Origin of the sequence: Alkalibacterium sp. 20, assembly GCF_001885615.1 — a bacterium.
Classification (GTDB): Bacteria; Bacillota; Bacilli; order Lactobacillales; family Carnobacteriaceae_A; genus Alkalibacterium.
Window position 1 is genome coordinate 1 of the sequence record NZ_LSRN01000100.1, and the last position, 57,671, is coordinate 57,671.

The following is a 57,671-nucleotide window of genomic DNA, read 5'->3' on the forward strand; positions in this document are numbered from 1 at the left end:
TTCCCAGACTCAATAACCATCAAATTTGAGGTTATTGAAAACAAAAAGAGAATAAATAACAGCTTGGAAAAATTCCTGCAGTTATTTATTCTCTCATTAATATCGATTCAGATTACTTTGTATCATTTACAGCCAGTGACTGACTGCGTTTTTTTCGGAATTTTTTCTTTGTTTTATCTAACCATGATTTCATTTTAGCAAAAGCGACATAAAAAACAATACCGACCAAAATGCCTTTAATCAGGTTGAATGGCACAACAGCTAGCATTAAATAAGTGCGCATCGGTCCCACATCAAATCCCATAACAGCCATATATGCTGGGGCAATAACTAACCAGTTCAGCACCGACATCACTACTGTTAATGATAGCGTTGAACTAAAAATACCGACTATTCTATCTTTTAATGTCGCGCCATATTTTATTAGTATGAAATAAATAGGCAATGTATAAGAAACAGTGGCAATAAATGCGGCTGTATCTCCGATTGGGAAGCCCATTTCCCCACCTTTTTGTGCGTAAGATAGCAGTGAACGTATAAAAGCAATGGTAATGCCGGCAACAGGGCCATAAACATACATGCCGAACAGTACTGCTAGATCACTAAAATCAACTTTTAAAAAGGGTGAACCGGGAAGGATCGGGAATGACAACATTGAAATGACCCATGCTAATGATGCTAACATAGCAACGCCAACTAATTTCTTCGTCTTACTGTTTGACATAATAAATCCTCCTGAAAGGATTCATCCTACTGAGGGTGAACTTCTCTGAACACGACTATGCCAGTGTTACCAGAAGTAAGAGGATAAAAAAGCTCTGTTTGTCCCCCTACTTCAGGTGACAAATAGAGCATGAGACCGTTTTATCTTCAGTCAAAAAGCTCCATCTTCTTTATCCAGACTTTACTGTCGGTACTGGAATCGAACCAGTTCAGCAATTTTAATCGCTCGTGGACTTTACCACCGGTCGGGAATTACACCCTGCCCCTGAAGATGAATCATATATTATTTTATTTTCAATTTAATTATACCGTTTGGGTTGAGCAAGTCAAGTCTGTCTCAGGTTACGAGGTGAAGTACTTAGTTTTTCAATCTTCCTGGTTCATAGGTATATGAATAATAAAAGAAGAACCTTCATTGATTGATGACTCAACTTCTATAAATCCTCCATGTGCTTCAACAATATTCTTAACTAACGATAAACCGATTCCTGTTCCATTGGTATTAGATGCGTAATTATTTCGAGATTTATCCGCTTTGAAAAAACGATCAAAAATATAGGGTAAATCATCCTCTGGAATTCCTGTACCAGTATCTTTTACAATCATGACAACCTCTTCAAGCTTCTCTTCTTTAAGCAATTGAAGCGTGACTATTTTATCTTCTTTATCAGTCATGCTTGTGTGTCTGATTGCGTTGTTGATAATATTGACAAAGACTTGGTCCATCTTGTCTTTATCAATCATTTGATGAACAGTTTCTTTAGGGGTTTCCATTTGGAGTGATACTTCCGCATCGCTTGCCATATTGTCAAACCGGAATAAGAGGTTTCTTAAATAACTGTTGAGATTGACTTCAGATTTTTGTAATTCAATATAGCCGGCTTCCATCCGAGATAAATCAAGCAACTCGTTTACCATTCGATTCATTCTTTGAGATTCATCTCTAATAATTTGAGCCATTTCTTTCTTCTCTTCAACACTTTCAGCAACATCATCTAGTATCGCTTCACTGTAGCCTTGGACCATAACTAGCGGTGTACGTAATTCATGTGAGATATTATTAATGAAATCTACTCTCATTCTATCTAATCGATGTTCTTTCGTTAAATCTTTAGTCGACACGACCAAACCTCTAAGTTCACTACTGTCAGTTTCCATCAGAGGTAGTATGGTCACCACATAAAAGGTTTCTTCCATTTCAATGGTAAACTCCACCGATGTTTTATTATTGATTACTTCATTTAATTTTAAATCAACATCAACAAATTTATCATGGCTCGAGAAGTTAGCTTCTTCAACCTGGTATTGAGTTAAGAACAAGTCTCCCACAGGGTTAGATAATAACAACGTTTTATCAATATCGTAATATATAATGCCTGTTTCAACGTTTTCTAAAATATGGCTTAATAATTCTTTTTCTTGCTTAACAACGGTTCGATTCGTTTCAAGAGAATGCCCCATTTTATTCATAGCCATTGCAAGTTCAGCTAAGTCATCACGACCCGAAATAGGTAGCTGGTGGCTGAAATCATCTCGAGCAAAATCAAAAGCTATGTTCGTCATAGCATTAATAGGCTCCGAAACATTACGCTTTAAGTACATATAATAGTATAAGGCAGCTAAAATATTGGCAATAATCAAACCTGTTAATAAATAGCTCATGCGTCTTTCTATATTAACAAGAAAGGACAGATCTCCAAAAGAATAAAACAGAGCATCTTCTCCGTCGATTTCTGTAGGTTGTATATGAAAAACATGTGGAACGTTTGTTTCATATTCTTCCAGTAAATCAGAACGGATTTGTACACGCTCGCTAGAATCAAGGTTGTCCGTGACTCCTGGTTTATTTTCCATAATTTCTTTCTTTTCTTCTGCAAAAGGTAATAGCCATTCGTCGTCGTTAGGAGTATACGTATCATCCAGTAATAATGCAAAGTTTATATGTGAATGGAAATCATTGATTTCCTCGATATTTTCCAACAAAAAATGTGGATTCGCTAATGCAAGGCGCTCCACATTTATAATAATCTGTTCGTATTCATTCATATAATTATCTTTGATTTGTTGAGAATAAAAGACACCATAAAATATAGTCGTAATGACGAAAGATAACAGGGCAATTCCAAACGTAATGAGCCAAATTTTGATTGCCACTACATTTAATTTCATACAATTACTCCTCTTCGTCATCAGGATAAGAATTCAATTTATAACCTAGACCCCATACTGTTTCAATCATTTTAGAAGCGACATCTGATTCTTTTTTAAGTTTTTCTCTTAATCTTTTAACGTGTGTATCCACTGTTCTTAAATCTCCAAAAAATTCATATTTCCACACTTCTCTGAGTAATTGTTCTCGACCAAATATTTGATCTGGAGAAGACATTAGATAATGGAGCAGATCATATTCTTTTGGAGTTAAATTAACCGGCTGACCATCGGCAGTGACTCTTCTTGAGTCATTATCAATTTCTAAATGAGGTAAAGTCAACGTGTCTGATATGTCCCCATTAGTGCCATTTGGTGTATCACTTTTGGTGCGTTTCAATATAGCTGCCACACGCAAAACTATTTCGCGGGGACTAAATGGTTTGACGATATAATCGTCAACACCTGCTTCAAATCCCTGAATGCGATTTAATTCTTCTCCTTTAGCTGTAAGCATCATAATCGGTGTTTCTTTTTCTTTTCTGATTTCTTCAGCTACTTCGAGCCCGTCCATTTCTGGCATCATTACATCTAGAAGAATGAGATCATAATCATTTTCTAAAGCCATTTCTAATGCTTTTTTTCCATTTTCAGCCTCTTCGATACTGTAGTCCGCTTTTTCTAAATACATTTTTAGTAGTCTTCTGATTCTATCTTCATCATCAACTACTAGCAATTTCTTTTTGTTGTCTTGATTAGTCTCTTCAGTCACGTTTAGACACTCCTCTAATTCATACTTTAGTCATTGCTAGTATTAAACTTTTTCAGCAAAGCTCGTATATAAAACTATTATAACGAATGAAATCTGTTTCTGCCAACATATCCACTCTTAGGAGTTATTCCTTTACAAGTTCTTTTAGTTTGTTTACTTCAAACGTTTTAAGTTGACGCCATTCTCCCGATTGAAGACCTTCTGTTGTTAAAAAACCATATTTATCTCTGTTTAATTTTTCAACTGGAAAACCAACTGTTTTAAGCATTTTTTTCACCTGATGATTTTTGCCTTCATGGATAGTCAATTCAACCATGCTGATATTTTTTCTAGGATCGATATCGATAATTCTTGCTTTGGCAGGTCTTGTTTTATAATCATCTATATTCAAACCTTTTTCTAATTTCGAGATGGCCCCTTTATTAATCAAACCTGTCACTTTAGCAATATATGTTTTTTCGATACCATATTTTGGATGGGTCAACTGGTTAGTCAGTTCTCCATCATTTGTTAATAAAAGTACGCCAGTTGTATCATAATCTAAACGGCCAACCGGATAGATACGCTGTTCGATATGTGAGAAAAAGTCCACAACTGTTTTTCTTCCTTTAGGATCATCAGCACTTGAGATAACACCTCTGGGTTTATTTAACAGGAAATATAGCTTTTGTTCTTTACTAATAGGCACACTGTTTACTTCAATAGAATCATCATTACTCACGTTTAAACCCATCTCGGTAACTACTTTGCCGTTCACTTTTACTCTGCCTTCTTTGATCAATTTTTCTGATCCTCTTCTAGATGCTATTCCTGCATGTGCCATTACTTTTTGTAAACGTTCCATAATAATCCCCTTTAAAATTCTAATTCTTCGCTAAACAAACTTTGGTTTTCTGTTTTTTCTTCAATTTCTAACTCTGGTAGTTCAGTTAAATCATTTAATCCAAAGTAATCTAAAAAATAATCTGTCGTTCCGTAGATTACAGGTCGACCTGGCGCTTCAATTCGGCCAATTTCATGAATTAAATTTCTTAATTTCAGTTTTTGCAAACTTGAGGATAACTGCACTCCCCTGATATCCTCTATCTCCATCCGAGTAATGGGTTGTTTATAAGCAATAATAGCTAATGTTTCAATCGAAGCTTTACTTAACTTTTTTGTTAGAGGAGATTTTGCATAGTACTCTATTACTGCTGAAAATTCTTTTTTGGTAACTAAACGATAGGTTTCAGCCGTTTCTATTAATTTCAAGCCACTGCTTTCTTCATTTAAATATCGTTCTGATAGATCTTCAAGGCATACTTTAACATGGTCAGGAGTGGATTTAGTTAATTGAGCCAAGTCGTATAGCGTTATTCCTTCTTCACCAGCCACGAAAAGCAAGGCCTCGTATGTAGCAAATTCATTCATTTTGCTCACTCAATCCTTTCTTTCCCTGTCGTACACTAGATAAATAAATTTCGCCAAAACTTTCAGATTGCTGAATTGTCACTTTATTTTCTTTGATCATCTCTAATAAGGCTAAGAACGTGACAACATACTCTTTTTTTGTCGGTTTAGTGAACAAAAGTCTAAAAGGTACTGCTTGTATGCTCGAGAATATCTTTTTTTCCAACCATTCTATTTTTTCATTAACTGTAATTTCTTCTAGATCAATCGTGTTGGGATTAGGATCCAGCCATTCTTTTCTTTTTAACAGTTCACCGAACGCTCCGATTAAATCACTTAATTCTAACTCCTCTGTTTCCAGCGGTATGAACTGTTGCAAGTGTGTTAAATCCTCGTGTGGTTTAGAAAAATACTGTTCCCGACTTTCTCGGTTTTCAGTTAATTTAGTTGATACATACTTGAATTTCCGATATTCCAAGAGTTTTTGTTGTAATTTTTCAATGGAATCCTCTTCGACATTAAACTCTTCACCCTCATCTTCCCAAGATTCATTTCTTGGAAGCAGTAATTGACTTTTTATTGACATAAGAGTTGCCGCCATAACTAAATATTCTCCAGCCACGTCAAGTTGAAGCATCTGCATGGCATGTAGATAATTTAGATACTGTCCAGTTATTTCTTTGATCGGTATGTCGTAAATATCAATCTCCATCCTATTGATAAGATGGAGCAGCAGATCAAGTGGTCCTTCAAAGATATCTAAGTTAACTTTCCATTTATCACTCATTCAGTTTCCTACTTTTTATTGTCATATTAATTAACTAAGCCTTCTGCCACTTAGTTAAAATAGATGCTGTTTCCAGTGTTCCAACAATTCGTTTTGGTGAGCATCGTTTTGACAGAGCATTTAGCATTCTGTATGCCATGCCTTCTTCACGATAAGACGGGTTCACTGCGATATGTCTTAAAAGGACCATTTCTTCGTCTTCTTCAATGCCGATAACGCCAGCCAAATCGCCTGTTTCTTCACTTTTCCATAAGAAAAGCTGTCGATTGTTTTCTTGACTGTACCATTCCATTTCTTTTGTTAGCCGACTTGTTTCTTTTAAATCAGGAACGTAAGACAGTAATCCCATCGTTATTTTCTGATAATCAGCTTTATATATGACGAGCATGAAAGTCCTCCTGTTTTATTACCAATTTTCGATACTATTTTCTAATTTCAAAAAATCTTGAACTGTTTCTCTCTTGATCGCTAAAAAGTCTTTACCCTTTTCTACGAATACCACTGCAGGTCGGGGTAAGCGATTATAGTTGCTCGCCATAGAATAACCATATGCACCGGTACTAAATATAGCTAAAACATCTTTTTGATTAGGTCTAGGTAACGTAATATCCCATATCAACATATCTCCACTTTCACATGCTTTTCCGGCAATGGATACTTTTTCTTCACTACCCTCATTGACTCTATTTGCCAATACTCCAGTATACTCAGCTTGGTACAGTGCGGGTCTTATATTATCCGCCATCCCTCCATCTACTGAAACATATTTTCTGATTGCAGGAATGTTTTTCTGACTTCCTACCGTATACAAACTTGTGCCAGCTTCTCCTACGATACTTCTACCTGGTTCGATCCAAATTTCTGGGAGAGCTAGTTCGTTTAGCTTGGCGTGTTTTCTTACGGCATTCATTATGGCTTCAGCGTAGTCATCTAAAGGAAGTGGTGTATCTGCTTCCGTATAGCGTATACCAAAACCTCCACCAACATTGAGTACGTTTAAGGTAAAACCAAATGATTTTTCCCACTCTTTTGCTTTTACTAAAAGTTTTTCAATGACCGCTTGATACCCATCGACTTCAAAAATTTGAGAACCAATATGAGCATGTAAGCCAATACTATTAATGTTTTCAGCTGAATTTATCTTTTCAATTGCCTCTTCAACTTGTCCTGAGGCTAAGTCAAATCCGAACTTGGAATCCGCTTGTCCTGTTGTAATATACTCGTGCGTGTGTGCTTCCACACCTGGCGCTACACGAATGAGAACATCCATTACTTGATGATATTTATTCGTTAATTCTTCAACCATATCAATTTCATGAAAATTATCAATTACTATGCATCCAATATTTTCTGAAATAGCGGTATTTAATTCATCGTATGATTTATTATTGCCATGAAAGTGAATACGTTCCTTAGGAAATCCAGCTTGTATAGCCAAAAATAGTTCTCCGCCCGAAACAACATCCAACGATACATCTTCTTTTGCTAATAATTCATATAATGCGAGCGACGAAAAAGCCTTACTGGCATAGGCAACTTGCGTTTTGTTTTCGTAATTTTTAAACGCCTCTTTAAACGTATTGATTTTTTCTTTTATTAAAGAAATATCATACACATTAACAGGTGTCCCATATTTATTAACAAGGTCTATCGTATCCACACCGTCAATGACCAAATGATTGTGCGTATTGATTTCCATATTACTCATTAATCTTTTACTATAATTATTTTTATTCATCATTTCCCACTTTTCTTATAAGTTAATTGTTCACAACGAAAGAAATTCATTCATGACAATCATACCTATTTATCGAGTAAAAATCAAACGGATCATGATTTACAAACAGAAAAAGAGCGAAAGTGAAAAACTTTCGCTCTTTTTCTCAACATTCAACTATAAATTTGAAATGACTGATTTTACTAAAGATTTGAATGTTTCTCTTACCCGAGTGGTTACTGCTACCACTTCATCATGATTTAAACTCTCCTGCATACCAGCAGCATAGTTCGTTATACAAGAAATTCCAGCTACCCTAAGACCGGCATGATTTGCCACTATTACTTCAGGAACCGTTGACATTCCTACTGAATCGCCACCCAATGTGCGTATCATGCGAACTTCTGCAGGTGTTTCATATGTCGGTCCGGACATACCCATGTACACACCTTTTTGAACAGTAATATCGTGTTCTTTCGCAACATCTTCAATTATACGCTGGTAATCTTTATCATACGCATTACTCATATCTGTAAATCGTGGTCCTTGAGTATTATCGTTTGGTCCATGTAATGGATTCTTCCCTATCATATTGATATGATCAGTGATAATCATTAAGTCTCCTGGTGTAAAGTTCTTATTTACACCACCGGCAGCGTTTGTAACTATAAGTGACTCAACACCCAAAGCTTTCATAACTCTAACAGGAAAAGTCACTTCTCTCATTGAATAACCTTCATAGTAGTGGAAACGACCTTGCATCGCTAACACTTTTTTTCCACCTAAATCACCGTAGACCAATTGGCCCGCATGACCTTCAACGGTAGAAACTGGAAATCCAGGTATATCTTCATAAGGAACAGCTATGGCATTATCAGCTTCATTTGCTAGTTCACCTAATCCGGAACCTAAAATCAATCCGATTTCAGGCATTTCAACTCCCTTTTCTCTTAAATAAACTGTTGCTTTTTCAATTGCTAGAGTATAATTATCAGTCATTCAGTCATTCTCCTTTTATGATTTATTTTAACTTATTCAAGAAACTTTTGCCGAATCCGGTATCTTTGACACTAAAATTTTCTGCAATCGTAGCACTGATATCTGCAAATAAACCTTGAGATAATTCTTCACCTTTTTCAAACTTAGGTGAGTAAATTAAAACCGGTACGTACTCTCTTGTGTGATCAGTTCCTGGCGCTGTCGGGTCATTCCCATGGTCAGCTGTAAGAATCAATAAATCATTCTCTTTCAAAGCATCATAAATTTCTGGTAAGCGGCCATCAAAGTTTTCCAATGCATCTCTGTAACCTTCTACATTCCTGCGATGACCGTATAGTGCATCAAAATCAACTAAGTTGGTAAAGCTAATTCCATTGAAATCTCTGTTCATCACAGCAATTAACTTATCGACACCATCCATATTTGAGTTTGTACGTAAAGATTCTGTGATACCTTTCCCGTTAAAGATATCGTCAATCTTACCAACGGCAATCACGTCTTTTCCATCCTCTTTCAGGAAATCTAATACCGTGTCTCCAAAAGGACTCAATGCATAATCGTGACGGTTACTGGTGCGTGCGAAATCTCCCGGCTCACCCAAGTAAGGACGAGCAATGATGCGTCCAATCATATAAGGGTCTTCCTTTGTAATTTCTCTAACATACTCACAGATCTCATAAAGTTCTTCCAGAGGAATAACATCTTCGTGTGCTGCGATTTGTAATACAGGGTCTGCAGACGTATAAACAATTAAGTCTCCAGTTTCCATCTGATGTTCACCGAGTTCATCAAGGATCTCAGTGCCCGATGCCGGTTTATTACCCACAATTTTTCTTCCTGTGTGTTCTTCGATTTGCGTTATTAAATCGTCCGGGAAGCCATCTGGAAACACTCTGAATGGGGTCTTAATATGTAGTCCCATTAATTCCCAATGACCTGTCATTGTATCTTTCCCTACTGATTTTTCTTCCAACTTAGTATAGTATCCTTTAGTGGAATCAACTGGATCAATACCCTTTAATTGAGCAATATTGCCTAGACCGAGTGATTGCATATGAGGAACATTTAAGCCTGCTTCTTCAGCAATGTGCCCCAAAGTATGGGCCCCTTCATCATTGAATGCTTTAGCATCCGGTGCTTCACCAATGCCTACAGAATCTAAAACAACTAAATGTATACGGTCAAAATTCATAATTTTTTTCCTCCTTATATTATCTCTTTATATCAGAATAAATGAGTGCGCTTAATAATGCAAGAATGGCGCTGTATTTAGCACTTTTATGAAGAATAATTTAGACTTTACTCATTTAATTTATTAAGCTCTAGGATGATAAGTAGAATAAACATCTTTGAGTCGATGTTTGGTAATATGCGTATATATTTGTGTTGTTGAAACATTCGCATGACCCAAAAGTTCTTGTACAACTCTTAAATCTGCCCCATTTTCGAGTAAATGTGTAGCAAAAGAGTGCCTCAAAGTATGTGGAGTTATCGATTTTTTCAGCCCCGCTTTTTGAGCATGTTGTTTTATTTTTTTCCATACGCCTTGTCTGCTCAATGGTCTCCCACGAGAATTCAAAAATATGACGGAAGTCTCTTGTGAAGCTTTCTCTAACAGTTTAGGTCTCGTTGTCATCATATAATAATCTAGCCACTTACAGCCCATGTCACCTATTGGGATCAATCGCTCTTTGTTTCCTTTACCAACTATTTGTATAAGTTTCATTGATAAATGGACATCATTCGTTGTCAGTTCAATTAATTCTGTTATTCTTAATCCAGTTGCATACATCACTTCTAAAATAGCACGATCTCTTATTCCTAAGGGTTTTGTCGTATCCGGTGTTTGCAACAATTGATCTATTTGCTGCATGGATACTATTTTAGGTAAGGAATCTGCTTTTTTTGGTGTTTTCACGTACAACATAGGGTCTTCCTCTGCGTATCCTTCTTGTTTTAAGTACTGGTGAAATTTTCTGACACTTGAAAACATACGAATGATCGTATTATCTGCTTTCTTGAGTGCTTTCTGCTCACTAAAATAATCGAGAAGGAGATAGCGATCTATCTCCTTCCACGATTTTATTTTATTTTTATTGAGATAATCAATATATTGTCCAATGTCTCTTTGATAACTACTGATTGTATTGTTTGCTAATCCTTTTTCGATTTTCAAAAAGACAATATAGTCATCAAACGGCTCAAGATTTAACATACAATCATCCTCATTTAACCCAATTGATTCTTGGTACAATCGTTGCATATACCATGGAAAGTCAATCTATGATCTTTCACAATAAAACGATATTCTTTTTCGATTTCCATTTCAATTTCTAAAAGCATATCATTTTTCACTTCTTCGATTTTCCCACATTTCAAACACAATAAATGGTGATGCTGGTGTTTATCTTCATTCATATTCAAATCATAACGAGCGATACCATCTTGAAAGGTTAGTTTGTTGATAATTTGTAGTTCCGTTAAAATTTCAAGTGTTCGGTAGACAGTAGCTAATCCAATACCTACGTTCTTGGACTTTACTAAAAGATACACTTCTTCGGCACTTAAATGATCTTTTTCTTTTTCAAGTAATACTTCAACGGTCAATTCTCTTTGAGGGGTTAATTTAAAACCTGCCTCATGTAATTTTTTCTTGATAACTTTAAATGAAGAGTCTAATTTTTTCATGCTGAACTCCCTTAGATTGAATTGATTCCTATTTATAAATTGATTATACATATTCCTTATTAGAATAAGTATAAAATAATATGATCAATGTCTCAACCTAATTCTTAATCTTCTAAAGGAATCTCAATCAATTTTGTTCCAGTTTCGTCTTGTGTGATTAGTCCTTGTTTCATTAAGCGACCGATCGCCCGCTTGAATTGTCCCTTGCTGATGTTAAACTGTTTTTTTATTAGCTCAGGATCCGTTTTATTGTGAAAAGGAATGCTATGGTCTTCAGAACGTTTCAACATTTCCAGTAGCATCAACGCGTCGTCATCAATGACTTCATGAGCTCTTGGTTGCATAGAAGTATAGAGCACACCATCTTCTCTTAAACCAATGACTCGACCGGAGACCTCTTGACCTAATCTCGGCTCCTTATCCTGCTCGCTAGGATGAACAAACAGAATATATTTATCTTCAGTAATGACGTAAGTGCCCGTTTTTTTCAAATGAAAAACAGTACCCATGACGTTTTCATTTTGCATTTTTTTCGTGCCTTCTACATAATCTTCAAAGAATTTTTCTTCATCAGCTAAATTACCCCAGATACGGTCTTTGTTGTCTACTTTTATTGAAAGGTAAAGCTGGTCTCCTTCTTTAGGCCAAAGGCGTCCTTCAGCGGGTAAATCATCTATTGACACGACAACATCCTTATCTTGCCAATCAACGTCTACAAACACACCTAAAGTCCGGTTGACTTTAACGACTGTTCCCCATCCAAATGTCTCTTTATTGATTTCGGGTATAACTGTAGAAAACACTGCCTGATCTTGCATATCGATATAAACAAACCCTTTTAAAGTATCTCCAATAGCTATATCATCTTCTGAAAGTACTTTATAGGTTACCCCATTTTTTTGAACAAATGCTTCTTCTTCATTCTTATCCGTAACTATGGCTGTTATTTCTGTTGCTAAATCTTTATTCATGTTAATCTCCTTCTCATTTCTAATTATTATAAAATAAAAAAATGAGACAATGATTGAATGTCATTTCGAAGATGCTCAAGAACATCAATCCTACGAATTCTATCAACCATTGTCTCATTCATAACTTATTTAACTTTATTTAATCTTTTAATTAAATTGCTGTTGTTGCGCCACGGTAGATGATACCACGACGGGCATCTACAGTAATCAATTCGTCTTGTTCAATTAATACTGTTGCATTTTCAGCAGAAACAATAACTGGGATTCCCATTGCAATACCGATAACGGCTGCATGTGAAGTTAATCCACCTTGCTCTACTACGATAGCTGCAGATTTTTCAATAGCTGGAAGGTAATCTTTATCTGTACTCTTAACGACTAAAATGCCGCCTTCAATAGCACGTTCGATTGCTTCTTCAGCAGTTTCGGCTACAATAGCTTTACCTATAACTGATTCAGAACCGACACCTTGACCACTTGTTAATTTTGATCCAATTAATTGAATCTTCATAACGTTTGTTGTGCCACGTTCTCCAACTGGAACACCAGCAGTAATGATGATTAGGTCGCCTTCTTTAGCAAATCCTTTTTCAACTGTTGTTTGAGTAGCTAGATTGAACATATCGTCAGTTGAAGCTGGTTTCCCAGTAACTGTTGGTTGTACGCCCCATTGTAATGCCAAACCTCTAGCAGTTTCATCACTAAATGTAACAGCTAGAATATCAGCTTTAGGTCTGAATTTAGAGATCATACGAGCGGTATGTCCTGATTCAGTCGCAGCAACAATAGTATGAATATTTAAATTCTTAGCTGTGTGTCCAACAGCTTGTCCAATTGCTTCCGTCATATCATTTCGGTCATAAGCTTTCAGTGCGAAAGCATCCTGGTTGATTAATGCTGCTTCAGTACGCATAGCAATGTTATACATTGTTCGTACTGATTCTACAGGATAATCCCCAGCTGCTGTCTCACCAGAAAGCATGATAGCATCTGTTCCATCAAAAATAGCATTGGCAACGTCTGATGCTTCTGCTCGTGTTGGACGTGGATTAGCTTGCATAGAGTCTAGCATTTGTGTGGCAGTAATGACTGGTTTACCAGCATTATTACACATTGCAATCATACGTTTTTGAACGATCGGCACATCTTCAGTTGGAATTTCCACACCTAAATCACCACGAGCGACCATTAAACCGTCAGCAATCGCCAAAATCTCTTCCAGGTTATCGACACCCTCCTGGTTTTCGATTTTAGGAATGATTTGAACATGCATTTTACCTTGTTTTTCTAGAATTTCCTTGATGTCTAAAACGTCAGATGTACGTCTGACAAAAGAGGCAGCAATAAAGTCAATATCATTTTCTAGTCCAAAAAGAATGTCTGAACGATCTTTTTCAGTTAATCCCGGTAAGTTAACAGATACGCCAGGTACGTTAACACCTTTTTTATTTTTTAATACGCCTGTATTTTGAGCTGTTGTGACAATAATACCATTGTCACGTTCGATATCAGTAACCAACAAATCAATTAGTCCATCATCTAATAATATGCTTGTACCAGGTGTGACATCATTGATCAAGTCAGTATAAGTGACTGAGAATTTCTCTTTAGTTCCTTCAACCTCTGACATTGAAATCCTTACTGTTTCACCTTTACTCAAAGTGATAGCGCCGTCTTTCATGTTGTGGGTTCTTATTTCAGGACCTTTAGTATCCAACATGATGCCTACCATTTTACCGGTTTTTTCAGAAGCTATACGGATATTTTTGATGCGATTTAAATGTTCTTCATGATCACCATGTGAAAAATTCAAACGGGCAACGTTCATTCCTGCTTCAATTAATTTTTCTAGAGTTTCTAACGATTCACTTACCGGACCTATGGTACAAACAATTTTAGTTTTTTTCATACTTTAACTCTCCTATTTTAATATTTTTTAATATAATGATGACTTAAAGTTAAGGACCTGCGTGAACTACATCGGCACTGAATTACCGAGTTTCTGGGAACACCCAAAACCTTGTCCGCATAGTATTTCAACTTGCAGACGAAGGTTTAGGCTGGTTTACCATGGCTCGTTCCGAGCCAAAAGTTTATTTTTTAGTAGATACAGACTTTGCTATCGTCATTAACTAATAGAAATATCATGCCAAAACCAGGTATCTTAATTGAGATTCATTCCTCAGTTACAACCGAGGGGTTTTGTCTCTGACACTCACTATCAAATTAATTAGTTTGAAATCTCTTCGTTCAGTTTATATAAATCTAAGTTAGGTGTGTGTTTCATATTGTCAAGCGTTTCAACAATATCTCTCACAACAAGTTCTTCTTTATATAAAGCGACGCAAACTCCGCCATGGCCTTCTTTTAATGCTTCAACAGCTTTAGCTCCAAGTTGAGAAGCAAGCACTCTATCTCTAGCTGTTGGCGATCCGCCTCTTTGGACGTGACCTAACACTGTTACTCGGACATGGAAATTATCGATAGCGTCTAGTTTATCAGCAAATTCTTTACCGTCCATTACTCCTTCAGCCAAGACTATGATGGAATGTTTCTTGCCTTTTTCTCGACCTTCACGAATATTTTCTGCAACAGCAGTGATATCAAAGTTTTTTTCAGGAATGATGATCTGCTCTGCTCCGCTAGCGAGACCCGACCATAAAGCGATATCGCCAGCATCTCTTCCCATTACTTCAATGACAAATGTACGAACGTGAGAAGTTGCAGTGTCTCTGATTCTGTCCAGTGCATCGAGTACCGTATTGATAGTTGTATCGAATCCAATAGTATAATCCGTTCCAGGTATATCATTGTCAATCGTTCCAGGTACACCCACACATGGGAAACCATGTCTAGAGAGAGCTTTAGCTCCTCTATAAGAACCATCTCCACCTATAACAACTAACCCTTCGATACCGAAACGTTTGAGTTGTTCAATGCCCTTCAATTGACCCTCTTCTGTTGCGAATTGAGGATAACGTGCAGAATACAAGAAAGTTCCTCCACGTTGAATCATATCTCCAACATCTCTCTGTGTTAGCTTTCTAATATCACCAACTACAAGTCCGGCAAAACCATAGTTCACACCGTAAACTTCCATACCTTCGTAGAGAGCTTTTCGGACGACAGCCCGAATAGCTGCGTTCATGCCCGGAGCATCTCCTCCACTTGTAAGAACTCCAATTCTTTTCATCTTATGTCCACCTTCAATGCAAATTTTCTTTCCACACTCACTAAAAGATCTAGCAAAGATATGTAAAACACATTGAGCAAAGAATATGCTCTTTACTCAACTAACCTTAAATCATCATTTGATTACATACATCTATTATCTTATCACTTTTTCTCCTGATTGTCTTATAAAATACAGACATATAGTTAAATTTTTAAAAATTATTTCAAAATTACGTTATTTTCACCTAAGATGTCTTCAATTTTTTTAATGTTAGTTGTTTCCTTGTTTGAATTGTACTTAGGCTTCAATTTTTCTTTCCTATCTGTCGCCTGATCATATACTATCACTTCGACCGTACCGATTTCACGCTCTAATATTTTTAATATTTCAGAAAATAGATTGGCTTGTTGTTTTAGATCTTCAAATCTCAAATATAACTGATGCTCATTATCCATTTTCAACTGTTCAGGACTTTTCATGCTCGATACTAAAATGTTCCATTTGTTTTTTTTGAATTCCGCTTTACCCCGTACAATAAAGATACCGTTTTTGACTAATTCTTTTGAGTAATTCCGATAAACATCAGGAAACAAGACGCAAGTTGCTTCTTTTGAAGCATCAGTAACCTCTAAAAAGGCCATCGGTTCACCTCTTTTAGTCTGGATTTTTTTCACTTCTTGAATAGCGACAATGTACGTATGTGTTTTATTATTTAATGAGTCACTTAGATAGATAGCCTGATTATTGTTTCTTGTATCCATATATTTGTCTGTCGGATGACCAGATAAATAAAAACCAGTTACTTCAAATTCCTGCTTCAAAAGTTCTTCTATACTGTACTCTTCTTTATGGTGAATTCTTGGTGCCAGGGATTCAAACAATTGAATATTCCCATGACTCATATTTACACTGTTAAGTATTGACTCTAATGAATCAATGAGTGTGTGACGATTCTGTTCTAATCGATCAAAACATCCCGCATAAATTAACGGTGTTATCGATTGTTCTTTTCTCCATCTTTCATCAATTCGATTAATGAATGACAGTAAGTCTTTGAACTTCCCCTGCCTTTTTCTTTCATATAATATATGTTCAATAAAGTCTTTTCGGACACCTTTAATTGAGTTGAATCCAAAACATATGCGTTCATCAATTACTTTAAAGTTTTCTTCACTTTGGTTAATATCTGGATGAATAAGCTCAATGCGTCTTTGTTTGGCTTCCAATAAATATTTAGTCAATTTCTCTTTATTATTTGTTGAAGCTCGCATTAGCGAAACAAAAAAAGCGGCTGGATAATGTGCTTTAAAATAAGCAAGTTGAAAAGCTAATTTTGAATAAGAAACTGCGTGAGAGCGATTAAAACCGTAATCAGCAAATCGTTCGATATGAGCGTATATACGCGTAGCCACATCTTCACTATAACCTCTATGCTTGGCACCTACAACAAACTGTTTGCGTCCTGCATCTATTTCTTTTTTGATCTTTTTAGATATAGCTCGCCGCAAAACGTCAGCTTCTGCTAAACTATATCCTGCTATTTTTGAAGCTACCTTCATTACTTGTTCCTGATAGACCATTACTCCATTTGTTACTTCAAGAATATTTTTCAAATCCTCATGGATATAATCAATTTTTTCAGACCCATGTTTTCTTTTAATAAATACATCGATTTGTTCCATTGGACCTGGTCGGTACAAAGCATTAACGGCTACAATATCTTCAAAATCTGATGGTTGTAATTTTCTTAATACATTTCTTATGCCACTGGACTCAAATTGGAAGATGCCGTTTGTGTCTCCGCTTTTGAAAAGTTCAAGCGTCTTTTCATCATTTAATGATATCGTTGCAAGTTTATCTCTAACAGAACCCTTTAGTTCTGAAACATTCTTTAAACAGTCAGCAAGAATAGTTAAATTCTTTAGACCTAAGAAATCCATTTTTAATAGTCCTACAGTTTCAATGTCATTCATCGTATATTGAGTTAACGGCATTGATCCATTCCCCTCTTGAAGAGGCGCAGTTTGAATTAATGGTTCTCTTGAAATGACTACTCCTGCTGCATGTGTGGAAACATGTCTTGGAAGTCCTTCTAAGTTTAAAGCTATCTTAAATATTTTTTTATTTAAATCACTTTGATTCACTAATGTTCTTAATTCTTCTGATTCTTTGTAAGCTTTATTTAAAGTTATTCCTAATGAGCCGGGTATTGTGTCTGACCATCGCTTGAGTTCATTCGGTGATAAACCGAATACTCTACCTGTATCCCGTAAAGACATTTTTGCAGCAAACGTTCCAAATGTTGCAATTTGGGCAACATGCTCTTTCCCATATTTATTTAAAACATAATGAAGGATACTGTCACGTTTATTATCTGGAAAATCCAAATCAATATCGGGTAACGTATATCTCTCCTCATTTAAAAACCTGTCAAACAAAAGTTCATACTTAACAGGATCAACATCCGTGATATTTAAAAGATAAGAAACAAGTGAGCCCGCGGCTGATCCCCTACCAGCTCCAGTCACTATTCCACTCTGGTGAGCATACTTCATTAAGTCCCAAACAATCAAAAAATAGTCTGCAAATCCCATCTTGATTATGACTCCCAGCTCTTTCTCAATTCTTTCTTCATACTCATTTGAATGATCCGGTAATTTATTCTTTAACTGATCATTAACAAGCTTCGTCAAGTATTCTGCTGAATTCAGATTCTGGGGAGTGTTATATTGCGGTAAAACACTCTTCCAGCTCAATTCCAGTTGAATTGATTCTGATATTTTCACTGTATTAGTCACTGCTTCAAGCAGGTTGTTCTTTGAATACCATTCAATTTGTTCAGCTTTTTCCTTTAAATAATAGAAGGATGAATCACTTAACTGTATTTCAGAGTCTATGGTTGTTTGATTCTTTATCGCTTCAAGCACTCTTAGCGATAAAGAATCATTTTCCTGCAAAGAACGGATAGGTTCATTTACAACCAAAGACACATTGAGATTTTTAGAGAGTTGCTTTATCTCATCTACCACTTTTTGATTGCTGCCATTATAGTATATTCCTAAGAATAAATCATTGAAATTCTGCTTAAGCTCTATCAGTATATTTTTTCTACTACTTTCTTTTTCCAGTAGTATATTTTCAAGACTTTCATAATTTATAATACCAATTAATTGAGTAGAGTACGATTTCATTATATCCATTGTTATTTTTTTTTGATTGTATTTAATTAAACTTGATATAGTTAATAAATTTTGATATCCTTCGGCGTTCTTAGCCAGCAAAACAACGGACAACGCCGTTTCCGATTCATCATTCTCATAAATATCCACTGTAATACCTAATATGGGTTTAATGCCTTGCTCTTTAGCCTTTAAATAGAACTCTACAGCTCCATGCATGACGTTTTTATCGGTAAGTGCCATGCTATCATATCCAAGACTTTTAGCTCGAGATATCAATTTTGGGACAGTGATCGTACTTTCCAGTAATGAATAAGAACTTATAACGTTTAAAGGTATGTAATTCATTTATACTCTCCCTTCTTTTAATATGCAGTTTAAATTTCATATACTATTATAACAGTAAAAAACTCTCAATAGAGCATTAGGGATAAAGTATTCCTAGCGCTTTATTGAGAGTTGAATTATCTGATTCCTAAAGCAATTCTGGCATATCTACTCATTCTAGACGTATCCCAAGCAGGATACCAGACCAACTTCACATCAGTTTCCGTGATTTCAGGAATTGTTTTCACAGCATTCAATATATCTTCTGTAATAACATCAGCTAGTGGACAACCCATCGTTGTTAATGTTATTTTCACTTCACAATACCCGCCATTAAATACATTGACTTCATAAACGAGACCTAAATTAACGATATCTATTCCAAGCTCCGGGTCAATTACTTGTTCCAAAGCTTCCGTAATACGTTTTTTTATATCTTCTATTTCTTCTTCAGACCATACTTTTTTATCTTCATTCATTAAACTTCCTCCTTACACCTTTACATTTTACCATATTAATGACAAAGATTTCAGTGAATTCTAAGATTTATTTGAACAAATCATGTCAACTGTTATAATATAAAATATTTATTATACTTTTATTAATACCTTTGCTATACTAGTAAAGAAAATGAATGACGCTTTGTTAAAAGGATGATTTAGTATGAAAAGAAAACTTATTGCTTTAGATTTGGATGGGACTACTCTAAATGACCATTCAGAAATATCTACAAGAACCAAAAAGACATTAGCGCGTATTCAAAATGATGGTCATATCGTCTCTATCGTAACCGGACGTCCTTATAGAAACAGTTACTATTACTACGATCAACTTAAATTAGACACCCCCATCGTTAACTTTAATGGAGCGTGGTGTCACAATCCATCTCAAAAATCATGGAAATACGGATATCACAAAACATTGAGTAAAGAACTTGCTTTATCTATGCTTTCTCTGAAAAATAATCCAGAAGTTCAACTCATCGCAGCAGAATCTCAGTCATCGATTTATATCGAAGGTAAGTATATTCCTTACCCAGATTTCTTCCCGGAAGGTATTCATATGAGTAAGCAGTTAAGACCTGAGATTTTATTGGAAGATCCTACGTCTATTGGTGTGTTTACCTCAACAAGACAATATCAGCCAGCAATCGAACAGAAAATCATAGATATCTATAAAGATTCAGTTGCGGTCCGCACGTGGGGTGGAAATACCCCATGCTTGGAAGTAGTTGCTGCTGGTGTTCAAAAAGCTATTGGATTAGAGCGCATTGCTCATTATTATAATCTTAATCGCGAAGATATCATAGCCTTCGGTGATCAGGAAAATGATTTCGAAATGATTCAGTATGCTGGTCATGGTGTTGTGATGTCAAACGGTACTGAAAACTTGAAATCAGTCAGCAATGATATCACTCGAAAAAACAATCACGAAGATGGTTTAGCAAATTACCTGGAAAGCTATTTCAAACTATAGTCCAAAAAAGCAAGAAAGAGACTTCCTCTTTCTTGCTTTTTTAGACCCCATTTGTCTTCTTTTATTAATTATTGATTAAAGAATCTGTAATCATGCCGATACTCGGACCTATGTTACTAATTTTTTCCTGTTAATGGATCGGTTACTTTTATTGATTCTTTGTTAAAACGCCATCTCTCATTGTATAGACTGAATCGCAATACTCAGTTAGGCGCTCATCGTGAGTGACCATAATGGTTGCTTTCTTTTTTTTCTTTGTTTCTCTTGCTAAAATTTCAACCACCTCAAAAGCACGGTCAGTATCTAAACTAGCTGTTGGTTCATCCGCTAAAATGACAGCTGGATCATGATACAATGCACGGGCAATTGCCGCTCGCTGTTTTTCTCCTCCAGATAAATCACTTGGATATTTGTCCATCAAATTATCAATACCAAGTTCTGATAGTAATTTTTCTACTTTATCATCATCAATTTTTGATTTTTCAACTTTATTGACCAATCTCAATTGATCTTTTACAGTGAGGAATGGAATAAGATTAGATGCTTGTAATATAAACCCGATTTCATTAAATCGCTTCGTGGCCCGATCTTTTTCTTCAAGTTCACTAAATTTATCATTTTTGATAAATACTTTACCTTCCGTTGGTGTTTGTAGTCCACCTATTATAGTAAGAAACGTACTTTTCCCCGAACCACTTGGACCAATAATAGCTACAAACTCACCTTCTTCGACTGAGAAATTAGTTGACTTCAATGCTTCAATTGTTTTTCTACCATCTTTAAATGTTTTTTTAACGTCTTTCAATTCAATAAGTTTCATTACTAGCTCCTAATCTATCGCTTCTAATGGATCGATTTTTACAACAGTACGAACAGAGAAGAATGCTCCGGCAACTGCTACAACAATTAATAATGTCGTGATGGATACTAAAAAGAGCAAATTATTTTGATAAGGTACAGCAGCTGGTAAAATAAGTCCCGTCGCTAAAGTTAAAACTAACCCTGTAAAGACACCTATGAATGAGAGCAAAAATGTTTGCCCTACAACAGACTTAGCAATGTATTTCGATGAAATTCCTTGCGCTTTCATTACACCAAGCATTGATGATTTTTGCAGAGTTAATACGTAGATAAATATGCCGATGATCATTGCAGCAATCAACACTAAAAATCCAATCATAAGTCCGAATGTGAGAACTTGCGCAGTATATCCAGGTAAATTTGAAATAAATTCACCAGTTGAATATAAGTTCAATTCATTGTCACTTAAAGTGATGTCTGAAATTTCTCCGGAGTCACTACGGACAGCAATTGCACTAATGATTTCATCTTCTCTTTCACCAAAACCACTCGCTCTGATCCGCTGATAGGTCGGATGATCTGTATATAACACTGGTCCCACGCTAAACTTAGCATTATCCGTAAATCCGACGATTTTTATTGTTAAATCCATTCCTGCTAAAGATAACTCATCTCCAATATTAATTCCTTGCTCATCTCTTAAGCTTATATCGGCGATGACCTCATTTTCCTCACTGAACCCTTCACCTTCTATTACTCCAGGATAAATAAATTCTTCTTTATCGATACCAAAAAAGGTTACATTGATTTTGCTTTCTTCATCTGTTTTTTCTTGTGGTTGAACAACGCTCGATGTAACGCCTAGTGAGGCTTTCTCATATGCATCAATAGTTTCTATTTGATCTTTAGAGAACATAGACATATTGATGTTTAAATTGGACTCCTCAGCCAAAACAATGCCATCTGCATCCCACTTATCGATACTCATCCGATTTTCTTGAGCTAAACCATATGCTAATCCCATCAAAAAGAAAACAAGATAAGATATAAGAATCACCACTCCAATAATTAATGCAAAACGTGTTTTTGAATATTTGATCTCCTGCCATGCTAAAAACATATGTAACCCTCATTATCCTATAGTTTGAATCCCTATTTTTATGTAAAAAACTCACAGAATCCATTTACAAGCATACCCGATTTTAGTAATAACTACAAATATTTTCACTAAAAAACACCCAAGGATTAAAATCCTTGGGTGTTTAATATTTACTTTTTCAATAGAATTAATGATTAAAAATATTACTCAGTTGCACGGTCTTCACCAGTTAGGTAAAGAGTATGCAAACCTGCACCAGGTGTGTCTAAATCAGCACCAACAGTAATATCAAATGAACCCACACGATTGTTAACTGGTGTGACAGCTTTACGGAATAATGTTGGGATGATTGGTAATTCTTCCATGAAGTATTCTTGCCATTCATTAAATACTCCTGCACGCCATTCAATATCGAAACCTTCTTCACTTAGCATTTGTTCCATAAACTCATCGTTTTCTTCTGTAGCCCAACGAGTGTAGTTGAACATAGCCTCGCGACCATATAATCCATCAGGAGTTGGATCCGATCCAGTTCCCCATGCCCCTTGATATATATCGATTCCTGGGTCATCAGCTTGAACGCGGTCATAGAATGAGTTGAATTCGTGTAAACGACCATCTGTAAGTTCAACTTTCAGGCCAATTGCAGCCCATGATTGCATGTAATACTCAACGATAGGTTCTGCCACTTCTCCACCAGACATTGAAGCAAAGTTGATAACTAACTCTTCGCCTTCAGGTGTTTCACGGAAACCATCCTCATTAGTATCGACATATCCAGCTTCATCAAGAATTTCATTCGCACGTTCTTGATTATACGGATACCCTTCAAGATCTGCATTATAGTAATCAGCGAAGTTAGGGATAATAGGTGAGTTTGCACGACGACGTAAACCTTGGTAGAAACGAGCACCAACAGCATCGTTATCAATTGCGTAAGCCATAGCTTGTCTTAGGTTCTTATCAGCCATTTTAGCATCAGGATCAAGAACGTTTTGAGCAGGTTCTACAACTTCTTCTCCGTCCATTTCAGCTTCTTGCCATTCTCCTAATTTGAATCCGATGTACGTATAAGCATTTTCATCCTGACCTAATATTGTATATCCTGGAATATCTTTGAACGTTTCATATTGGTCTGTTGGCATACCGACAAACACATCATATGAAGCATTTTGCATAGCTGCAACAGCAGAAGATGTAGGAACAGTTTCTAATTCGATACGATCTAATTTTGGAGCGCCGCGGTAGTAATCTTCAAATGCAGTATATGAAACAGATTCACCCGGGACAATATTATCAACTTTGAATGGTCCATATCCAATTGGATTCTCACGAATTTCGGGAGAGGATTCAAGTTCACCAACTGGAATACCTTCTAAATAGTGACGCGGTGCAGCTTGAGCCCATACGCCTCCACCCGCTTGAAGCATTTGAACACCAACGGATTGATATTCGATTTCAATTGTCAAGTCATCTATTACACGGACACCTTCAATACTGTCAGCATCTCCACTCTTGTAAGCTTCCATGCCTACGATGTTTGCTAAATCTCCACTATAACGAACACCAGCATAGTCCGGGTGACCGATAACTTCGTGTGTAAACGCAATATCTCCAGCAGTTACTTGTTCTCCATCGTGCCACATAACATTATCTTGCAGTGTGATTGTTACAATGTTTGTATCTTGATCTAATTCAAAAGTAGCCGCACCGGAATCATCATATTGATAATTTTCATCAGTGCCCAACAATGTACCCATTGTGTAGCCCATAATGATGGCATCTGGATTACCAGTGTATAATTCCCAACTGAAAATACCAGTAAATGGTGAATCAGAAACATACCCAACGTTTAAGGTACCGCCTTCTATTTCTTCACCATCGTTTTCAACGCGCTGGTCAAATTCGATTGGTTGAGGTCCGTCTTGTTCCCCGTTAGAACTTTCCTCACCTGCATCTTCAGAAGTATCTGTTTCTCCAGCGCCATTATCATTATCAGTTGTGTCTTCAGTATCCCCATTACCACAAGCTGCTAAGATAAACGCTACTGCAGCAGTGCTCGCAAGCATGCTATATTTTTTCTTATTTGACATATTTTTTCTCCCCTTCTCTTATCCTAATCTTTGTTTAGCGTCTGCCGAACGTTGTAATGCGCGACCGACGTAATTTATACACAGCACCAACACAAGAATCAAGGTTGAAGCTGGTAACCAAACCCAAGCTTTATTCTCCAGAATATCTGGATTAGTGGCATAGGAAACTAACGTACCTAAACTTGGCGTTCCGGTCGGTAAACCGAATCCAAGGTAGGATAACCCTGTTTCTAAGCCGATACTACCTGCAAAGTTCAATGTCAAGTTAACTATGATCAACGAACTTATGTTAGGCATCATTTCACGAAGCATAATAACGAGTGACGGTGTACCCATTGTTTTGGAAGCACTTATAAAATCTAATCTTCCAACGGTTAAAGCACGTCCACGAATAAATCGTGCCTGCCCATGCCAGTTAAAGAGAATTAGTATGCCCGCAAAAGTAACGATATTGTAATTTGGTACAATCGTTACAAAGATAATAATGATCATCAACTGAGGCAAGATCATGATGAAGTCTATGATACGCATAATGATGTTATCTACCATTCCTGCATAGTAGGCTGCTAAAATACCAATGACGATCCCAATTGAACTGGTCACCATTGTAACCGACCAACCCAGGAGAAGTGAGTTACGTGCACCAATCAGCAGTAAACCAAAGATATCTCTTCCTGCTGAATCAGTTCCTAAAATAAATCGTGTCCCTTCGCGAAGCGGATCTATACTGTATGCCATCGGTGGTAAATAAGAATCCCATAAACTTACTTGTTGAACCGTAGCTTGGTCAACAATAAACGACCAAACAAATACTGTCACTAAAATTACAATTAATAAAACAAGAGATGCTAATGCTAGTCTGTCTCGCATAAATTCTCGAACAATTACTTTAAGTCCCATTGGTGGGGCAGATACAGCCTTATCAGATAATACTACTGCTCCTGCATCTTGATTTGTTGCCATAAGAGTTATTCATTCCTTTCTATAAAAATCATTAGATTAATCAATTCGAATACGTGGATCAACAGCCATAAGAATCAAGTCTGACAATAATGTTCCTATTAGAGCTAAGAAACCATAGAATAAGACAAGAACGAAAATAACGCTGTAATCTCGTGTATTGATTGATTGGAGGAATAAATATCCCATCCCACGGTACGTAAAGATTTGTTCGATAAAGATCGATCCTGTAAATAAACTGACAATTGTAAATCCAAATCCAGAAGCGATTGGTAGTGAGGCATTTCTAAATATATGTCTTGTATAAACTTTTTGAATCGGAACACCTTTGGAACGAGCCGTTTTAACATAATCAGAAACTTTTGCATCAATGATTTCACTTCTTAAATATTGAATAATCGAAGTCGTTCCGAGCATAGCGGTTGTAATTGCCGGAAGTAGCACGTGGTACATTTGGCTCTTCCATATTTCCCAAGGGGTAGTTGCACTGATACTTACACTTCCACGAGCCGGGAACCAATTTAAGTTGTAACCGAAAATCCACACCATAAGTAAAGCTAATACAAAAATTGGAACAGCAAAACTGACAAAGTTATAAACTAAGATTGTTTTATCTACAACAGATTCATTGTAACGACCAGCTACTATGCCGAGTGGCAAGCCAACTGCGTAAGTTAATATCACAGAAAGCAGCGAAAGTCTTACAGTATTACCTAGTCGTCCAGCAATAACTGCTGTTACCGGTTGTTGATAATTAAAACTGCGTCCAAAATCACCTTGGAAAGCGTTTGTCATCCATCTGACATACTTAACTGGAAGTGGATCATTTAATCCATAAGATTCTCTCATCGCTTCGAGTTGCGCAGGATCTAAATTAGGATCAATTAATCCAGTGAACGGATCTCCTGGCATAAAGTCAGCAATGATAAAAATCAAAATACTTAAAATAAGGATTTGAGGGATCATTAAAAGTAAACGTCTAATAATTGTTTTCCACATTTTTAATTTTTCCCTCCTATTTCAAGATTTTCATTTTCTAAAGATACATTTGGTTCTTCCGGTTTTAACGCTACGTGATGATCAGTATCAAATGGCTGAAGATCATAGACACGTCCTTTTGGATCATAATATTCAGTTTCTTGCGCATCATATGACGCTTCGACACGTTGTCTTTCAACCTTGTGAGCTTTACGCGTTGTTGGATCCATATCTGGAATTGCTGATAACAACCGTTTAGTATATATATGTTGCGGATTACTATAGATAGCCTTTTTAGAACCTTGTTCCACGAATCGTCCTCTATGCATGATAGCTATATCATCTGACATATGTTGTACAACACCCAAATCATGTGAAATGAAGAGGTAACTTAACCCAAATTCTTTCTGAATACGTCTCATAAAGTTAAGAACTTGAGCTTGAACAGATAAATCAAGTGCAGATGTTGGTTCATCAGCAATAATCAATTTAGGATCACTTGCTACTGCTCGAGCAACACCAATTCTTTGTCTTTGTCCACCAGAAAACTCATGTGGATATTTATACATAGCTTCAGCATTCATACCAACAATTTCAAGTAAATCTGCTACTCTTTTTTTAGTTTCTTGAGGTGTATAATTAAAATAATTATGCATTGGTTCAGCCATAACATCAAGGATACGTTTTTTAGGATTCATAGATGATGTTGCATCTTGAAAAATCATTTGAACGTCCTTATTGTAATTAGCATATTTCTCTTTCCTACTTCGAGCTTTATTGGTAACTTTTTGACCTTCATATAGTATTTCTCCAGATGTTGCTTTTTCTAATCCAATAATTGTTTTACCGATCGTTGTTTTCCCGGATCCAGATTCGCCAACCAATCCATATGTTTTTCCGCTCTCGATAGATAAATTAATACCATCGACGGCTTTAACATGATCTTGAATTGTATTTAAGACTCCTCCACGAATTGGATAATGAACTTTTAAATCTCTAACCTCTAAGAAAGCCATTTTATTTTTCCTCCCCTTCAAAGTGGAAATGTTTCCAGCATGTGCATCTCACTTTGTGGTTAGGACTAATTTCATGTAAAACTGGATTTTCTTCATGTGCTTCTTCTGAAATCCACGGAATACGCGGAGAAAAACGGCACCCTTTTCTTGGTAAATGTTGTAATGATGGAACAGTCCCGTGAATAACATGAAGTTCATCATCATCATCATCAAGTTCATGTGGAATCGAATTTAATAGTGAACGAGTATAAGGATGTTTCGGATTGGCAAACAATTCTTCTACTGATGCTTCTTCAACAATTTGTCCAGCATACATTACAGCTACTCTATCTGCTGTTTCAGCAACAACACCCAAGTCGTGTGTGATCAAAATGATTCCAGATCCTGTTTCATCCTGAATATCCACCATCAAGTCCAATATTTGAGCCTGAATCGTGACATCTAATGCTGTCGTTGGTTCATCAGCAATAATAACTGGTGGTTTATTTGCTAAAGCTATCGCAATTACTACTCTTTGTCTCATTCCGCCGGATAATTCATGCGGATAATTTTTCATGATATATTCAGGTCTAGGAATACCCACTTGATTGAGTAATTCTAAAACTCGGTCTTTTCTTTGCTGATCATTCAAATCAGAATGATACTGCAACGATTCAGAAATCTGATTAAAAATAGTCATTAATGGATTTAATGATCCCAATGGATCTTGAAAAATCATTCCAATGTCATTTCCTCTAATACGGTTATACAACTTTTCATTCAAATCGAGTAAATTTAAATCTTTATAAATTACTTCACCTTTGATTTGAGTATTCTTTGGATCATGCAATCCCATAATAGATGTTGCCAGAGTAGATTTCCCACATCCGGATTCACCAACAATAGCTAAAATTTCATTGTTTTCTAATGTTAATGAAACATCATCTACTGCGTTATGATACACATCACCAAAACGAAACCCAGTTTCTAAGTTGTTGATCTCTAACAAACTACGTTCAACGGCCACTACTTTACCTCCTATGCTATCCTTCTTTAGAAATAATATATAACTTTTCTAAAGAAGATTATTAAATTATCATTATTTTCTAATTATAATATAATAATCAAATTTCTTCAACCATCATGTTATTAATTCGAATGTATGTAATCTACTGCTTTTCCAACTGTTGTAATTTGTTCAGCATCTTCATCAGAAATTTCTCTACCAAACGTATCTTCCATTTCCATTACAAGTTCAACAACATCTAATGAATCTGCTCCGAGATCATCTTTGAAGGACGTGTCTCTAGTAATCTTATCTTCGTCGACACCCAATCTTTCGACTATGATTGCTTGGACTTTGTCAAAAACTTCTTGTTCTGTCAATTTAAATCGCTCCTTTAAAATTAATAGTTATCTGTTATGTTTTTGTAATAATACTATTACCAAATTATCATTTGATTCACAAGTTTTATTGTATCGTATTCTTTTTGCAATTTCCATCTTTTTTAGGAAAATTCTTATTTTAATCGTTGATATGATTGTCTTGCTTATCCTTTTTGATCATTATTTTCAAAATATTCGATCAATTCTTCAAGCAATTGTGATTGTAACATCTCTCTAATTTGACGAATAGTATGATAAACAGGTTCCTCAGTGGCAGATCCATGTGTTTTTATTACAGGAGCTTTTAATCCAAATAATACTGCTCCACCATACTTAGAATAATCCAATAAATCTTTCATACTTTTCAGGCTATCTTTGAGTAACAATCCTCCGACTTTTGCTTTTATCCCATTATTATAAATAGAGTCCTTCAAAACAGTCATCATTGACATTGCTGTCCCTTCAATCGTTTTCAAGACTGCATTACCTGTAAAGCCATCTGTGACTATGACATCTGCAACACCATTCAACAGCTCTCTTGCCTCAACATTGCCGATAAAGTTGATCGATTTGTTCTCTTTAAGTAGCTGGTACGCATCTTTTGTAAGAATATTCCCTTTGTTTTCTTCCGTACCATTATTCAACAATCCTACTGTTGGGGACTCGATTTCATGAACGTGTTTAGCATATTGCGATCCCAAAGTTGCATACTGGTTGATATTAATTGGTTTAGAGTCGGCATTAGCTCCAACATCTATAACATGGAACAATGAGCTCTTGTCGGATAGAGACGGGAACGTTGCAAGTAATCCGGGTCGATCGACACCTTTCATTCTTCCTATCAATAATGTCCCTGCCGCCAACAAAGCTCCTGTGTTTCCAGCAGAAAACAAAGCATGATTTTCACCATTCTTTACTGAAACTGCCGCTTTAACCATTGATGCTTCTTTTTTTGTTCTTACTGATCGAACAGGATCATCTTCGCTTAGTATTTTTTCATCGGTATGCACAATTTCAATGTTTGTCAAACTTGCATCCAATTCTTGGCGAATGAGATCTTCTTTACCATATAAAACTAATGTGACATCACTAAATTCACGGGCCGCTTTGACACACCCTTTGACAATTTCTCCTGGAGCATTGTCACCACCCATAGCATCTACAGCTATTCTCATTATTTTGTCCTCCTCTGTATCTAAACTAATCTAAAATCATTTCACTGTTTGAATGAATCCCTAAACTTTCTCTCAGGAATTTGTATTCTTCATGCGCATAAAATTCTGTGGATTGAATTAAATTTTGTGCCGCTGATCTAGCCTCTTCCAATATTTCAAAATCTTCAACTATATCTGCTACTTTAAATTCTGGGAGTCCTGATTGTTTTTTTCCAAAAACATCTCCCGGTCCACGCATTTCCAGGTCTCTTTGACTTAAAACAAATCCGTCTGACGTTTCAGTAATGATCTGCATACGCTCTGCTCCTTTTTCCCCTTTAGGATCTGCAATAAGGATGCAATACGATTCCTGGTCTCCTCGACCAACTCTTCCCCTCAATTGATGGAGCTGTGCTAAACCAAAACGATCAGCATCATGAATAATCATCAATGTGGCATTAGGCACGTTTACGCCCACTTCAATAACTGTCGTTGAGACTAAGACTTGAATGTCATTTTTTTGAAAAGCTCCCATGGTCGTCTCTTTTTCAGATGGGTTCATTCTGCCGTGGAGAAGCCCTACTGTATATCGATCATCCAAAATCTCCTTGTATGTGTGGTAGAGTGCTGTAACGTTTTCCAGATCCAACATCTCTGATTCTTCGATCAATGGACTTATTATATACACTTGATTCCCTTTGGCTAATTCCTTTTTCAGAAAGCTTGTCATCCTGTCGAAATGTTTGGGCCTGATCCAATACGTTGATATAGGTTTTCGGCCTACTGGCATTTCATCAATGATTGAAACGTCCATTTCTCCATACGCTGTGATAGAGAGCGTCCGAGGGATAGGAGTTGCTGTCATGAATAAAACATCTGGATTAAACCCTTTTTCTCTTAACGTCTTTCTCTGATTCACTCCAAATCGATGTTGTTCATCTGTAATGACTAATCCCAGTGACTGAAACTCAACGTCATCTTGAATAAGCGCATGTGTGCCTATGATACAATCCAGTTCTCCAGTTTTTAATTCTTCCAATATCATTTCTCGCTTTTTTCGTTTAGTTGACCCTGTTAACAACGCTACTTTGATCTCTATTTTCTCAAACATTTCATCTAAAGACTGTTTATGCTGCGTAGCCAAGATTTCAGTCGGCGCCATTAATGCAGACTGCTTGCCTGCTGTTTTGGCCGCTAAAATAGCTGAAGCTGCCACCACAGTTTTGCCACTCCCCACATCACCCTGAAGAAGCCTAAACATTTGCCCCGGTATTTTCAAGTCTTTACATACTTCGTTCACTACTCTTTTTTGAGCTTGCGTTAACTCGTAGGGTAGGGAATCAAAAAATAATTTTAATTGTGCCACATCATAATCAATTGTTGAACCATTTTGTGCTAGTTTCGTCTGTTTTTTCATCCAGGCCATTTTTAATTGATAAATGAAAAACTCTCTAAAAATCACAGAGTGTCGTGCTTCTTCTAATTCTGTGCCATTATTTGGAAAATGCATGCGGTATATCATATCTTTGCGAGACAACAACCGGTGTTTATCAAGTATTGCCTGAGGCAAATCCTCAGGTAATACTTCATGGTATACCTTCCAAGCCGCATCAATTAAATTAAATATCGTTGATTGTCTGATTTTCTTTGAAGAATGGTAAATGGCTTCTCTGTTATTCGCCAAATCAGTTGACAGGATCTTCATTCCGTTTAATTGTTTTCTGATGCCGTCCCATTTTCCGAACACTTTGATCTCTTTACCCACTTCAACTTGTTTTTTTAAATAAGGTTGATTAAAAAAAGTGACAGAGACAATGACATGGTCACAATTCATTCGAAACGTTAACCGATTTCTTTTTCTTCCAAAATGAGAAACAACACCATCAGATATCGCCACACCTTCAAGTACGACTTTTTCATTGTCTTCAATATCTTCTATTGATTTCACCGTTAAATCTTCAAACCGAAAAGGATAATAAGTCAATAAATCAATAATCGAATGAATTCCCAACTCATTCAGAGCTTCGACTCTTTTTTCCCCAACACCTTTTAATACGGCTATCGAATCTAGAATAGACAGTGTCATAGTCTCCTCCTTTCTGTTAAAAATAAAGAAGAATAGAGGAAACAACAGAATAATAAGTCGTTTCTCTATTCCTCTCCTTTTATTCTACGGAAATTAAATAAGGGTATACAGGTTGTCCACCTTGATGTATTTCTATTTCGATGTCAGGATAATTCTGTTCCATGAATCCAGCTAATTTATCCGTCTCTTCTACAGAACCATCTTCACCGATAAACACTGTCACGATTTCACTTTCGTCATCCAGCATAGCTTTAATCGTCTCTAACGTGACATCAAAGAGTTCGGTAGCAGTTACTTTGATATCTCCGTCTATAATACCCATATAATCATCTTTTTTGATGCTTAAACCATTTAACTCAGTATTTCTTACAGCGAAGGTCACTTGACCCGACTTAACTAACTCTATTTCATCAGTCATTGCTTCACTATTTGCTTCAAGATCTTGAGTAGGGTTGTAACCTAGCATTGCCGTTAAGCCTTGCTGAATGGTTCGGGTCGGCACTACTGCAGCTTCGGCAGTGATGACTTTAGTTGCCTGCTCAGCAGCCATAAATATATTTTTGTTATTTGGCAAAACAATGTATTGTTTTGCCGGGACACTTTCCATCGCTTTCACAATATCTTCAGTGCTTGGATTCATCGTTTGACCACCCTGCAGAACACAATCAACACCCAAACTTTCAAATAATTCCTTAAGTCCTTCTCCTGCAGCAATAGCTACAACAGCAAAGTCTTTTACTTCTACTTGTTTAGCTTTATCTTCGGACAATGCAGAATGTTGTTCGCGCATGTTATCCACTTTGATTTTCATCAATGATCCAAATTTTTGACCATAATTCATAACTTCACCAGGTCGTTCTGTATGAACATGAACTTTAATGATTTCTTCATCAGCAACAACAAGTAAGGAATCGCCAAGCTCATTTAAATAATTACGAAACTCGTCATAATCAAATTCTTGTTCAACTGTTTCGCCTTCTCCAATATGCACCATGATTTCAGTACAATAGCCATAAGTAATATCCTGAGTGTTCACGGATTCGTGAACGCCACTTCTGTGATGCTCAACTCGAACCATTTCTTCCAAGTTATGGTTTTCTTCCTCAACAGGCGCTTCTCCTGTCAACGAAGATAAAAACCCTTCATAAATATAAACAAGGCCTTGACCACCACTATCAACGACACCTACCTCTTTTAAGATAGGTAATAAGTCTGGAGTTTTCTTGAGTGAACGTTTGGCAGCTTTTAACACTGTTTCCATTAATTCTATAATATCATCAGTTTCTTCTGCTTTTTTCAAACCGGCTTTAGCCGATTGCCTAGCCACTGTTAAAATCGTTCCTTCGACGGGCTTCATTACTGCGTTGTAAGCTGTTTCCACACCGCCCTGAAAAGCTTGAGCGAGGTCCGCTGCATTAACTTCATCTTTTCCTTCTAAGGCCTTCGCAAATCCTCTAAACAACTGAGATAAAATAACGCCTGAGTTACCTCTCGCGCCCATCAGTAATCCTCTAGCTAACGCTTGTGTGACTTCTCCCATTTTTTCACTGGAAGACTCTTTCACTGCATTGGACCCACTTGTGAAAGACAGATTCATATTTGTCCCTGTGTCTCCATCTGGTACAGGAAAGACATTCAAGGAGTTAACGTAATCTGTATGTTCTTCTAAGCGCTGTCTACCAACAGTCACCATTTCTCTAAACTTTTTCGCTTTTAAACTATTTACATCCACTTTTCCATTATCCTCCTTTGTCACTTAAAAAACGTGACGTTGGCTTACAAATCCTTTTGAACTTTAACTCCCTGGACAAACACATTTACAGAACTAGCTTTTATCCCTAGGTCGTGTTCAAGTTGGTATCCAACTCTTTCTTGTACATTCTTAGATACTTCAGTAATCTTTGTGCCATAGCTTACAATAATATACACATCTACGGCTATATCTTTGTCTTCTTGTCTTACAATGACACCTTTAGAGTAATTATCTCTATTTAATATTTCATTGATCCCGTCGCGTACTTGATTACGACTTGCCATCCCAACTATACCAAATATTTCAGTTGCAGCACCACCGACTACTGTAGAAATCACATCACTGGACATTTCTATCATTCCATAATCTGTACTCATTTGAATGCTCATACCTCAATCTCCTTTCAATTAGTAAAAATAATTATCTATCATTTTTCCCTTTGATATTCAAACATATTTTAGCATATTGTACGCAATAAAAAAAGACGGCATAACATCTTATCTTTATGCTCACTAACATCTGAAACTAAAAGCTTTGATTTTTGTTACACTTCATCAGTATACACTGTAATACAATACTTTTATAGGGAGTTTTACTGTTTACCGCTGAAAGATACCGATTTCATCTTTCAGGATCATGTTCTGTAAAGGTAAAGCACTTGCTTCTTTTTCAAAAAACACTTGCTTCATCCTCTCAAATATGCTATTTTATATAAGTATGAGTTAGCTTTTATTAGTTAAAGCTAAGCACGAAGGAGGAGAAGAAAATGGCTAAAGTATGTTTTGTAACTGGACGTAAAGCTAGAAGCGGAAACAACGTTTCTCACGCTAATAACAAATCTAAACGTACCTTCAGTGCGAATTTACAAAAAGTTCGTATCATGGTTGATGGTAAACCTAAAAAAGTTTGGGTTTCAGCTCGCGCTTTAAAATCAGGTAAAGTTGAACGCGTTTAAAAACGAAAAAAGAACGGATATCCATTAAGAGGCTTTAGTCTCTTATCGATATCCGTTCTTTTTGTTTGTCTCCACTTTGAATAACCGCTAAGATTCCTTCTTCAAATGAAAAAAGACATTCTTCTTCTAAAAATTCGTTACTCACCAATGCTACTGGATAGTGATAAGATTTTTTGTTCAACGGATATTTCACATTCTTTAAAGTAAGCTTTTTTAAGGCGGTCATGCCTATGAAAGAAAGATACGTTTTAGACTCTTCTTTCACTATAGTGTAATCGCCTGGATGATAAAAGTTTATTGTGTTTGTCTTATTAATTAGTGTGATCGAACCGATTTTATCTCTAAAACGCGGTTGATAAACCATATATAAGATACTCAATAAGTGATCGAGTCGTCCCCCGGACCAATTGTACACCCAGATTAGACTAACGGTCTCGTCTTTTACAGCCAAACTCAAAGCAATCTCAGCATCTGTGTCATCTTTATCAGCATCATACTCGATATAAGAATCGACAGATGCTTTCAAATCAGCGTGTTCTTCAGTAGAAATAGAATCGAAATCACCCACGGCCGTTGTCACAGTTATGCCTCTAGATAAACATTCGATAGCACCTCTGTCAACGCCTATCACAATATCTTCTGTCCGAGGAGATGGGAACACTGCATTATCTGTGGGCGCTCCAAGGACAATGTGTGCGGTCTTAGGCACTATCTCTCACCGCATCTTTTAATGCTTCAATGCGTTCTTTAGGATTGGATGAATCAAATACATAAGACCCCGCGACACAGACCTCGGCACCGGCTTCAGCACAGGCTTTTATTGTTGTCGGGTTGATCCCACCATCTACCTCAATCAGAAAGTCATAGCCTTTTTCTTTTTTCCATTTATCCAGCGTTTTTATTTTATTTATTGTTTCAGAAATAAACGATTGACCTCCGTATCCTGGATTGACCGTCATAACCAGCACCAAATCTACCATGTAAATAATATCCTCTAAAAGACTGACCGGTGTAGCCGGATTTATAACGATACCTGCTTTGACATCAAAACTTTTGATCAATTGTAAAGCGCGATGCACATGAGGTGTGCTTTCTACATGAATAGAAATATAATCCGCTCCCGCCTCAGCAAAGTCCTGGATGAAATAATCAGGATTTTCCACCATCAAGTGACAGTCGATCGGTAAATCAGTGTGCGGTCGAATGGCTTTAACAACATTAGATCCGAAAGTTAAATTTGGAACAAAGTGACCATCCATTGAATCGACATGAATCCAATCTGCCCCGCCTTCTTGAGCTTTGATGATATCTTCTTTTAAATTAGCAAAATCCGCACTTAGTATCGAAGGTGCAATTTTCATTATTTTTCCCCTTTCTTTCCATAACGTGGTTTTCTATTTTTAATTTCTTCTAGCAAGGATAAATAATTTTTGTATCTGTAATCTGTTATTTCACCATTCTTGACTGCTTCTTTTACAGCACAATTTGGTTCATTAAGATGAATGCAGCTACTGAACCGACAATTTTTACCTTCTTCCCACATTTCGGGAAAGCATTCACTTAATTCCTGTTCAGTTATTTCATCAAATTGGATTGCACTGAAACCTGGCGTGTCTGCTATAAGACTTCCCATCACAGGAATAAGTTCCACATGCCTTGTGGTATGTTTCCCTCTTCCAAGTGATTTAGAAGTATCTGCCGTCTTTATATTTAATTCCGGATCAATTTTATTTAATAATGTGGATTTTCCCGCACCAGATTGTCCTATGAAGACAACGGTTTTATCCTCTACATAAGACTGCAAGCTCGCTTTGACATCTTCGGCTTCCATTTCTTTTTTATACTCAGGTAGAATAACTGTGTACCCTATTTTTCTATAGTCTTCACACATTGCTTTAGTTTGAACATAATCTGCTTCAGTAGCAATATCCGTTTTGGTCACATAAATAAGCGGCACAATATCTCTGTATTCTAATGACACAAGAAACCGATCTAGTAAGGACGAAGAAAAGTCAGGGCTATTGATAGACATGACGACGATACCTAAATCAACATTTGAAACGGCAGGTCTCTGCAGCTCATTTTTCCTTGGAAAAATATTTTCCAAACTTCCCTCTTTATCTGTACCGTAGCTGAATTCAACATAATCACCAACTAAAGGCGTAATCTTTTTTTTACGAAATATGCCCCGTGCCCGTGTCTGGTAAATTTTCCCTTCAACTGTTTTAATATAATAAAACCCACTTAACGCTTTTATGATCTGACCTTTATTCAAGACACTTCTTCCTCTCTAGTCATTTGGAGAAATATCTGACTCTTCCATAATAACTTCTCCATTTCGTACAACGCGATAACTCGCTTTGTTCCCCTCTTCAATACTAAAAGAAATAACTTCTGAAGTATCTTCATGGATATCAAACTCACGGTAAATGTCGTCAAACGAGTTTTCAGCATCATTTACATATATTTCAATTATATTTGGTTCACTTTCTACCTCTTCTGGTTCAGGTTCGTCTTCTTCATCTGTAGGCTTTTCTTCATCCGTTTCATCATTGGTTTCAGTATCATCTTGGGTATCCACATATTCAATAATTATTTCTTTAAAGAATGATACAAATTCTGGTTCTTCCGGTCCGGTAGAAAAGACAACGGAAATGCGTGATCCGTTGTAAACGGTCGCTCCCGGTTCAGGAGACTGACTTGCGACTTGCCCTTCAGGGATCGTCCCGTGAGGTTCACGAGTGATCGTTACAGATAGATTATAATCATCCGCGTATCTTTCCACACCTTCTGGAGAATAGCCCGTCAGATTCATTAAATTGTGCCCTGCTGGCCCTTCACTTACGGTTAATACAATAGTTGTCTCACTAGGAATAACTTCTTCCCCCGGTTCAATGCTTTGAGACATAATATGTCCCTCTGGTACAGCAGCGTCGTTCTGATTTTCTCTTTCTACAGTGAATCCTAACTCTGTCAATTCAGCTCGGATATCTTCGTACACTTTTTCTTCATAGCTATCGATTGTGACGGGTGTTTTACCGAGACTGATATATAAATTAACCGCACCGACTTCTCTTAAAACAGAGTTTGCGTTAGGGTTCGTGCGGATAATAAGACCTGTCCCAATTTCTTCATGATTCTGTTCAACCGTTTCCCCTAGACTAAGGTTGAGATTCACCAATTCACTTTCTGCTTCTTCGATCGTCATTCCTTGAAGATCAGGCACCTGGACTTCTTTAGGCTGGGTCAAGATGAAAAACAAAATACTTAACACTGACACAATAAGAACGGCAATAATCATCAACAGTACTTTTTTTCGTTTGCTCGATTTAGTCGATTTTGATCGGTTAGTATTATTTTTTGAATTCTTATCCTTTTCAGTAGATGCTGGCTTTTCTGACACTTCAGGTGTCGCTATGGGTGTAATCACTCGCGTTTTATCATCAATAATATCTGCAGGAACAAATTTCTCTTCATCAGCTCGACTTGGTAAAAGTGCTTTTTTTAAGTCCTCTTTCATTTCATACACAGATTGATAGCGATGTATCGGGTCTTTTGCGGTAGCTTTTAAAACGACATTTTCCAGCGCTTGAGGCAAAGAAGAGTCTTTTTCTCGAAGCGAGGGCATTTCATTCTGGAAATGTTTAAGGGCAATAGATACAGCCGATTCTCCGTCAAAAGGAACATCTCCTGTGAGCAGTTCATATAACAATATCCCAAGTGAATAGATATCCGACTGTTTAGTTGCCATGCTCCCTCTAGCCTGTTCTGGTGAAATATAATGTACAGAACCTAGGAGTGAATTTGTTTGTGTAATTGAGTTTTCAGACAAAGCTACAGCTATACCAAAATCAGTAATTTTAACTGTTTCGTCGTGGTCAATTAAAACATTTTGAGGTTTAAGATCTCTGTGAATGATATTGTGTCTGTGTGCATATTCCACAGCTTCTAAGATCTGGTTCATTATTTTTACGGTTTTTTTATAAGGAATGGGTTTATGCTCTTTAATGTATTCCTTTAAATCATAGCCTTCAACGTACTCCATCACAATATACGGCGTTTCATCTTCTCCAACATCGACCACATCCACTATATTTGCATGGAGTAATTCAGTCGTAGATAACGCTTCTCTTTTAAACCGCCGGATACTAGCTTCGTCCTCGTGGAAATTGTAAGCCATCAGCTTGACAGCGACTTGACGTTCCAGAATTAAATCTTCCGCTAAAAACACTTTAGCCATCCCGCCTGAACCTATTTCTCTGATAAGTTTATAGCGATTACTTATTCTTTCACCGACTTTCATCTATTTACCCTCCTTTCCTTCACTATTTGCATTGAATTTATTATCAATTAAACAAACCGTAATATTATCTGTGGATCCATTCCGCAACGCGTTTTCGATTAGTATATTACCTCTGTCGTTTATGGAACGTGGTCTTGTTAAAATACTACTCATCAAATCATTTTCTACTCCGTTTGAAAGTCCATCTGAACACAACATGAGAATCGAATCATCGGCTTTTTCAAAAACGAAAAAATCAATTTCCACTTTTTTTAAAACACCTAACGATCGTGTCAATGTGTGTCGTTGACGGTGGTTTTTTGCTTCTTCTTCTGAAATTTCACCTTTAAGTCTCAGCTCATTCGCAAATGTATGATCTTCAGTGATCAATGTTAATTCTTTTTGCTTAAAGTGATAAGCCCGACTGTCTCCGATGTTACCAACGATAATTTCATTATTTATATAAGCGGCCGCGACGATGGTCGTTCCCATTCCGTCTAAGTCACTGTAGGACTTGGCCACTCTATATATCCTTTGATTTTCTAAATTTATGTGCTGATCGAGCCACTCTATTGCTTCGTCACTGTCAATAAAAGAGGTTGCTGACCAGTGATTACCTATTTGTAGAACAGCCATTTCACTTGCAATATCTCCCGCCTTATGACCACCCATTCCATCACATAAAATTGCTATCAATTGATTCTCTTTATTTAAAAATGTTTCAACGTAATCTTGATTAATCGAACGCTTCCCAATAAGGGTCTTCTTAAAAATTTCCAGTTTTACTCACTCCTGCTCAACTATTATTAGTAAATACTATGTAGAGGTGAAAACGGAAGACATTCCGTTTTCACCCGTTTTCCACTCTTGATTATTTTTGTTTGATTAGACTGGCTATAAAAAATCCGTCAGTATCAAAATAGTGAGGGTACAAATTAACATACCCTTCTTTAGAAAGTTGCACGACACCTTTATGCGTAAAGACAGGTTCAACTTTAAAATCAGTATTGTCTCGCAAAAAAGTTTCAATCACTTCATTATTTTCTTTTAATGTAATTGTACAGGTGCTGTAAAGCAAACGTCCACCTTTTTTCAATAAGGGAGCAACATTATTTAATATATCTAATTGTACTTTTTGTAGTGAAAAGACATCCTCAATTGATTTTTGATACCTAATGTCCGGTTTCCGCCTCATTAAACCAAGACCCGAACAGGGGGCATCCACGAGTATCTTATCAAACGTTTGACTAGCAAATACTTCCGTAATTTTTCTAGCATCCAATACTTGGGTTTCAATAAGCCCAGAAACGCCTAAACGCTCAGCATTTTCGTGGATTTTCCCCAATTTATTTTCGTGTAGATCAACTGCCACAATAGCCCCTTCTGATTCATTTAAATAAGTGGCCATATGCGTCGTTTTCCCACCAGGAGCAGCACACGCATCTAGTATTTTATCCGTTCCCTCAATTTGCATAGCTTCTGCTACAAGCATGGAACTCTCATCCTGAACAGTTATGATCCCTTTTTCAAACAAATCAGATTGCACAGGTAAGCCATTTTCACAAATCAATCCATCTTTTGCTATTTCACTTTTTCTTACTTTGAATCCTTCTTGACCCAGTTGTTCAATGACGTCATCCATAGCCTTCATTGTTGTATTGACACGCAGACTTACTTTAGCTCGTTTGGATAAGGACTGGGCAATTTTTTCAGTTTCTTCTTTTCCAACTTCTTCAATTAATAGTTCAATTATCCATTTTGGGTAACTGTGTTTGATTGAAAGATAAGTCACCGGATCAGTGATGTCTTCTGGAGAGCGAACCCCTTGTCTGTCAATACTCCTGAGAACGCCATTTACAAAACCGGAAATCCCTTTATGACCTCTTGCTTTTGCAATACGAACGGCTTCATTCACACTCGCATGAGTCGGAACTTTGTCAAGCTGTGTCATCTGATACAAAGAAAGGCGAAGTAATTGTTTGACCCAATTTTCCACTTTTTTGGGTTGTTTGATAAACGGTTCAAGCTGGTAATCCAATAACAGTTTGTTTTGAATGACTCCATAAACAAGTTCTGTCAAAAGTCCTCTATCTTTATCTGATAACTGATGATTATTTACCGCTTCACTCAACAAGAGATTGCTGAAGGAATGATTCTTTTCTATTTTTTCTAATATGGTAACCGCGATATAGCGGCTGCTATTTTTCAAGTTTGTCTTCGTCAAAGCGCATACCCTCTTCTAAATAATTTAGAGCCCCTGCTAAGAAGTCTTTTATCTGCATTTTGGGTTTCCCAAAAGGTTGGACTTCTTTAAGCGACAGAGCCGTTTGGTTTTCACATTTCACAATACATTCATTCTTGTTTAACTCGATGATCGTCCCAGGTTTTTCGTCGTTAGCTACTTTGAGCGTGTCAGCTTTCCATATTTTAAAGCGCTGACCGTTCAAAAAAGTATACGCTCCTGGAAAAGGATTCATCCCTCTGATTTTGTTGCTGATTTGTTCAGCTGATTTTGACCATTCTATTTTTTCTTCTGATGGCTTGATCATTGGTGCGTAGGTAACTTCTGATTCATTTTGTTTTTGCGCCTTGATCTCCCGGCTAAAAACATGCGGCAATGTCTCCATCAAAAGATTTCTACCTAATACACTCAATTTTGTAAATAAACTTCCTACTGTATCGGAATTTTCTATGGTCAGATGTCTCTGGGATATAATATCTCCTGCATCCATTTCTTTTTCCATATACATTATCGTCACGCCCGTTTCTGCTTCTCCATTGATCAAGGCATAATGAATCGGTGCAGCACCTCTATATTTAGGCAACAACGATGCATGCACATTAATGGCTTTGAATTTTGGCGTATGCAGGAGTGATGTTGGTACGTATTGGCCGTATGCAGCTGTAATTACTAAATCAGGTCTTAATTCTAATACTGCTTTCAGTTCGTCACTTCCGGACAGTTTTTCAGGTTGGAAAACGGGAATGTCATATTCCATTGCTTTTTCTTTGACCGGAGTGGCTGTCAACTGTTTTTTTCTGCCAACTTTTCTGTCTGGCTGGGTCACAACAGCACTCACTTCACATAAATCACTGTTAGCTAAAGCTTCTAAAATAGGCACTGAAAACGCTGGTGTTCCCATAAAAATCACTTTATACATTCGCTATCCCTCGTTTCTAAATAAAATCTAAAGGCTGATAATCGATGGATATAAACACGCCTTTAGCCTGTTCTTTCTGTGTTTCCTGTAACAAGTCGTGTATTTTTTGAGTTAATTTAGCTTCTTCTTTGTACTTGATTAAAACCTGGAAATGATATCGGTTGTGCGTCCGTGCAATAGACTTTGGCGTTGGCCCCAATACAATCGCTCTTTCAGATAAGGCTGGACGAATATAATCTGTATATTGACTGATTTTTTTAGCGGCCGTCATTTCGTTTTCATGACTCACGGAAATTTTAAGCAGGAAGTAATACGGACTGTATTCACTTAAATGCCTCAAGTGCATTTCTCTTTTATAGAAAGCATCATAATCATGTTTTTTGGCGTATTGTATAGCATAATGCTCAGGGTTGTAAGACTGCACGATCACTTTACCTTCTTTTTCTCCCCGACCGGAACGCCCACTCACTTGAGTTAATAACTGGAACGTTTTTTCTGCGGAGCGAAAGTCTGGCAAGCCTAATGCAGTGTCTGCATTAATGACGCCTACTAAAGTCACTTCCGGAAAATCCAAGCCTTTAGCAATCATTTGAGTCCCAAGCAGTATGTCTGCTTCTTTTTTTTCAAACTTATTGAATAATTTCTCATGCGCGCCTTTTTTCCTTGTCGTATCAACATCCATACGAATGATCCTTGACTGTGGAAGCAAGGTTTTGAGTTCTTCTTCTACTTTTTGTGTCCCGGTCCCGTAGTACCTGATTGACCGGCTATCACACTGCGAACATTTTTTGGGGATCGCTTCTTCATGCCCACAATAATGACATTTCATCGTCTTGGTGTCCATGTGCAGCGTTTGAGAGATATCACAATTAGGACATTCCAGTACATAACCACAATCCCGGCACATCACGAATGAAGAATAACCTCGCCTATTCAATAATAACACTGATTGTTCTTTCCGCTCAATCCTCTCGGCTAACGCTGTTAGTAATGATTCGGAAAATATTGAATGATTCCCTTTTTTAGCTTCATCTCTCATGTCAATAACATCCACTTCTGGCATAGGATGATTATTCACACGCTTGTTCAATTCCAATAAAGTATAAACACCTTTGGTCGCACGCGCGCGTGATTCCAGAGAAGGTGTCGCACTGCCTAAAACAACAGGACAATCATGGTACTGCCCCCGCCAAATAGCGACATCTCTCGCATGATATTTGGGGAATTCTTCTTGTTTGTAAGTCGTTTCGTGTTCTTCATCAATTATAATGATACCAATATTTTTTAACGGTGCAAAGATGCTCGAGCGAGCACCGACAACGACTTTGGCTTCTTCTTTTTCAATTTTACGCCATTCATCATACTTCTCGCCCTTAGATAACCCACTGTGTAAAACAGCTACTTGATCCCCAAATCGACTCTTGAATCGATGGACCATTTGAGGTGTCAAAGCAATCTCTGGTACAAGCATGAGTGCCCCTTTACCTTCATCTAGGACTTCAGCAATCGTTTGTAAATAGACCTCTGTTTTCCCACTCCCAGTGACCCCGTTGAGAAGATACACATCATGATGGTGGTCTTTTATTGATTGATTTATTTTATCAAAAGCATGTATCTGCTCTAGCGTCAGAGACATGGCGTTCGTTTTTTCAAATTCGGAAGAAGCAAATGGATCTCGGTATACTTCTTCATCAAAAACTTCACACCATCCCTTTTTCGCTCCTGCCTGCACTGTCGAAGAGGATACATCCTCTTCTTTTAATTCGGAGTAAGATAAGGAAGACGTTTCATCCAACGATTGCAGGATATCAAGAAACAGCTTTTGCTTGTTTGCGTTCGATCGGATCTCTGCTTTTATTTCTTCATACTCTTCAAAACCAAGCAGTGCTTTTACTTTTTTTACTTTTTTCACTGCTGCTCTATCGCTTACATCATACTCAATTTCAACTTTACCTTTTTTTTCCAACTGAATGATCTGGCTTAAAACGTTCTGTTTTTCAGCTTCTTCCCAACTCATTTCATCTTTACCTTTAAAGACATCCCATAAAAAAGATTCTGGAATTTCATCAATAATCTTGATCATTTTACTGTATTTAGCCCGCATCACTGCAGGGAGCATAGTTTGATAACACTTTACTTGAAAACTGAAGGTCTGATGTGACAGATATTCACCCAAGCGAACCAGCTCTTGAGTTAAAACTGGGTAACTATCCATTAACGACTCGATAGCTTTCAAATCCATATCAGATGATACGTGATCTTTGATTTCTACGACAAATCCTTGTATTTTTCTCGATCCATTCCCAAAAGGAACGACTACACGCATGCCCGGTTCAATGATTGTTAAAAACTCTTCCGGTATACTATATGTGTATGGTCTGTTTGTCTGTAACGTGGGAACATCCACTATGATATTAGCAACTAGAGACATGTGTCATCCCCTCTTAATTTATAAATTCTATGATCCAATCAATAATGTCCTTGGCTATATCTTTTTTCTCTTTCAACTGAATTGTCTGCGGATCACTTTGGTGACTGATAAAGGTCACTTCATTTTCATCAACATTAAAACCTCGGTCACTTTTTCCGACTTCATTAGCAACGATCAAGTCTGCCTTTTTCGCCACTAATTTCTTTTTCGCGTAGTCCGTCAGATTTTCTGTTTCAGCAGCAAAACCGACAAGGCATTGAGAAGGACGTTTGCGTTTGCCCATTTCACTCAGAATGTCGGGCGTTTTTTTAAGTTTCAAAGTCAGGTGTTCCTGTTTTTTCATTTTTTGATTGTGATTCACTTCGGGTGTGTAATCAGATACAGCCGCTGCCATGACTAAAGCATCACTGGTGTCAAATCCTTTAGACACCGCCTCATACATTTCGTTTGCCGACTCCACACGTTCAACTCTAATATTTGAGGAAACCGGCAACGAACTAGCAGTGATCAATGTCACTTCAGCGCCTTTTCCCCAAGCGGCTTCTGCGACTGCATGTCCCATTTTACCTGAGGAGTCATTAGATATGAAACGAACTGGATCTATACGCTCTTTAGTGCCTCCTGCGGTGACTAATATAGACTTGCCTTCAAGAGGCAGGTCATTGCTAGACTGACGCAGAAACAGGCATAACTCATCGATGATACGTGATTGTTCAGGAAACCGCCCTTTTCCAGAATAACCTTCAGCCAGAAACCCTTCATCTGGATCCATGACATATACTTTTCTCTCGCGTAATGTTTTAATATTAGCCTGGGTTGCCTGATTCTCAAACATGTGATGATTCATTGTCGGGATAGCAAATATGGGACAAGTGGTTGCCAACAAGGCTGTGCTAACAAAATCATCGGCCATGCCATACGCCATTTTGGCAAGTGTATTAGCTGTGAGCGGGGCCACTATCGCAACATCCGCCCAGTCTGCAAAATGAATATGACTGACCTGTTCTGGATCGTTTTCTGTAAAGACATCAACATATACAGATTTTTTACTTAAAACCTGGAATGTTAAGGGCGATACAAATTGCGTAGCAGACTCCGTCATAGCTACTTGAACTTCTGCCCCTGATTTAATTAATGTTCTCATCAAATCTACGACTTTGTAAACGGCTATTCCTCCAGTAACATACAGAGCAACTTTTTTTCCTTTTAACATTTCTCACACCTCGCACATCTTTAGTATCAAAAATCATTTGTGTTATTGTTTACGGATTTGACTTTTTTCACATACTAGAAAAAACCTCTGCCCTTAGTATTTTAAAAGAGAGGCTCTTATAAAATACATAAAACAGAGGTTAAGGTCGATTTTTATTTTTTTTCAATGCTGTCAGGATCGATAACCAAATCTCCAGAAATTATCTCTTCTAAAGATTTCCCAACATTTTTAACGCTTTTGTAGTCCTCTAACATAGGTGTTGCTTCTCCATTATGTAATTGTCTAGCTCTTTTGGCAGCTAAAATTACTAATGAATATTTTGAATCGATTTTACCTAATAAATCATCTTGTGAAGGATATAATAACATTTATTCCATCTCCTCTATTATATGTGCATACTCTTTCAAGTTTCTCGTAACTTTCAAATGCTCACTCTCAATAATGTTTCGTATTTTTCGTGCAGCATTTTCAACCGTATCATTTTCGACCACATAGTCATAATACTGAATCAGTTTTAATTCTTCTGCAGCTTTTTTCATTCTTTTTTCAATCATTTCATCACTATCTGTTCCGCGATTCACGATACGAGAATTTAGTTCTTCCAGGTTAGGCGGGGATAAAAAGATAAAAATAGCTTCCGGCATTTTTTCTCTGACCTTTAATGCCCCTTGGACTTCGATTTCTAAAAAGACATCTCTTCCCTTATCCAATGTCTTATTTACATATTCCATCGGCGTTCCATAATAATTACCTACATAATTAGCATATTCAAGTAGACCATCTTCTTCGATTAGTTTCTCAAATTGTTCTTTCGTTCTAAAGAAATAATCAATATCTTCTACTTCGCCTTCTCGTTTAGAACGAGTCGTCATAGAAATAGAATAATCAAAGCTATTGGAATGATTTTCGAAAATAGCTTTTCTTACTGTCCCTTTACCAACGCCTGAAGGTCCAGATAACACAATTAGCAAACCACGATCTCCCATTTGAACTTCCTTCCCAACACATACTATCACTAAAAACTTATTCCCCAATTGTACCATATCATTATAAGAAAATGAAATGTATTTTTCAAGAAAAACCTTCTTCTTTCGAGAATAAATACTTACAATATAGAGCTAAGATCATAGGCAAAGGCTTAGCTCTTATAATGATATTAAAAAGGGGGTGATCCCAAGATATCGAATCATCCGTGAGCCACTTTAGTATTTGTATGGTCATTCTTCGATTTGACATTAAAGGTAACTCTTCAAAAATTTCTTTACTCCATTCCTTCCTGCTGAGTATGAAGGAAGGCTCAAATGCTTTTATAGATTCCGTTTTTTCGTCTTCCATTAATTCAGTCACCCGGTTTATAATAACTTCTTGAAATTCATTTATAGAATACTTTTTATCCGGTGATATTTTAAATGTTTTTCCTGTCATTTCAAGAACAGCCCACATTAAATTCTCTTCATTCACCTCTTTTTTCCATTTCTTTGATAACTCTTTTAATAATTCCTGCTGGTATTTTTCTTTGTCAATATCCTTAAACAATCGATTGGAACCTTGGCCGATCAGTAATTGATGTAAAACAACATAAAAAGCTTCATTTTTTTTAGTGAACTGGCTTGGGTCAAATGTGTACCAGTTACCTTTATAGTCAGATGCTTTCGCTATTTTCATTGTCTCCATATAACCTAGACTAACATTGATTTCTGTCCTCTGTTTATCAAAAAGAAGCATATCCCCAAGTGGCCAGTTCGTCTTGATCCATTCGTATTCGACATCATCTATTCGTTGATCGTGTCTGAATATACTAGGGCCGTGAATATCCACGATAACCATTTGATCGGGCTTTTTGTTGAGAGCTAGATTTATAGGTATGTTATTCCTATACCCCCCGTCAATATAAGGAACCTCATCAATATAATATTTTTCCATAACTGGATATATTGCGGCACTGGCTAGCAAATAGTCTTTTAATCTTCCCGTTTCTATATCTTCTAAATAATAATTTTCAACTCTCTTGGTTTTATAATTGATTGTGGAAAGTCCAAAAATAATATCCTTACTGCGAATTTCATGTTCATCATCAATATACTTTATAATCATTTCTTCCAGGGGTTTAGTACTCAACCCTTTTTCTTTTACAACTTTAACAATAAAATCTGATATCGTTTTTCTGTAATCCCCGAAATTGGCTACCTCGATTGGTAATTCAAAACCCAAAATATCTTGGGTTTCAATTTCTTTCCACATTTCCTCTGCTTCCACTTGATTCCCCAAGACATAAAGCGCCCCATTTAAAGCCCCGACTGAAGTTCCTGTTACAATGTCTGCGTGATAACCCAGTTCATCTAAGGCTTTCCAGACACCGATCTCGAATGCACCCCTTGCACCGCCACCTCCAAAAACGATGGCTCTTCTCATGTTTTCTTTTTGAAAAAATGTTGAATTCAAAGCAATTCACCTCTCTACGTAATAAACAGGCTAATTTATAGCTATTCGATTAATTGATATGTGTACCATTATTATAACGGAAAAATATATTTTGACTACAAAATAAAATCACTACGGGAAGTTAAGTGTTCTAACTTCTCGCAGTGATTCACTATTAAAACTATTATTGGCCCATATCTTTAACTTTCATCAATCGAGTAATCGCTGCACGTTCACTTTCATCCAGCTTCATTCTAATGAAATAAATGGTTTCTTCCAGTTGAGGAATAGTCATATATTCCAAAGCATTCACTCGACGTCGGGTTTTCTCTATTTCATCTGCCAACAATTGACATGTTTTTTCAATTTCAGCTAATTCAAGCATTTTAGGCATGACTTCTATGAGATACTCAAAAGTTAAATCTAATTCGCCATTAGAGTTTAAATAACCGTAACTTAATGCACTAGCGTCCTCAATATTATCCTCATATTGAAAGTTCATCTGAGGGACTCTTACACTCATAATATTCTTACGTCCAATATTTAAAGATACACTTCGGCTAGGAACAGCCATCAGTTCTTCAATGTAACTCTCATGTAATAATGATTTCGCCATGGCAAAAGACTGCATTGCTTTTTCGAGTTTTTCTTCGACATGGTTTCTTAACTCATTATTTTTCCTGATCAACTGAATGAACTGTCGCATGAGTTCATCCTGTTTGTCTTTTAGTAACTTATGACCTCGAGTTGCTAAACTCAATCGTTTCTTCAAGTTTGCAAGCTCCATACGAGTGGGGTTGACATCTATCTTAGCCATTTACCTCACTCTCCTTTTGGCATATATTTGTCTAACATATCGTCTTTAATACGTTTGAGTTCAGATCTTGGAAGAATTTTTAGCAAGTCCCAAGCCAAATCCAAGGTTTCCTGAATAGATCTATTTGTATAGTTCCCCTGATCAACGTATTCTTTTTCAAATTTAGTTGTAAACTCAACATATTTTTTATCCGTCTCAGATAGTGCAGCTTCACCTAACACCGCAGATAATTCTTTCGCTTCCTTACCTAGAGCATATGCTGAGAACATTTGGTTCATTGTTGCCGCGTGGTCTTCTCTTGTTTTTCCTTCTCCTGTACCTTTGTCTTTCAAACGCGATAAGGATGGTAAAACATCAATAGGCGGTTGATAGCCCTGGTTATACAGATCACGAGACAAAATAATTTGTCCTTCAGTAATATAACCTGTCAGGTCAGGAATTGGATGGGTAATGTCATCTTCCGGCATTGTAAGGATCGGAATCTGTGTAACAGATCCTTTAGTTCCTTCCAATCGCCCTGCACGTTCGTATAGCGATGCCAGGTTGGTATACAAATAACCTGGATAACCACGACGACCCGGCACTTCACGACGAGCAGCCGAAATTTCACGCAGTGCTTCAGCATAGTTGGTCATGTCTGTCATAATAACAAGAACGTGCATGTCTTTTTCAAAAGCTAAATATTCAGCCGCTGTTAAAGCCATACGTGGTGTAGCAATACGCTCAATCGCAGGATCATCTGCCAAGTTTATAAACAGGACAGAACGATCGATCGCTCCTGTTTCTTTGAAGTCATTCATAAAGAATTCAGCTTCTTCAAATGTGATACCGATAGCAACGAAAACCACTGCGAATTTTTCTTCTTTGTTAGTAACACTCGCTTGTCTGGCAATCTGAGCAGCTAGTTCTTTATGTGGTAGTCCAGAGCCAGAAAATACGGGTAGTTTTTGACCACGTACTAATGTATTTAAGTGGTCAATAGTAGAAATACCTGTCTGAATAAATTCATCCGGATAGTCACGTGCGATAGGGTTGATTGCCTGACCATTGATATCCAGACTTTTTTCTGGAATCAAGTCCGGTCCGCCATCATTTACTCGGCCCATGCCGTCAAATGTACGACCAATCATATCTTCTGAAACTTCCAACGATAAAGGTTTACCTAAGAAACGGACTTTAGTGTCCTCTAGGTTGATCCCAGTTGATCCTTCAAATAACTGAACAACTGCTTTATCTCCAGTAATTTCCAACACTTGGCCACGACGACGCTCGCCAGTCTGCATTTCAATATCAACCAACTCATCAAATTTAACACCTTCAACACCTTCAACGGTCATCAACGGTCCGACAATTTCTGTAACTGTTTTATATTCTTTAAGCATCTGATTCCACACCACCTTTCTCAAGCACTACTTTAACTTCTTTTTCAATTTGCACATTAATTTCTTTGATGCGAGTTAACTCTTCTTCAGGTACAAATTTCATACGAGCGATTTTTTCACGTGCATTTTCCGTACCTTCGATAATTTCATCGTAGTATGCACCTAAATCCATTGCTTTTTCTGCTTCTCCTTGATAGAGCAGGATGGTATTCAACATTTCGTATTGCTTATTTCTGGACGTATACGTATCAACGTCATCAAAAGCGTTTTGCTGCAGGTAATCTTCTCGAAGCATACGAGCGGTAACTAGCTTTAAACGGTCTTTCTCAGAAAGTGATTCCACACCAACCAGACGTACAATCTCTTGTAATTCTGACTCGTCTTGGAGTAATGATTTTGTATGAGTAACCATAGCGCTCCAGTCGACATCAAGTTTTTTACCAACAAAAGCATTCATGTCATTGGAATAAAGTGAATAAGACTTAAGCCAGTTAATTGATGGAAAATGACGTCTTTGGGCTAATGAACTATCTAGCCCCCAGAATACTTTAGCCACTCGCAATGTGTTTTGGGTAACGGGTTCGGATGTATCTCCACCTGGAGGCGATACAGCACCAATGGCAGTAATACTACCTTCTCTGCCTTTGCTTCCTAATGCGATAACTTTTCCGGCACGCTCATAAAATTCAGCTATACGACTACCTAGATAAGCAGGATACCCTTCATCCCCAGGCATTTCTTCAAGTCGTCCTGACATTTCACGTAGAGCCTCAGCCCAACGTGAAGTTGAATCAGCCATGATTGCTACCGAATAGCCCATGTCACGGAAATATTCTGCAATAGTGATTCCTGTATAGATAGAAGCTTCACGAGCTGCCACAGGCATATTAGAGGTGTTAGCAATCAATACCGTTCTTTCCATAATTGATTCGCCTGTATTAGGATCGATCAATTCTGGAAATTCATTAATTACGTCTGTCATCTCATTACCACGTTCGCCACAACCAACATAAACAACTAAGTCAACATCTGCCCATTTCGCAATTTGGTGCTGAACAACTGTTTTACCGGCTCCAAATGGTCCGGGTACAGCAGCGGCTCCACCTTTAGCTACAGGGAATAACGTATCAATAACACGTTGTCCTGTAATTAATGGTTCGACCGGATTCAATTTCTTAGCAATGGGTCTACCCTGACGGACAGGCCACTTTTGCATCATCGTAAATTCTTTATCACCGGTATCAGTTTCTAAGACATAAATATTATCTGTTACAGTGAAAGCACCTGTTTCGATAGATTTCACTTTTCCTTTTACGCCAAATGGTATCATAATACGGTGTTCAATAACTTTCGTTTCCTGAACTGTCCCCACTACGTCTCCTTCAGCAAGATTTGTTCCAACTTCTACTGCTGGAACAAATTCCCATTTTTTGTCACGATTTAAAGGTGCGATGGTCATACCTCTTTCAAGATAATTACTTTGCGTTTTTTTCATAAATTCATCTAATGGTCTTTGAATTCCGTCAAACATCTGAGAAATCATACCAGGAGCTAATTCTACAGATAGCGCTTCTCCTGTCGTTTCAACAGTTTCACCAGGTCCAACCATCGACGTTTCTTCATAAACCTGAATCGAGGCTATATCATCCCGCATTTCTATAATTTCACCGATAAGGCCTAAACGACCTACTCGACATATATCTTGTATATTTGCTGATTCCATTCCACTAGCCGTAACTAGAGGTCCGGAAACACTCACAATCGTTCCTTTACTCAAATTCGTACCCTCCTATAAGATATTCTGACCCACAGCTTTTTCCACATTATCCTGGATTCGTTTCTTACCGATTCCGCGCGATCCAGTATGATTGGGGATCAAAATGATGGCAGGTTTCAGTTTTGCATCATAGCGTTTTATGGTTTCTGGAACCATCTCTGCCAATTGTTCAGTTAAATATATTACTCCATAGTCTTTATCCGCCATACTGTCAATGATCAGTCGAGCTTCTTTAGCTTCAGATGCGAAAGACACTGAAAAGCCCAACATTTTGAAGGCTAAAACAGATTCTTTGTCTCCGACAACACCAATTTTATTCGGCATAGTTTAAACGCATCCTTTCTCTGATTTGATCCGAGGATAAGCCATTTTCTTTACCCGAGAGGATCAAACGTAAATTTGTTACTTCTATTTCTTTAGCATATAGATAAGCTACGACAGGCATCGGGCCAAATGATTTTAACCGTGCTTCACGCATTTTTTCCATATAAGCATTATCTGTTTCATAGTCAACTTTTATTGTTGATAATTCCCCAGTGTCAGCATTCACTGATTTATCAATAAGTTGACGATAATCCGTTTTTTTGTAAAACTGAGCAACGGAGTTTAAATCTTCGTCCATTAGATTTAATAAATCTACTTTAGGAATAGATCCCGAACTTGACAAAACAGTCAGCATAAAGTTACGTGTGCGATTTTGTTTCATTCCTCTTACGAGTGTTGAAAGATTATTATAATCAATGTAACGTTCAATCAATGCCGGTATATCAGTTTCGACGGTTTCATCAGCTAAAAGACGCAAGTGTGTAAAAAATCTTCTGTCCAAAATAATATCTACCGACTGCACATTTTGATATTCTTCGTAATCTGTTTTCACTTCATTTATGCTGTCCACGTATGCTTTAGGCAGAACCTCTGATTCTCCGAGACGAACTGCTTGACGTAATTCGGAGATGGGGTATCGTCCAATAGGAATAAACAAGTGATCTAGATCCTGATCAGTTACTTCTTCTTTGAATAAGACTTTCAAGTTGTGATACGCATACCTTAATCCAACAAGTTCAACTAATTCCTTATTCGGAACAATTTCAAACATCTCGTTATATGTCTGATGTAACTCGTTCATGAACATCGAATCATAATTTTTGTCTTCTTTAATTCTATCAACATCATTACGATAAGGTGTTTCGCGTAAAATATTAACAGCCTCTCCAAACGAATCTGATGTTAGCATTCTTTCAAAATGAGCTCGAGTGAGGAGGTCATTTTCATAGATACGAATGAGAACATTACTTGCTCCATATGCACTATCTTTCAAAACTATTCCCCTCTCTAAAATAATTCATTTGATATTTCGGACAAAATATCACTTTTTAATTCTTCTACAAGTATATCAAACACAAAATTATAATCGATGTCATCTTTTCCCACAATTAAACCTGATTTTTTTGAAATTGTTTCATCAGATATACGAACACTTAGATTTTCAGGTGCGTTTTCTTTGATCCATACTGTATCAATTAAATCTCTGGACTTTTCACCAAAAATTAAAGTGATTTCTTTTTCGTTTTCAAAATTTTGGAAAACATTCAATACAAAAGTTTGGAAGGTGCTTTTATCAAGCGTATCTAATTTATCTTTGGTATCAACGAAAATTTTATTCAGCAAATTTTGTTTCGCCGATAATATATTATTACGTTTTTTAATTTCTAACGTGTTTGTTTTAATTACATATTCTTTCTCAACTTTTTCTTTAACATCGTCTTTCAGTTGTTGTCTCTTTGCAACTTCTGCTGTTTGTGAAGCTAGAACGTCTTCTGCTGCTGCAATTTTAGCTTGTTCAACTTTCTGACGGAGCGCTGCTCTTTCTTTTTCAACAACGCGTTCTGTTAATAATTTCAAGTCAGCCATCTTTTGGATTTCCCTCCTATTCAATTACAATTAAAGAAAGAAAGGAATTGAGTTGATACTAAAAGCATGTATTTGCTCTCACTGTATTACCTCAAATCCCTTCATTCATTTTATTAGATAAATATAATCATCATCAAGGAAATAACGAAACCTAAGATAGCATATGTTTCAACCATCGCTGAGTAAATAATACCTTTAGTAACGTGTTCCGGTTTTTGAGCTAAGATCTGCATGGCAGCTACTGATACGCGGCCCTGCAAAGTTCCTGAAGTTAAACCTGTAAATCCTACTGGCAATCCAGCTATTAGGTAGTACCAACCTTGTGACGTGCCTAAATCTGTCGTTAAGTTAATAATAATTAATAGTCCGATAACAAATCCATAAAGACCCTGTGTAGCTGGTAACATTTGTAGAACTAAAGCACGACCGAATTTTTCGGGCTGTTCTTTTGTTAATGCTGCAGCTGCTTCACCAGCAGATCCAACACCTCTTGAAGAACCCATTCCTGATAAAATAACTGCTAAAGCAACACCAATCGCACCAAATACAAACCCTAGATTTTCACCAAAAAACATTTCAAAATTATTCATTATACTTTTCCTCCATTTACATTTTTATTTTTATTCAAAAAAATTGAATCCTTAATTTTTCTGGTCTAACCGGATATGTTTTTCCAGCGTTTTTAATGGGGTAAGCGGACGTCCGCCTCCTTCGAAAAACTTGCCAAAGAACTCAACGTATTGCAGACGAGACGAATGCACGTACGCACTCAAGAACGTCAAAGCAATATTAAGTGTGTGTAAGGCAACGATAATTAATACCCCTACTGTAAATCTGGCATAGACGGGTAAGAATCCTACTATCATGTTAAAGGCCATAGCTATATTTGCACTGGCTACGCCTAAGGCCATCAAACGTGTGTAAGACACTATGTCCCCAACGTAGCCTGATATACCATACAAATTATAAGCACCTAAGCCCACTCCAAGCGCAGTATTCGGTGTTGAAATAGCACTGAAGACAAGAATACCAATAGCATTAAGAACAACGATACCAATTCCTATTTGTGTCATTAACGTACTATCGATCAGCAAGGCTCCGGCTACCCATAAGATAAATCCAACCAGCATCATTGCCCAAGCATAACCATCAATATATGCGGATGCTCTTTGACCTTGTCGATTTTTTATGATCCCATTTAAAATCAGACCATAAAGCAATTGGACTAATCCCATCACAACCGAGATTATCATTATCACTAAGACATCCTCTTGTAGTGACAGCACTTGAAATGGCAACTCGATCCCAAAAAAACTACCGAAAAACATACCGAATGCCATTGTCGGATACGAAAGAACATGTAAGAATTTAACGAAATTCCCTGTAGACCCCTCAATATTAAATACTTTCATAGAAAACAGTGTTACTCCAAAGAGTAATAATCCGTAACCTATATCGGCAGACATCATTCCAAAGAATATCATGAAAAACGGCATCATAAGAGGCGTAGGATCAACTTCACTATATTGTGGATAACTGAACATCTGTGTAATCATTTCAAAAGGTTGTACGAGTTTATTGTTTTTCAAGACGATTGGTACTTCTTTATACTCTTCCAACTTGATTTCATCAGTTAAGATAGCGACTTCGCTTTCTCCCACTTCTTGACTGATATTATTTTTAAGGTTTTGAATTTTTTCTTCTTCAATCCACCCTGTCAGTAAGAACAAGTGCGGACTATCTATCAAAATATCTTTCGCTTTATTTCTCTCAGACAAGTTGTAGTAATATTCCTCTGCTAACTGTAGATTTATATAAACTGACTTCCAATCATTCATTTCTTTCTTTCTTTTACTGATGCCATCTCTTTTATCTTTTTGTTCTGAAAGATTTCGATATAGAGCATCTTCAGGTAAAACATCATAACGGTATTTTAATTCTCTGAAACTGTATTGACTGATACTATCCTTCAAGCCTTTAAGTTCATCTTTTGGAAGTATGAATAAATAAGCAATTTCATCGCTTCTTCTAAATACTTCATCATAATAAATCTTGCCATTTTCTTTAATTGTATTCACGAGCGGTTCTGCATGTTCTTTGTCAATCGTTCCGATCAATACATGCATCAATTTAAACTGACTCACTTCATCAGGCATGAAATTAAGTCCACGCCATTTTCTTAAAAACTGTTCTTCTTGTTTTAGATCCTTAAACTCTTCATCAAGTTTGTTTAATTGTTGTTCTTTTTCTGAAACTTGATTAATCAACGCATCAATATTCGCTTGTTCGACACGTTCCTCTAATTCAGGTAAAGAGAACACTTCCCGTTTAGACTTAAGTTTTTCAATCAATCCAAGTTTGGCAACATAATCATCTAGATATTCAATAGAATATTCAATATCCGACAATTTACTCTGGTAATTAATTCCTTCCGAATCTGATGTTTCTCTAGTGAATCCTATTAACAAATCTTCTTCAACCTTGTCAGCAAGTGGTATGATTTCAAGACTCTGCATCTCTTGAACACTTTTCAAGACTTTTTCTTTATGCGCATGTTCTGCCAACAAAGTCAATTTTTTCATTTTAGCTATTGCCATATTTACGCAATACCTCCTCTGCTATTCGATTGGCTAACAAATCTTTCTTTCCTTTGTAAGCAGCATCGAATTTTACAGTTTCTTCTTGAACTGTTGCATCTATCACTATTTCATCTTTACTTAAAACTTGTTCAAGATTATCATACTTTTCTTTCTGGTAATTCGCTATTTCTTGTTCTGTGAAATCTTTGTGAGTGTTTATTTCTTGTTCTTTTTTCTTTTCAATTTCTTTTATCTCGATTTCAGCATTCGCACGAAGTTCATTAACTCTGGCTTCTGCTTCTTTAACATAATTTATAGCTTCTCGGTTCATTTCCTTCCCCCTTTCAAAAAAATGGACGTAGCTAACAAGCTTCTTCTCACCCCAGAAGAAATAATCCTTGAAAGCTAACGCCCAACCGTATAATAATTATTATTTATTGTATTACGAACACTAATAATAATACCACATATACTGATATAGTGTCAATTAATATACCAGTTCGGGCGTTTGGGTTTACATATTAGTCACTGACTTAAAATAATTAGCCGGTTCTTTTATCTCCGTAACTAAAGACGGATAATGAGCCATAACCGGTGTGAGCAGCTATGGTAGGCCCGTAACTCGAAACGATGATTTCTCTGGGATTTGCTCTCTCAAGCAACTTTTCTTTAATGAATTCAGCTTCTTCGATCACACCAACATGACCGATGAAAATAGAATGCTTATCTGTTTCAGTTAAATGTTTGATTGTTTGATCCACTAAATAATTTAGAGCTTTCTTTCTGCCTCTGACTTTTGCAGCGGGAACTAATTCACCTTCAGTATTTACAACAATGATTGGTTTTACATTTAGTAACGATCCGACGGTGGCCGTAGTAGCTGAAATTCTCCCACCACGCTGCAAATGTTTTACATCGTCTACAGTTACCAATGAGTGGTAATTTAATTTATTGTCTTCCACCCAGTCTATGAGTTCTTCGCGTGTGTATCCTTCTTGTTTCTTTTGACAGGCTTCATATACAAGGAGACCTTGACCAAGACTTGCCGCTTTTGTATCAATGATATCTATGTTGACTTCTTCGTAT

General features: G+C 37.0%; 53 protein-coding genes, 1 riboswitch and 1 other annotated feature (1 of these 55 running past the window's edge). Of the genes, 2 read left to right on the plus strand and 51 right to left on the minus strand.

Going from position 1 to position 57,671, the window contains the following annotated elements:
• Window positions 1-112: 112 nt before the first annotated feature.
• The 17 genes from AX762_RS11935 to AX762_RS12015 form a co-directional block, all read right to left on the minus strand.
• Complete coding sequence (locus tag AX762_RS11935) at window positions 113-724, minus strand: ECF transporter S component (RefSeq protein WP_071849330.1); 612 nt, start codon at window positions 722-724, stop codon at window positions 113-115.
• A 158-nt stretch (window positions 725-882) separates the two neighbouring features.
• A riboswitch (FMN riboswitch) is annotated at window positions 883-1,000 on the minus strand.
• A gap of 89 nt (window positions 1,001-1,089) precedes the next feature.
• Window positions 1,090-2,892, minus strand: coding sequence for an ATP-binding protein (locus AX762_RS11940; RefSeq protein ID WP_071849331.1), 1,803 nt, complete (start codon window positions 2,890-2,892; stop codon window positions 1,090-1,092).
• 4 nt (window positions 2,893-2,896) lie between these two features.
• Window positions 2,897-3,643, minus strand: a complete 747-nt coding sequence (locus AX762_RS11945) for a response regulator transcription factor (protein WP_071849332.1) — start codon at window positions 3,641-3,643, stop codon at window positions 2,897-2,899.
• 124 nt (window positions 3,644-3,767) lie between these two features.
• On the minus strand, window positions 3,768-4,487 hold the full coding sequence (locus AX762_RS11950; RefSeq protein ID WP_071849333.1) for a pseudouridine synthase: 720 nt from the start codon (window positions 4,485-4,487) through the stop codon (window positions 3,768-3,770).
• Between the two features lie 11 nt (window positions 4,488-4,498).
• Window positions 4,499-5,053 (minus strand): SMC-Scp complex subunit ScpB, encoded by a 555-nt coding sequence (scpB, locus tag AX762_RS11955; protein ID WP_071849334.1) that lies wholly within the window; start codon window positions 5,051-5,053, stop codon window positions 4,499-4,501.
• Window positions 5,046-5,819: a ScpA family protein gene (locus AX762_RS11960; RefSeq protein ID WP_071849335.1), complete on the minus strand. Its 774-nt coding sequence runs from the start codon at window positions 5,817-5,819 to the stop codon at window positions 5,046-5,048. Before AX762_RS11960 ends, scpB begins: the two co-directional genes overlap by 8 nt.
• 34 nt (window positions 5,820-5,853) lie before the next feature.
• Window positions 5,854-6,207, minus strand: a complete 354-nt coding sequence (locus tag AX762_RS11965) for a GNAT family N-acetyltransferase (RefSeq protein WP_071849336.1) — start codon at window positions 6,205-6,207, stop codon at window positions 5,854-5,856.
• An 18-nt stretch (window positions 6,208-6,225) separates the two neighbouring features.
• Window positions 6,226-7,557 carry a diaminopimelate decarboxylase gene (gene lysA / locus AX762_RS11970; protein ID WP_256244937.1) on the minus strand — a complete coding sequence of 444 codons (1,332 nt, stop codon included), beginning with the start codon at window positions 7,555-7,557 and terminating at the stop codon, window positions 6,226-6,228.
• A 156-nt stretch (window positions 7,558-7,713) separates the two neighbouring features.
• Complete coding sequence (locus AX762_RS11975; RefSeq protein WP_071849337.1) at window positions 7,714-8,535, minus strand: purine-nucleoside phosphorylase; 822 nt, start codon at window positions 8,533-8,535, stop codon at window positions 7,714-7,716.
• Window positions 8,536-8,557: 22 nt separating this feature from the next.
• The gene (gene deoB, locus AX762_RS11980; protein WP_071849338.1) at window positions 8,558-9,727 is read right to left on the minus strand and encodes a phosphopentomutase; all 1,170 of its coding nucleotides are present in this window, start codon (window positions 9,725-9,727) and stop codon (window positions 8,558-8,560) included.
• A gap of 123 nt (window positions 9,728-9,850) precedes the next feature.
• Complete coding sequence (xerD, locus tag AX762_RS11985; RefSeq protein ID WP_071849339.1) at window positions 9,851-10,750, minus strand: site-specific tyrosine recombinase XerD; 900 nt, start codon at window positions 10,748-10,750, stop codon at window positions 9,851-9,853.
• 14 nt (window positions 10,751-10,764) lie between these two features.
• Window positions 10,765-11,223, minus strand: coding sequence for a Fur family transcriptional regulator (locus AX762_RS11990; protein WP_071849340.1), 459 nt, complete (start codon window positions 11,221-11,223; stop codon window positions 10,765-10,767).
• A 104-nt stretch (window positions 11,224-11,327) separates the two neighbouring features.
• Window positions 11,328-12,194: a S1 RNA-binding domain-containing protein gene (locus AX762_RS11995; protein ID WP_071849341.1), complete on the minus strand. Its 867-nt coding sequence runs from the start codon at window positions 12,192-12,194 to the stop codon at window positions 11,328-11,330.
• A gap of 151 nt (window positions 12,195-12,345) precedes the next feature.
• Complete coding sequence (gene pyk, locus AX762_RS12000) at window positions 12,346-14,103, minus strand: pyruvate kinase (RefSeq protein ID WP_071849342.1); 1,758 nt, start codon at window positions 14,101-14,103, stop codon at window positions 12,346-12,348.
• Between the two features lie 321 nt (window positions 14,104-14,424).
• Window positions 14,425-15,387: a 6-phosphofructokinase gene (gene pfkA / locus AX762_RS12005; RefSeq protein WP_071849343.1), complete on the minus strand. Its 963-nt coding sequence runs from the start codon at window positions 15,385-15,387 to the stop codon at window positions 14,425-14,427.
• 200 nt (window positions 15,388-15,587) lie between these two features.
• The gene (gene dnaE / locus AX762_RS12010; RefSeq protein ID WP_071849344.1) at window positions 15,588-18,896 is read right to left on the minus strand and encodes a DNA polymerase III subunit alpha; all 3,309 of its coding nucleotides are present in this window, start codon (window positions 18,894-18,896) and stop codon (window positions 15,588-15,590) included.
• Between the two features lie 116 nt (window positions 18,897-19,012).
• Window positions 19,013-19,354 carry a metal-sulfur cluster assembly factor gene (locus AX762_RS12015; RefSeq protein ID WP_071849345.1) on the minus strand — a complete coding sequence of 114 codons (342 nt, stop codon included), beginning with the start codon at window positions 19,352-19,354 and terminating at the stop codon, window positions 19,013-19,015.
• Window positions 19,355-19,538: 184 nt separating this feature from the next.
• Here AX762_RS12015 and AX762_RS12020 point away from each other — a divergent pair, with 184 nt between their 5' ends.
• The gene (locus AX762_RS12020) at window positions 19,539-20,351 is read left to right on the plus strand and encodes a Cof-type HAD-IIB family hydrolase (RefSeq protein WP_071849346.1); all 813 of its coding nucleotides are present in this window, start codon (window positions 19,539-19,541) and stop codon (window positions 20,349-20,351) included.
• Between the two features lie 148 nt (window positions 20,352-20,499).
• On the opposite strand, the gene AX762_RS12025 is transcribed toward AX762_RS12020, so the two are convergent.
• The 12 genes from AX762_RS12025 to AX762_RS12080 all read right to left on the minus strand — a co-directional run bounded on the left by AX762_RS12025 (window position 20,500) and on the right by AX762_RS12080 (window position 34,045).
• The gene (locus tag AX762_RS12025) at window positions 20,500-21,171 is read right to left on the minus strand and encodes an ABC transporter ATP-binding protein (protein WP_071849347.1); all 672 of its coding nucleotides are present in this window, start codon (window positions 21,169-21,171) and stop codon (window positions 20,500-20,502) included.
• A gap of 9 nt (window positions 21,172-21,180) precedes the next feature.
• Window positions 21,181-22,272 (minus strand): ABC transporter permease, encoded by a 1,092-nt coding sequence (locus AX762_RS12030; protein ID WP_071849348.1) that lies wholly within the window; start codon window positions 22,270-22,272, stop codon window positions 21,181-21,183.
• 182 nt (window positions 22,273-22,454) lie between these two features.
• A complete protein-coding gene (locus tag AX762_RS12035) occupies window positions 22,455-24,344 on the minus strand; it encodes an oligopeptide ABC transporter substrate-binding protein (protein WP_071849349.1) in 1,890 nt (629 codons plus the stop codon).
• Between the two features lie 18 nt (window positions 24,345-24,362).
• Window positions 24,363-25,307, minus strand: coding sequence for an ABC transporter permease (locus AX762_RS12040; RefSeq protein ID WP_071849350.1), 945 nt, complete (start codon window positions 25,305-25,307; stop codon window positions 24,363-24,365).
• Between the two features lie 36 nt (window positions 25,308-25,343).
• Entirely contained in the window at window positions 25,344-26,303 is a 960-nt protein-coding gene (locus AX762_RS12045) for an ABC transporter permease (RefSeq protein WP_071849351.1), read from the minus strand.
• A 2-nt stretch (window positions 26,304-26,305) separates the two neighbouring features.
• A complete protein-coding gene (locus AX762_RS12050) occupies window positions 26,306-27,298 on the minus strand; it encodes an ATP-binding cassette domain-containing protein (protein ID WP_071849352.1) in 993 nt (330 codons plus the stop codon).
• A 1-nt stretch (window position 27,299) separates the two neighbouring features.
• Window positions 27,300-28,304, minus strand: coding sequence for an ABC transporter ATP-binding protein (locus tag AX762_RS12055; RefSeq protein ID WP_071849353.1), 1,005 nt, complete (start codon window positions 28,302-28,304; stop codon window positions 27,300-27,302).
• 122 nt (window positions 28,305-28,426) lie between these two features.
• Window positions 28,427-28,663: an acyl carrier protein gene (acpP, locus tag AX762_RS12060; RefSeq protein WP_071849354.1), complete on the minus strand. Its 237-nt coding sequence runs from the start codon at window positions 28,661-28,663 to the stop codon at window positions 28,427-28,429.
• 164 nt (window positions 28,664-28,827) lie between these two features.
• Entirely contained in the window at window positions 28,828-29,838 is a 1,011-nt protein-coding gene (gene plsX / locus AX762_RS12065; RefSeq protein WP_071849355.1) for a phosphate acyltransferase PlsX, read from the minus strand.
• Window positions 29,839-29,863: 25 nt separating this feature from the next.
• On the minus strand, window positions 29,864-31,903 hold the full coding sequence (recG, locus tag AX762_RS12070; RefSeq protein WP_071849356.1) for an ATP-dependent DNA helicase RecG: 2,040 nt from the start codon (window positions 31,901-31,903) through the stop codon (window positions 29,864-29,866).
• Window positions 31,904-31,982: 79 nt separating this feature from the next.
• Window positions 31,983-33,635 carry a DAK2 domain-containing protein gene (locus tag AX762_RS12075; protein WP_071849357.1) on the minus strand — a complete coding sequence of 551 codons (1,653 nt, stop codon included), beginning with the start codon at window positions 33,633-33,635 and terminating at the stop codon, window positions 31,983-31,985.
• A gap of 44 nt (window positions 33,636-33,679) precedes the next feature.
• Window positions 33,680-34,045: an Asp23/Gls24 family envelope stress response protein gene (locus AX762_RS12080; protein ID WP_071849358.1), complete on the minus strand. Its 366-nt coding sequence runs from the start codon at window positions 34,043-34,045 to the stop codon at window positions 33,680-33,682.
• 377 nt (window positions 34,046-34,422) lie between these two features.
• Here AX762_RS12080 and rpmB point away from each other — a divergent pair, with 377 nt between their 5' ends.
• Window positions 34,423-34,611, plus strand: a complete 189-nt coding sequence (rpmB, locus tag AX762_RS12085; RefSeq protein ID WP_071849359.1) for a 50S ribosomal protein L28 — start codon at window positions 34,423-34,425, stop codon at window positions 34,609-34,611.
• Window positions 34,612-34,645: 34 nt separating this feature from the next.
• Here rpmB and AX762_RS12090 read toward each other — a convergent pair whose 3' ends face one another.
• The 22 genes from AX762_RS12090 to AX762_RS12195 form a co-directional block, all read right to left on the minus strand.
• Window positions 34,646-35,320, minus strand: a complete 675-nt coding sequence (locus AX762_RS12090) for a thiamine diphosphokinase (protein ID WP_177244117.1) — start codon at window positions 35,318-35,320, stop codon at window positions 34,646-34,648.
• Complete coding sequence (gene rpe / locus AX762_RS12095; protein WP_071849361.1) at window positions 35,313-35,972, minus strand: ribulose-phosphate 3-epimerase; 660 nt, start codon at window positions 35,970-35,972, stop codon at window positions 35,313-35,315. Before rpe ends, AX762_RS12090 begins: the two co-directional genes overlap by 8 nt.
• A complete protein-coding gene (rsgA, locus tag AX762_RS12665) occupies window positions 35,972-36,886 on the minus strand; it encodes a ribosome small subunit-dependent GTPase A (protein ID WP_071849362.1) in 915 nt (304 codons plus the stop codon). The genes rpe and rsgA overlap by 1 nt, the downstream gene beginning before the upstream one ends.
• A 15-nt stretch (window positions 36,887-36,901) precedes the next feature.
• Window positions 36,902-38,914: a Stk1 family PASTA domain-containing Ser/Thr kinase gene (gene pknB / locus AX762_RS12105; RefSeq protein ID WP_071849363.1), complete on the minus strand. Its 2,013-nt coding sequence runs from the start codon at window positions 38,912-38,914 to the stop codon at window positions 36,902-36,904.
• Window positions 38,915-39,673 (minus strand): Stp1/IreP family PP2C-type Ser/Thr phosphatase, encoded by a 759-nt coding sequence (locus AX762_RS12110; protein WP_071849364.1) that lies wholly within the window; start codon window positions 39,671-39,673, stop codon window positions 38,915-38,917.
• 91 nt (window positions 39,674-39,764) lie between these two features.
• Window positions 39,765-41,117, minus strand: coding sequence for a 16S rRNA (cytosine(967)-C(5))-methyltransferase RsmB (gene rsmB / locus AX762_RS12115; RefSeq protein WP_071849365.1), 1,353 nt, complete (start codon window positions 41,115-41,117; stop codon window positions 39,765-39,767).
• Window positions 41,092-42,054, minus strand: a complete 963-nt coding sequence (fmt, locus tag AX762_RS12120) for a methionyl-tRNA formyltransferase (RefSeq protein WP_071849366.1) — start codon at window positions 42,052-42,054, stop codon at window positions 41,092-41,094. Before fmt ends, rsmB begins: the two co-directional genes overlap by 26 nt.
• Before the next feature lie 16 nt (window positions 42,055-42,070).
• Complete coding sequence (gene priA / locus AX762_RS12125) at window positions 42,071-44,485, minus strand: primosomal protein N' (RefSeq protein ID WP_071849367.1); 2,415 nt, start codon at window positions 44,483-44,485, stop codon at window positions 42,071-42,073.
• 13 nt (window positions 44,486-44,498) lie between these two features.
• Complete coding sequence (coaBC, locus tag AX762_RS12130; RefSeq protein ID WP_071849368.1) at window positions 44,499-45,698, minus strand: bifunctional phosphopantothenoylcysteine decarboxylase/phosphopantothenate--cysteine ligase CoaBC; 1,200 nt, start codon at window positions 45,696-45,698, stop codon at window positions 44,499-44,501.
• A 152-nt stretch (window positions 45,699-45,850) separates the two neighbouring features.
• Entirely contained in the window at window positions 45,851-46,066 is a 216-nt protein-coding gene (rpoZ, locus tag AX762_RS12135; protein WP_071849369.1) for a DNA-directed RNA polymerase subunit omega, read from the minus strand.
• The gene (gmk, locus tag AX762_RS12140) at window positions 46,067-46,684 is read right to left on the minus strand and encodes a guanylate kinase (protein WP_071849370.1); all 618 of its coding nucleotides are present in this window, start codon (window positions 46,682-46,684) and stop codon (window positions 46,067-46,069) included.
• An 85-nt stretch (window positions 46,685-46,769) separates the two neighbouring features.
• Entirely contained in the window at window positions 46,770-48,140 is a 1,371-nt protein-coding gene (locus AX762_RS12145) for a patatin-like phospholipase family protein (protein WP_071849371.1), read from the minus strand.
• A 163-nt stretch (window positions 48,141-48,303) separates the two neighbouring features.
• Window positions 48,304-48,936 (minus strand): V-type ATP synthase subunit D, encoded by a 633-nt coding sequence (locus AX762_RS12150; RefSeq protein ID WP_071849372.1) that lies wholly within the window; start codon window positions 48,934-48,936, stop codon window positions 48,304-48,306.
• Between the two features lie 5 nt (window positions 48,937-48,941).
• Window positions 48,942-50,318, minus strand: coding sequence for a V-type ATP synthase subunit B (locus tag AX762_RS12155; RefSeq protein ID WP_071849373.1), 1,377 nt, complete (start codon window positions 50,316-50,318; stop codon window positions 48,942-48,944).
• Window positions 50,311-52,095, minus strand: coding sequence for a V-type ATP synthase subunit A (locus AX762_RS12160; protein ID WP_071849374.1), 1,785 nt, complete (start codon window positions 52,093-52,095; stop codon window positions 50,311-50,313). The genes AX762_RS12155 and AX762_RS12160 overlap by 8 nt, the downstream gene beginning before the upstream one ends.
• 12 nt (window positions 52,096-52,107) lie before the next feature.
• Complete coding sequence (locus AX762_RS12165) at window positions 52,108-52,419, minus strand: V-type ATP synthase subunit F (RefSeq protein ID WP_071849375.1); 312 nt, start codon at window positions 52,417-52,419, stop codon at window positions 52,108-52,110.
• On the minus strand, window positions 52,409-53,413 hold the full coding sequence (locus tag AX762_RS12170) for a V-type ATPase subunit (RefSeq protein ID WP_071849376.1): 1,005 nt from the start codon (window positions 53,411-53,413) through the stop codon (window positions 52,409-52,411). Before AX762_RS12170 ends, AX762_RS12165 begins: the two co-directional genes overlap by 11 nt.
• A 14-nt stretch (window positions 53,414-53,427) precedes the next feature.
• A complete protein-coding gene (locus tag AX762_RS12175) occupies window positions 53,428-54,006 on the minus strand; it encodes a V-type ATP synthase subunit E family protein (RefSeq protein ID WP_071849377.1) in 579 nt (192 codons plus the stop codon).
• Window positions 54,007-54,119: 113 nt separating this feature from the next.
• Window positions 54,120-54,596, minus strand: a complete 477-nt coding sequence (locus tag AX762_RS12180; RefSeq protein WP_071849378.1) for a V-type ATP synthase subunit K — start codon at window positions 54,594-54,596, stop codon at window positions 54,120-54,122.
• 51 nt (window positions 54,597-54,647) lie between these two features.
• The gene (locus AX762_RS12185) at window positions 54,648-56,603 is read right to left on the minus strand and encodes a V-type ATP synthase subunit I (protein WP_071849379.1); all 1,956 of its coding nucleotides are present in this window, start codon (window positions 56,601-56,603) and stop codon (window positions 54,648-54,650) included.
• Entirely contained in the window at window positions 56,590-56,916 is a 327-nt protein-coding gene (locus tag AX762_RS12190; protein WP_071849380.1) for a hypothetical protein, read from the minus strand. The genes AX762_RS12185 and AX762_RS12190 overlap by 14 nt, the downstream gene beginning before the upstream one ends.
• Window positions 56,917-56,956: 40 nt before the next feature.
• Window positions 56,957-57,003: a sequence feature (sodium ion sensor (DUF1646 type); this cis-regulatory element may regulate processes involved in with the transportation of sodium ions), on the minus strand.
• Window positions 57,004-57,127: 124 nt separating this feature from the next.
• Window positions 57,128-57,671, minus strand: partial view of a DegV family protein gene (locus tag AX762_RS12195; RefSeq protein ID WP_071849381.1) — the 3' portion only. Its footprint extends 329 nt past the window's final position; 544 of the gene's 873 nt are visible here — the last part of the coding sequence; its start codon lies beyond the right edge, outside the window; it ends in the stop codon at window positions 57,128-57,130.

Excerpts from the sequence above, each read along its gene's own strand:
- AX762_RS11950 (WP_071849333.1), bottom strand. The coding sequence starts at position 4,487 with ATGGAACGTTTACAAAAAGTAATGGCACATGCAGGAATAGCATCTAGA.
- AX762_RS12165 (WP_071849375.1), bottom strand. The coding sequence starts at position 52,419 with ATGCCGAATAAAATTGGTGTTGTCGGAGACAAAGAATCTGTTTTAGCC.
- fmt (WP_071849366.1), bottom strand. The coding sequence starts at position 42,054 with ATGTATAAAGTGATTTTTATGGGAACACCAGCGTTTTCAGTGCCTATT.
- AX762_RS11990 (WP_071849340.1), bottom strand. The coding sequence starts at position 11,223 with ATGAAAAAATTAGACTCTTCATTTAAAGTTATCAAGAAAAAATTACAT.
- lysA (WP_256244937.1), bottom strand. The coding sequence starts at position 7,557 with ATGAATAAAAATAATTATAGTAAAAGATTAATGAGTAATATGGAAATC.
- AX762_RS11995 (WP_071849341.1), bottom strand. The coding sequence starts at position 12,194 with ATGAATAAAGATTTAGCAACAGAAATAACAGCCATAGTTACGGATAAG.
- AX762_RS12175 (WP_071849377.1), bottom strand. The coding sequence starts at position 54,006 with ATGGCTGACTTGAAATTATTAACAGAACGCGTTGTTGAAAAAGAAAGA.
- dnaE (WP_071849344.1), bottom strand. The coding sequence starts at position 18,896 with ATGAATTACATACCTTTAAACGTTATAAGTTCTTATTCATTACTGGAA.
- AX762_RS11975 (WP_071849337.1), bottom strand. The coding sequence starts at position 8,535 with ATGACTGATAATTATACTCTAGCAATTGAAAAAGCAACAGTTTATTTA.
- gmk (WP_071849370.1), bottom strand. The coding sequence starts at position 46,684 with ATGGGAGATCGTGGTTTGCTAATTGTGTTATCTGGACCTTCAGGCGTT.
- rpoZ (WP_071849369.1), bottom strand. The coding sequence starts at position 46,066 with ATGTTATTATATCCTTCACAAGATGATTTATTAGGTAAAATCGATTCA.
- AX762_RS12030 (WP_071849348.1), bottom strand. The coding sequence starts at position 22,272 with ATGTTTTTAGCATGGCAGGAGATCAAATATTCAAAAACACGTTTTGCA.
- coaBC (WP_071849368.1), bottom strand. The coding sequence starts at position 45,698 with ATGTTAAAAGGAAAAAAAGTTGCTCTGTATGTTACTGGAGGAATAGCC.
- rpe (WP_071849361.1), bottom strand. The coding sequence starts at position 35,972 with ATGAAAATTGCACCTTCGATACTAAGTGCGGATTTTGCTAATTTAAAA.
- AX762_RS12080 (WP_071849358.1), bottom strand. The coding sequence starts at position 34,045 with ATGAGCATTCAAATGAGTACAGATTATGGAATGATAGAAATGTCCAGT.
- AX762_RS11940 (WP_071849331.1), bottom strand. The coding sequence starts at position 2,892 with ATGAAATTAAATGTAGTGGCAATCAAAATTTGGCTCATTACGTTTGGA.
- AX762_RS12040 (WP_071849350.1), bottom strand. The coding sequence starts at position 25,307 with ATGGCAACAAATCAAGATGCAGGAGCAGTAGTATTATCTGATAAGGCT.
- AX762_RS11960 (WP_071849335.1), bottom strand. The coding sequence starts at position 5,819 with ATGAGTGATAAATGGAAAGTTAACTTAGATATCTTTGAAGGACCACTT.
- deoB (WP_071849338.1), bottom strand. The coding sequence starts at position 9,727 with ATGAATTTTGACCGTATACATTTAGTTGTTTTAGATTCTGTAGGCATT.
- pfkA (WP_071849343.1), bottom strand. The coding sequence starts at position 15,387 with ATGAAAAGAATTGGAGTTCTTACAAGTGGAGGAGATGCTCCGGGCATG.
- AX762_RS12150 (WP_071849372.1), bottom strand. The coding sequence starts at position 48,936 with ATGGCTAAGATAGATGTCAACCCCACTCGTATGGAGCTTGCAAACTTG.
- AX762_RS12155 (WP_071849373.1), bottom strand. The coding sequence starts at position 50,318 with ATGCTTAAAGAATATAAAACAGTTACAGAAATTGTCGGACCGTTGATG.
- AX762_RS11965 (WP_071849336.1), bottom strand. The coding sequence starts at position 6,207 with ATGCTCGTCATATATAAAGCTGATTATCAGAAAATAACGATGGGATTA.
- plsX (WP_071849355.1), bottom strand. The coding sequence starts at position 29,838 with ATGAGAATAGCTGTAGATGCTATGGGTGGTGACAATGCTCCAGGAGAA.
- AX762_RS12185 (WP_071849379.1), bottom strand. The coding sequence starts at position 56,603 with ATGGCAATAGCTAAAATGAAAAAATTGACTTTGTTGGCAGAACATGCG.
- AX762_RS12025 (WP_071849347.1), bottom strand. The coding sequence starts at position 21,171 with ATGAAACTTATTGAATTGAAAGACGTTAAAAAAACATTTAAAGATGGT.
- pyk (WP_071849342.1), bottom strand. The coding sequence starts at position 14,103 with ATGAAAAAAACTAAAATTGTTTGTACCATAGGTCCGGTAAGTGAATCG.
- xerD (WP_071849339.1), bottom strand. The coding sequence starts at position 10,750 with ATGTTAAATCTTGAGCCGTTTGATGACTATATTGTCTTTTTGAAAATC.
- AX762_RS12190 (WP_071849380.1), bottom strand. The coding sequence starts at position 56,916 with ATGAACCGAGAAGCTATAAATTATGTTAAAGAAGCAGAAGCCAGAGTT.
- AX762_RS11935 (WP_071849330.1), bottom strand. The coding sequence starts at position 724 with ATGTCAAACAGTAAGACGAAGAAATTAGTTGGCGTTGCTATGTTAGCA.
- priA (WP_071849367.1), bottom strand. The coding sequence starts at position 44,485 with ATGTCTCTAGTTGCTAATATCATAGTGGATGTTCCCACGTTACAGACA.
- AX762_RS12045 (WP_071849351.1), bottom strand. The coding sequence starts at position 26,303 with ATGTGGAAAACAATTATTAGACGTTTACTTTTAATGATCCCTCAAATC.
- AX762_RS12035 (WP_071849349.1), bottom strand. The coding sequence starts at position 24,344 with ATGTCAAATAAGAAAAAATATAGCATGCTTGCGAGCACTGCTGCAGTA.
- AX762_RS12050 (WP_071849352.1), bottom strand. The coding sequence starts at position 27,298 with ATGGCTTTCTTAGAGGTTAGAGATTTAAAAGTTCATTATCCAATTCGT.
- pknB (WP_071849363.1), bottom strand. The coding sequence starts at position 38,914 with ATGAAAGTCGGTGAAAGAATAAGTAATCGCTATAAACTTATCAGAGAA.
- scpB (WP_071849334.1), bottom strand. The coding sequence starts at position 5,053 with ATGAATGAATTTGCTACATACGAGGCCTTGCTTTTCGTGGCTGGTGAA.
- AX762_RS12015 (WP_071849345.1), bottom strand. The coding sequence starts at position 19,354 with ATGAATGAAGATAAAAAAGTATGGTCTGAAGAAGAAATAGAAGATATA.
- AX762_RS12020 (WP_071849346.1), top strand. The coding sequence starts at position 19,539 with ATGAAAAGAAAACTTATTGCTTTAGATTTGGATGGGACTACTCTAAAT.
- rpmB (WP_071849359.1), top strand. The coding sequence starts at position 34,423 with ATGGCTAAAGTATGTTTTGTAACTGGACGTAAAGCTAGAAGCGGAAAC.
- recG (WP_071849356.1), bottom strand. The coding sequence starts at position 31,903 with ATGACACTGTCTATTCTAGATTCGATAGCCGTATTAAAAGGTGTTGGG.
- AX762_RS12180 (WP_071849378.1), bottom strand. The coding sequence starts at position 54,596 with ATGAATAATTTTGAAATGTTTTTTGGTGAAAATCTAGGGTTTGTATTT.